Source organism: Paenirhizobium naphthalenivorans (genome assembly GCF_007992095.1).
Lineage (GTDB): Bacteria > Pseudomonadota > Alphaproteobacteria > Rhizobiales > Rhizobiaceae > Allorhizobium > Allorhizobium naphthalenivorans.
Window position 1 is genome coordinate 1 of record NZ_BJZP01000029.1, and the last position, 52030, is coordinate 52030.

Annotated in this window: 50 protein-coding genes; 33 read left to right on the forward strand and 17 right to left on the reverse strand. The window is 59.4% G+C overall.

Going from position 1 to position 52030, the window contains the following annotated elements; translation table 11 throughout:
- Positions 1-136: 136 nt before the first annotated feature.
- From RNA01_RS24175 to RNA01_RS19890, 4 genes are all read left to right on the forward strand, one after another.
- A complete protein-coding gene (locus RNA01_RS24175; protein WP_235916794.1) occupies positions 137-409 on the forward strand; it encodes a sodium/glutamate symporter in 273 nt (90 codons plus the stop codon).
- Positions 378-602, forward strand: a complete 225-nt coding sequence (locus RNA01_RS24180) for a sodium/glutamate symporter (protein ID WP_235916797.1) — start codon at positions 378-380, stop codon at positions 600-602. Before RNA01_RS24175 ends, RNA01_RS24180 begins: the two co-directional genes overlap by 32 nt.
- Positions 603-683: 81 nt before the next feature.
- Complete coding sequence (locus tag RNA01_RS19885; RefSeq protein WP_147181947.1) at positions 684-1856, forward strand: HlyD family secretion protein; 1173 nt, start codon at positions 684-686, stop codon at positions 1854-1856.
- Positions 1857-1867: 11 nt separating this feature from the next.
- The gene (locus RNA01_RS19890; RefSeq protein ID WP_147181907.1) at positions 1868-2905 is read left to right on the forward strand and encodes an FUSC family protein; all 1038 of its coding nucleotides are present in this window, start codon (positions 1868-1870) and stop codon (positions 2903-2905) included.
- 478 nt (positions 2906-3383) lie between these two features.
- Here the strand turns inward: RNA01_RS19890 and RNA01_RS23775 are convergent, their stop codons facing one another.
- Complete coding sequence (locus tag RNA01_RS23775; RefSeq protein WP_170253567.1) at positions 3384-3584, reverse strand: TetR/AcrR family transcriptional regulator; 201 nt, start codon at positions 3582-3584, stop codon at positions 3384-3386.
- Positions 3585-3657: 73 nt separating this feature from the next.
- Here RNA01_RS23775 and RNA01_RS19900 point away from each other — a divergent pair, with 73 nt between their 5' ends.
- Positions 3658-4011: a GNAT family N-acetyltransferase gene (locus RNA01_RS19900; protein ID WP_170253568.1), complete on the forward strand. Its 354-nt coding sequence runs from the start codon at positions 3658-3660 to the stop codon at positions 4009-4011.
- 692 nt (positions 4012-4703) lie between these two features.
- Here RNA01_RS19900 and RNA01_RS19905 read toward each other — a convergent pair.
- Positions 4704-5819 carry an alpha/beta hydrolase gene (locus tag RNA01_RS19905; RefSeq protein WP_147181909.1) on the reverse strand — a complete coding sequence of 372 codons (1116 nt, stop codon included), beginning with the start codon at positions 5817-5819 and terminating at the stop codon, positions 4704-4706.
- 579 nt (positions 5820-6398) lie between these two features.
- Positions 6399-7457, reverse strand: coding sequence for a CaiB/BaiF CoA transferase family protein (locus RNA01_RS19910; protein ID WP_147181910.1), 1059 nt, complete (start codon positions 7455-7457; stop codon positions 6399-6401).
- A gap of 104 nt (positions 7458-7561) precedes the next feature.
- Between RNA01_RS19910 and RNA01_RS19915 the strand changes: the two genes are divergently transcribed.
- The 15 genes from RNA01_RS19915 to RNA01_RS24345 all read left to right on the forward strand — a co-directional run bounded on the left by RNA01_RS19915 (position 7562) and on the right by RNA01_RS24345 (position 23702).
- Positions 7562-7972: a Zn-ribbon domain-containing OB-fold protein gene (locus RNA01_RS19915; protein WP_170253570.1), complete on the forward strand. Its 411-nt coding sequence runs from the start codon at positions 7562-7564 to the stop codon at positions 7970-7972.
- Positions 7969-9102, forward strand: a complete 1134-nt coding sequence (locus tag RNA01_RS19920; RefSeq protein WP_147181912.1) for a thiolase C-terminal domain-containing protein — start codon at positions 7969-7971, stop codon at positions 9100-9102. The genes RNA01_RS19915 and RNA01_RS19920 overlap by 4 nt, the downstream gene beginning before the upstream one ends.
- A gap of 12 nt (positions 9103-9114) precedes the next feature.
- Entirely contained in the window at positions 9115-9441 is a 327-nt protein-coding gene (locus RNA01_RS19925; RefSeq protein WP_147181913.1) for a hypothetical protein, read from the forward strand.
- A 61-nt stretch (positions 9442-9502) separates the two neighbouring features.
- A complete protein-coding gene (locus tag RNA01_RS19930; RefSeq protein WP_147181914.1) occupies positions 9503-10834 on the forward strand; it encodes a Rieske 2Fe-2S domain-containing protein in 1332 nt (443 codons plus the stop codon).
- Positions 10831-12066, forward strand: a complete 1236-nt coding sequence (locus RNA01_RS19935; RefSeq protein ID WP_147181915.1) for a CoA transferase — start codon at positions 10831-10833, stop codon at positions 12064-12066. The genes RNA01_RS19930 and RNA01_RS19935 overlap by 4 nt, the downstream gene beginning before the upstream one ends.
- On the forward strand, positions 12063-13256 hold the full coding sequence (locus RNA01_RS19940) for a CaiB/BaiF CoA transferase family protein (protein WP_170253572.1): 1194 nt from the start codon (positions 12063-12065) through the stop codon (positions 13254-13256). The genes RNA01_RS19935 and RNA01_RS19940 overlap by 4 nt, the downstream gene beginning before the upstream one ends.
- A gap of 58 nt (positions 13257-13314) precedes the next feature.
- Positions 13315-14268, forward strand: coding sequence for a PDR/VanB family oxidoreductase (locus RNA01_RS19945; RefSeq protein ID WP_147181917.1), 954 nt, complete (start codon positions 13315-13317; stop codon positions 14266-14268).
- Positions 14269-14467: 199 nt separating this feature from the next.
- Positions 14468-15190, forward strand: a complete 723-nt coding sequence (locus RNA01_RS19950; protein ID WP_147181918.1) for a FadR/GntR family transcriptional regulator — start codon at positions 14468-14470, stop codon at positions 15188-15190.
- A gap of 343 nt (positions 15191-15533) precedes the next feature.
- Positions 15534-16577, forward strand: coding sequence for a nitroreductase family protein (locus RNA01_RS19955; protein WP_147181919.1), 1044 nt, complete (start codon positions 15534-15536; stop codon positions 16575-16577).
- Between the two features lie 99 nt (positions 16578-16676).
- The gene (locus tag RNA01_RS19960) at positions 16677-18314 is read left to right on the forward strand and encodes a GMC family oxidoreductase (protein WP_147181920.1); all 1638 of its coding nucleotides are present in this window, start codon (positions 16677-16679) and stop codon (positions 18312-18314) included.
- A gap of 54 nt (positions 18315-18368) precedes the next feature.
- On the forward strand, positions 18369-19859 hold the full coding sequence (locus RNA01_RS19965) for an aldehyde dehydrogenase family protein (RefSeq protein ID WP_147181921.1): 1491 nt from the start codon (positions 18369-18371) through the stop codon (positions 19857-19859).
- A gap of 75 nt (positions 19860-19934) precedes the next feature.
- Positions 19935-20975, forward strand: a complete 1041-nt coding sequence (gene dctP / locus RNA01_RS19970) for a TRAP transporter substrate-binding protein DctP (protein WP_170253574.1) — start codon at positions 19935-19937, stop codon at positions 20973-20975.
- Positions 20976-21036: 61 nt separating this feature from the next.
- Positions 21037-21519, forward strand: coding sequence for a TRAP transporter small permease (locus tag RNA01_RS19975; RefSeq protein WP_147181923.1), 483 nt, complete (start codon positions 21037-21039; stop codon positions 21517-21519).
- 4 nt (positions 21520-21523) lie between these two features.
- Complete coding sequence (locus RNA01_RS19980; RefSeq protein ID WP_147181924.1) at positions 21524-22831, forward strand: TRAP transporter large permease; 1308 nt, start codon at positions 21524-21526, stop codon at positions 22829-22831.
- A 124-nt stretch (positions 22832-22955) separates the two neighbouring features.
- Positions 22956-23702, forward strand: coding sequence for a FadR/GntR family transcriptional regulator (locus RNA01_RS24345; RefSeq protein ID WP_170253576.1), 747 nt, complete (start codon positions 22956-22958; stop codon positions 23700-23702).
- Between the two features lie 26 nt (positions 23703-23728).
- Here the strand turns inward: RNA01_RS24345 and RNA01_RS19990 are convergent, their stop codons facing one another.
- On the reverse strand, positions 23729-25099 hold the full coding sequence (locus RNA01_RS19990; protein WP_147181926.1) for a hypothetical protein: 1371 nt from the start codon (positions 25097-25099) through the stop codon (positions 23729-23731).
- A gap of 133 nt (positions 25100-25232) precedes the next feature.
- On the opposite strand from RNA01_RS19990, the gene RNA01_RS19995 reads away from it, so the two are divergent.
- The 4 genes from RNA01_RS19995 (at position 25233) to RNA01_RS20010 (ending at position 29181) form a co-directional block, all read left to right on the forward strand.
- The gene (locus tag RNA01_RS19995) at positions 25233-25955 is read left to right on the forward strand and encodes a FadR/GntR family transcriptional regulator (protein WP_147181927.1); all 723 of its coding nucleotides are present in this window, start codon (positions 25233-25235) and stop codon (positions 25953-25955) included.
- Positions 25956-26066: 111 nt separating this feature from the next.
- Positions 26067-27221 carry an acyl-CoA dehydrogenase family protein gene (locus RNA01_RS20000; protein WP_235916800.1) on the forward strand — a complete coding sequence of 385 codons (1155 nt, stop codon included), beginning with the start codon at positions 26067-26069 and terminating at the stop codon, positions 27219-27221.
- A 13-nt stretch (positions 27222-27234) separates the two neighbouring features.
- Complete coding sequence (locus RNA01_RS20005) at positions 27235-28347, forward strand: CaiB/BaiF CoA transferase family protein (RefSeq protein ID WP_147181928.1); 1113 nt, start codon at positions 27235-27237, stop codon at positions 28345-28347.
- Positions 28348-28476: 129 nt separating this feature from the next.
- Positions 28477-29181 carry a MerR family transcriptional regulator gene (locus tag RNA01_RS20010; protein WP_147181929.1) on the forward strand — a complete coding sequence of 235 codons (705 nt, stop codon included), beginning with the start codon at positions 28477-28479 and terminating at the stop codon, positions 29179-29181.
- A gap of 55 nt (positions 29182-29236) precedes the next feature.
- Here the strand turns inward: RNA01_RS20010 and RNA01_RS20015 are convergent, their stop codons facing one another.
- On the reverse strand, positions 29237-30481 hold the full coding sequence (locus RNA01_RS20015; RefSeq protein WP_147181930.1) for an NAD(P)/FAD-dependent oxidoreductase: 1245 nt from the start codon (positions 30479-30481) through the stop codon (positions 29237-29239).
- A 74-nt stretch (positions 30482-30555) separates the two neighbouring features.
- The gene (locus RNA01_RS20020; RefSeq protein ID WP_170253578.1) at positions 30556-31851 is read right to left on the reverse strand and encodes a cytochrome P450; all 1296 of its coding nucleotides are present in this window, start codon (positions 31849-31851) and stop codon (positions 30556-30558) included.
- Between the two features lie 995 nt (positions 31852-32846).
- Between RNA01_RS20020 and RNA01_RS20025 the strand changes: the two genes are divergently transcribed.
- The 6 genes from RNA01_RS20025 (at position 32847) to RNA01_RS20050 (ending at position 40297) form a co-directional block, all read left to right on the forward strand.
- Complete coding sequence (locus RNA01_RS20025) at positions 32847-34334, forward strand: aldehyde dehydrogenase family protein (protein WP_210245788.1); 1488 nt, start codon at positions 32847-32849, stop codon at positions 34332-34334.
- Positions 34335-34366: 32 nt separating this feature from the next.
- Complete coding sequence (locus tag RNA01_RS20030; protein ID WP_147181932.1) at positions 34367-35125, forward strand: SDR family NAD(P)-dependent oxidoreductase; 759 nt, start codon at positions 34367-34369, stop codon at positions 35123-35125.
- A gap of 111 nt (positions 35126-35236) precedes the next feature.
- On the forward strand, positions 35237-36373 hold the full coding sequence (locus RNA01_RS20035; protein WP_170253580.1) for an OmpP1/FadL family transporter: 1137 nt from the start codon (positions 35237-35239) through the stop codon (positions 36371-36373).
- A gap of 69 nt (positions 36374-36442) precedes the next feature.
- Positions 36443-36763, forward strand: coding sequence for a 2Fe-2S iron-sulfur cluster-binding protein (locus RNA01_RS20040; protein WP_147181934.1), 321 nt, complete (start codon positions 36443-36445; stop codon positions 36761-36763).
- 23 nt (positions 36764-36786) lie between these two features.
- Positions 36787-38016 (forward strand): cytochrome P450, encoded by a 1230-nt coding sequence (locus tag RNA01_RS20045; protein WP_147181935.1) that lies wholly within the window; start codon positions 36787-36789, stop codon positions 38014-38016.
- Positions 38017-38365: 349 nt separating this feature from the next.
- On the forward strand, positions 38366-40297 hold the full coding sequence (locus RNA01_RS20050; RefSeq protein ID WP_147181936.1) for a methyl-accepting chemotaxis protein: 1932 nt from the start codon (positions 38366-38368) through the stop codon (positions 40295-40297).
- 93 nt (positions 40298-40390) lie between these two features.
- On the opposite strand, the gene RNA01_RS24380 is transcribed toward RNA01_RS20050, so the two are convergent.
- The 10 genes from RNA01_RS24380 to RNA01_RS20100 form a co-directional block, all read right to left on the reverse strand.
- On the reverse strand, positions 40391-40678 hold the full coding sequence (locus RNA01_RS24380) for a hypothetical protein (RefSeq protein ID WP_174824571.1): 288 nt from the start codon (positions 40676-40678) through the stop codon (positions 40391-40393).
- Positions 40679-41081: 403 nt separating this feature from the next.
- Entirely contained in the window at positions 41082-41756 is a 675-nt protein-coding gene (locus RNA01_RS20060) for a DUF3313 domain-containing protein (protein ID WP_147181937.1), read from the reverse strand.
- A gap of 78 nt (positions 41757-41834) precedes the next feature.
- Positions 41835-42203, reverse strand: coding sequence for a hypothetical protein (locus RNA01_RS23780; protein WP_170253582.1), 369 nt, complete (start codon positions 42201-42203; stop codon positions 41835-41837).
- A 13-nt stretch (positions 42204-42216) separates the two neighbouring features.
- Positions 42217-42852, reverse strand: a complete 636-nt coding sequence (locus RNA01_RS20070; protein ID WP_147181938.1) for an SH3 domain-containing protein — start codon at positions 42850-42852, stop codon at positions 42217-42219.
- Between the two features lie 123 nt (positions 42853-42975).
- Entirely contained in the window at positions 42976-43695 is a 720-nt protein-coding gene (locus RNA01_RS20075; RefSeq protein WP_147181939.1) for an ABC transporter ATP-binding protein, read from the reverse strand.
- Positions 43692-44855, reverse strand: coding sequence for an ABC transporter permease (locus RNA01_RS20080; RefSeq protein WP_147181940.1), 1164 nt, complete (start codon positions 44853-44855; stop codon positions 43692-43694). Before RNA01_RS20080 ends, RNA01_RS20075 begins: the two co-directional genes overlap by 4 nt.
- On the reverse strand, positions 44852-46150 hold the full coding sequence (locus RNA01_RS20085) for an efflux RND transporter periplasmic adaptor subunit (RefSeq protein WP_147181941.1): 1299 nt from the start codon (positions 46148-46150) through the stop codon (positions 44852-44854). Before RNA01_RS20085 ends, RNA01_RS20080 begins: the two co-directional genes overlap by 4 nt.
- Before the next feature lie 4 nt (positions 46151-46154).
- Entirely contained in the window at positions 46155-46430 is a 276-nt protein-coding gene (locus RNA01_RS20090) for a cysteine rich repeat-containing protein (protein WP_235916802.1), read from the reverse strand.
- 36 nt (positions 46431-46466) lie between these two features.
- Positions 46467-47306, reverse strand: a complete 840-nt coding sequence (locus RNA01_RS20095; protein ID WP_235916804.1) for a sterol desaturase family protein — start codon at positions 47304-47306, stop codon at positions 46467-46469.
- A 169-nt stretch (positions 47307-47475) separates the two neighbouring features.
- Complete coding sequence (locus tag RNA01_RS20100) at positions 47476-47781, reverse strand: hypothetical protein (RefSeq protein WP_147181944.1); 306 nt, start codon at positions 47779-47781, stop codon at positions 47476-47478.
- 204 nt (positions 47782-47985) lie between these two features.
- Here RNA01_RS20100 and RNA01_RS20105 point away from each other — a divergent pair, with 204 nt between their 5' ends.
- From RNA01_RS20105 to RNA01_RS20120, 3 genes are all read left to right on the forward strand, one after another.
- Positions 47986-48702: a response regulator gene (locus RNA01_RS20105; protein ID WP_147181945.1), complete on the forward strand. Its 717-nt coding sequence runs from the start codon at positions 47986-47988 to the stop codon at positions 48700-48702.
- Positions 48702-50066: a sensor histidine kinase gene (locus RNA01_RS20110; protein ID WP_147181951.1), complete on the forward strand. Its 1365-nt coding sequence runs from the start codon at positions 48702-48704 to the stop codon at positions 50064-50066. The genes RNA01_RS20105 and RNA01_RS20110 overlap by 1 nt, the downstream gene beginning before the upstream one ends.
- A gap of 574 nt (positions 50067-50640) precedes the next feature.
- A protein-coding gene (locus RNA01_RS20120) for an IS630 family transposase (RefSeq protein WP_170253584.1) occupies positions 50641-51583 on the forward strand; the annotation gives its coding sequence in 2 pieces (ribosomal slippage) (positions 50641-50978 and positions 50977-51583; 945 coding nt in all).
- Between the two features lie 12 nt (positions 51584-51595).
- Here the strand turns inward: RNA01_RS20120 and RNA01_RS20125 are convergent.
- The coding region (locus RNA01_RS20125) for a zinc-binding dehydrogenase (RefSeq protein WP_147181946.1) at positions 51596-52030 on the reverse strand (435 nt) is incomplete at its 5' end.

Sequence of the window (52030 nt, forward strand, 5' to 3'; positions counted from 1 at the left end):
CCGGACCCGAATTCATCCGTGATCCCCTCCCTTTAGCATTCGTGCCGAAAGAGTTGCCGACCGGTGATTGAAATCAATGCCTTCTTCACGTTTACCATGGCCGTGGGGGCTGATGATCTCAGGCAAGATTCTGACAATGAATATCGAGATCTTGCGAAGATACTCGATACCGGAGCCCATCGTCGGCGGCTTTCTATGCGCGGCTTTCGTCGCCGTCCTTCATCTCTTGTCCGGGCGGAAGTTACAGTTCGAGCTTGAGATACGCGACTTTCTTCTGCAACTGTTTCTCGCGGGTGTCGGCCTCAAGTCCCACCTCCGCACTTTGATCGAGGGCGGAAAACCGCTCTTGACCCTTCCTTGTGCTTGCCAGCGTGTTCATGCTTCTCCAGAACGCACTGATGGGCCGTAAACATGAGGCAGCGGTTATTTCCGCAGCGTTCCTAGGCATCAGGTTGGACTCGACGGCAACGGCAATCGCCAATAGGATAATTGTTACCCAGCAATATGGCGCCGCGCACAGGGCTGTTATAGTCGTGCCGCTAGTGTGCGGCTTCTTCATCGACATCGTCGACGCCCTGATCATTTCCCTCTTCGCCAGTTGAAGAAGGATAAATTAACATCTGTTTGAGCTGGAAAATAACATTGAACGAGATAATACAGCGCTCTATGGAGGCGAGGCCTTGATGGAAAAAGAAAACAACCGGAACGACGATAGCGCGGCAATAAGAAATCCTGGAGAGCCGAAGATTGCTGTAGAACAGGCACCAACGGAGGAAAACACACAAGCGCCGAATAAGCCGGGTCTCAGAATCGGGCTTTCCGTCATGGTGCTGATTGTTGCATTCGTTGCTTGGTATTCGATTTCGGATCAGTTCGCTCCCTATACGGATCGCGGCACGGTCGGCGGTTACATCGCCCGGATCGCGCCGCGGGTATCCGGGCAGGTCGTTGCCGTATTTGTTGAAGACAACACCATCGTCGATGAAGGCGATCCATTGCTCGAACTTGATGCCCGGCCTTTCGAACTGGCGGTGCGTCAAGCCGAGGTCGATTTTGAACAGGCTACGCAAACGATCAACGCTTCTTCTGCAGCAATCGTCGCAGCGCAAGCGAAAGTTACACAAGCGCGGGCCAGCCTGGAGAATGCCAGAACATCCGATGCACGTACCCAAAGCCTCGCCGTCAGAGGGATCGTACCCAAAGCCCAGGCCGAGGCATCGCGAGCCGAACTGAATGTTGCCGTGGCACAGGTGGAGGCTGCCGAAGCCGATCTTGCAAGCGCAGAGGCGGAACTCGGATCCTCTGGACGGGACAACCCCCAAATCAAGGCTGCGCAGCTGAAGCTGGAGCAGGCGCAACTTGATCTGCTCTACACAAAAGTGCTTGCTCCCACGCGCGGCGTAGTGACCAATCTCGAACTTGCGATCGGGCAGTACATCAATGCCGGTTCTGCAGCTATGACATTCATCGACGGCCGCGGCGGTTGGATTGTGGCCGATATGCGTGAGAACCAGCTCTCGAAAATTGCGCCCGGTAACAAGACCGGCCTGCTTTTCGATGCTGTACCTGGCCGCATATTTACAGGGACTGTCCACAGCGTTGCCTGGGGAATTGATACGGGCCGTACGACTTCGGGCGGACTGGTGCAGAACCAACCGGAGACACGCTGGTTCGAACCCGCCCGCCGGATCCCGGTTCGGATCGAGCTCGATGGCGGCATGGACCACTGGCCGCGAAACGTGAAGCTCGGCGGAAAGGTGACGGTGGTCGTCTACACGGCAGGCGAGAGAAACCCATCCGCGTGGATAGGCATGGGGTTGCATCGTCTTCAGTCGCTGCTGTCCTATCTCTACTAAGGAGCCTCGCCATGTATGTCGCCCCTCGGCCCTCCCGGCGCGATGATCCGAATTTTCCGGTCAGAATGGCGTTGCTTGCGGCGATATCCGTGGGTCTCATACCGTTCGTCATGCCTTCGATGCCGCCCCTGATGGCGGCCCTCCCTGTCGGATTGATGGCGGGGATGCGGAAAGCCTTCGACCCGAAAAAGGCGATCGGCGGCCCAGTAGCCCTGATTGGCATCATATGGATCATGAGCTTCGTCTTGCCGATGTTCATACCTTGGCCCGCAGCTTTCGTGCTGGTGATCGCGAGCCTCTATTTCCTTGCTTTCTGCATCATCCAGAGAACCGGAAATCCGATCGGAATGCTTATCCTGATATCGGTCAGTCTCGTGTCCATCATGGGGATGAACTCGACAGCATCGCTGGAGGCGTTGCGCGATACTTTTACGGAAGCCGGCATCGTCGCGTTGATCGCTATTCCCGTCCTCTATCTCGTGCTGCCGCCTGCGACCGGAGAAGAGATGATCGAGGAGTACACGCCGGCGGACGGCCATCATTTGCGATCGGCGGGAATCCGTGCCACCGTCCTCCTGGGTTTGAGTTTCTGGCTGTACAGCTTTCTCGACATGTCCAACATGATGATGGCCATCGCCGCCATCTTCGTTCTATGCTTTCCGACACGCGAGAAACTGTTTGCCGAAGCGAAAGAGCGGGTCATGGCCACCCTGTTTGGCGCAGTCGCCGCCGGCACTGCCTTGTTCATCCTCACCATCACCGCCCAATTCGTTGTCGTGGTCGGTCTCGTTTTCCTGGTGGCGATTTATTTTGCGAGCAAAATGATGTCCGGGAGACATCCGCCGATGGTGTATCAGTTCAGCCTGTCGGTCTCGCTTTCTCTGATCGTCGGCGCCTTGACGACGCAGGAGCCATCCTACGCGGCATTGACGCGCGTCGTCCTGACGTTCGGGGGAACGATTGTTGCGGCCTTGCTGACCGCTACGCTGGAAAGTCTGCTCAACGCCCAGTCGCCCGATAGACCAGGCGGTTCAGCTATAGCCGGGTAAGTCAGGACCAGTGGCTCGATCCGGAGTTTCAGCATGCCGCGCAGCTTGATCCGATGGGTGACAAGCGGCTTCAGGTCAACACGGCCGACGCACAGACTTCCATCAGCCGGCCCATGCGTTCCGTGCCTCCTGGGTAAAGCATGGTCACGATCCTGTTGTCTCCGCGCTTTGCCGAGAAGAGGTTCGACATCGACGCCCCAGCCGTCCGTCAGCGTCATGATCTGTTCCTTGGATCGCCACATTCAATTCGAACACATGATCGGCGCCAAGTTTTTCGCAACCTCTATGCGCGAGACCAGCTTATGGCAGGGGCGATCGTCGTCGAAGCTAAAACGAGTATAAATAGTGCCGCTTTCCAGAGGCTGTTCGGGGCATTTGTCCTGTCTGCCGGCTTTGCTCTTTGCGCAGATTTTGTAACGGTTGACGGGGAGAGCAGTTTTGGACCTGTCGTCCCCTCTGCCAGGTCGCACTCCACCACTCACGCGCTTGCCATGATGGTTTTTAACAATGCGGTCAGATAGCTTTCGAGCTCGCCGCCTTCGTCGTCAAGCAAGGGATCCATCTGCAGAACATTTCTCATTATGCCTAGGCCGGTAATAAGTGCAGTGACGAAGGCGGCCTTCTGCACCGTAGGCTGATCCAGTTTCGCACTGAGAGGCTTGATTAAATCGTTTGTCAATCGGCGCGGAATGTTGACCCCTTATCGGCGTCCAATATTCCACGCCGAAACACAGAGGCCGAAGAACGATACCATGCCATGCTGGGCGCGCCAGCTATGGCCGCATAACTTAAACCAAACGGTCTCCGGCAAAGCCGGCGCGGTTCAACCGGTCGGCATGGTCGCGTTATGCTTGGACGATTTAGAAGGCAGGCCCGAGTTGAATCCTTGGCTGGCTGGTCTCTATGTCGATCCTGCGCACCGCGACCGGGGGTATGGCTTGTGCCTTATAAGCGAGCTTGAAGCGCTGGCTCACAACGCCGGAATCGAACGCCTATCTCTTTACACCGCCGAAGCAGTCGGTCTCTACGCTAAGGCCGGATGGACGACCATCGAAACCTTTCAGAAGAAAGGTAAGCCGTTTTCAATCATGCAAAAGAAACTCTGATCAATCCACCATCTCGGAGAGACCAATCAGCGCAGCCGATTAATTCCTAGAGGCTTTCTGCACAACCGCGCCCGCTGCGATAAGCTGCTTAGAGTGTCATTTTCGCCCCCAGCCTGAACCGACCCCATTGAGATGTCCTTCGGGATCGGAAGGGACGTCCTCACCCACGCTCCGAGATCGTGTCCCAGGGCGTGGTGTAGCAGGGTAGCGGTGGTCACCAGTGTTTTCCGGTAGGGTCGGGTTGTTCAAGACCAACCTGAAGGACACCACCGATGACCGACGACATGTCATCTCCTAAAGGTTGACATTTCGATTGACAACACTGCCTCAATATGCAAGTTAGAAACCGTCTAGGAACTAACTTGCGTTGGCGCAGATTGCCAATATAATGACGTCTATCTAACTTGCAGACGGCAGTTTTTCATGCTAAACCATTTTTAATATAAAGTCAATAGCCATAGGAAAATATTTCTACGGCGAATGATGTGTATTGCTGTTCGTTAGATCAATATCCGTTCGATCTTATCTAGACTCACATCATCGCTACGGCTGACAAGCACCAGACCAAAATATGCCGCTTGAACCACCGGCACGCAGTGCCGGTCCGCCCCGATGCATTTGTTGTTCCCTCAATCCGATAGCCGTAGCGTTCCGGTCCAATCCGCACGGTTTCATCCGTCGGCTTCAACCGACTACTGCGGACTGATGACTTTGCTCGCGAGGCGGAAGGGACTGGATACGGTTGCGCCAAGGGTATCGAAAACAAAGGCTCCGGCGCGGCCCAGATCCGCACCGCCATCCTGCCGACGGTTGGCTTCTAGCTGCGGGATAAGCGAAGCAAACGCCGCATAACGGTCATGATTAAGAGGGTCGGATGCACCGAGTTTGGAGATGTCGATGAACTGGATGCCGGCCTTTGTCGCAGCTTCTTGGATTCCGGGTTCTTCGACATCAAGAGCACCGACGCGTTGAACGTCTCCACCAATCACCGATGATGCCTTTAAGGCGCGGTCATCCTTGGAAACGAGAACAGTCAAGGGAGGAGAAAGGCGACCAACAATCTCCAATTGCTTTCGGAAAACGTCGTTATCAATATCCGGTGCTGCCAGAATGATCTGCAAGTGGGATATGACATCATTACGGCCTTGCAGTCGCAATTGACGGACCGCCTCCATCACTAGCCAGCCGCCCATGCTATGACCAAAGACCACCACAGGTTTTCCGGTGTTGTGGCGGGCCAGGTCGATCAGCGTCTGCACCAATGCATCGCGAGAATAAATGGCGGATTCCTTGTCTGCGACGTAACCCGCGAGATTGGCCTGCGACGGCCAGGCGAAGACCAGCGGCGTTGCGTTGAGATTGGCGTCTGCCGCCATCTGCGCGGCACGAAAGAGCGCCTCCTGATAGCTGTAATTGTATCCATGAACGAAAACGCCGATCTGTTCACCTGATCTCATAACCGCGGCCTGATCAGCATTGAACACATCCTTTTGCATCATGACCTGGCGTGTCACGACGAAATCCTTCTCTGGATCAGGCTTGTCGCCGGGCCATTCGATCTTGCTGTCCTCGTGGGTCGGCGGGATGGATATATCGAACCGTGCATAATTGGGGGAGTGGGCTCGATTGTTGCTGAATTCCGTCTTGTCCGAACCGTTTTGCTGGCGCGTGCTGACCACGTAGACCGAAACGACCTTGCCACCTTCAACCTTGGCATTGACTGTCTTCAGAACGTCCGCATCGGGACGGTTGGCGCAGGCCGACAAGCAAGCCAATGCCAACACGAGAGCAAAAGAAAGATGTCTCATATAGGAAGTAGAATCCTCGGTACTAGATGCTGCATGATCTCTTAGCTAAGAACCAGGAAAGGTCAGCGATGTCCACCTTCCGTCTCTATTACTGGGTCTCCATCGGCTCGTCGGGACGGGGCAGCATAATTGCCGTTGGCACGGACGGTGAAGCGGCGATTGACGAGCCAATTTGTAGGACCCAGCACTTCAATATAGCCGACCCGAACGACTGTCTTTAAGCTGGTGCCCTGTTCTTCAGTCTCCGACGAACATCGAGTTCAAGGAGATTGGGCACTACAAGAACGGTCAGAATCGTTGAGACGACTGTAACGAAGGTCAGCGGGATTGCAAGTCTGCCGAGGACCGGACCGCCGATCACAGGGCAATGGCGAGTACTGTCGGCTGGATTGGCCGTAGCCACACAGTAGCGGTCTGGCGCTCCGCCATATGGAGCGGCATGCCCGCGTCCGGTTCACTTGAACAAAGTAGATAAACAGAGAAACCCGGATGATACCGTATGGCGCATATTAAAACCTACAGAACCGCAATTTGATTCGGCGCAGGGACAGCGTCCTTCAGATTCCGAAGATTACGCGCTCAGGTGACATCATCACCGATGCCTCGCCAGGGCAGAATACGCGGTGCAGGGATCGGCTGGATATAGCCATCGATTTCCTGGAAACAACCGACCATTTGCGGATGCTTCTGCGCTTCCTCAACAGTCAGCACCGGTGTCACGCAGGCATCGATTTTTTTGAATAGCTCCGTCCAGTATTCCAGATCCTGTTCCAGAAACTTGGCGCCGAGGAGATTTGCTAGCTCCGGCCATTGGGCGAGATCGTTCTGACCAGAAACATATCTGTCATTCAACTGCAGAGTGCGGATGAGATTGCGGAAAAAGATGGGTTCGATGGCGCCGACCACGACGTAGCGACCGTCACGAGTCTCGTACGCTCTGTAGAAGGGGGCTCCGCCATCGACCATGTTGCATTCCCGTTCGTCGATCCAATGTCCTTGAGCGCGCCGGCTGTGGATGAATGTTGCGAGATGCGTGGTGCCGTGGATCATCGCGGCATCGACCACCTGACCCTGTCCTGTCGTTCGGGCCTGCCAGATGGCGCAAAGCAGGCCGAAGGCAAGGTACATGCCCCCGCCGCCGAAATCGCTGATCAGGTTGAGCGGCGGCATCGGGCAGCGCCCTTTCTCGCCCATCATGCTCAACAAACCTGTCAGGCCGAGAAAATTGAGATCGTGACCGGCAAGATGTGCCATCGGTCCTTCCTGTCCCCAGCCCGTCATGCGGCCATATACGAGCCTGGGATTAAGCGGCATCACCGTAGCCGGTCCGAGGCCAAGCTGCTCCATCTTTCCGGGACGGAATCCCTCGATCAGCGCATCGGCATCGCGGATCAGATGGTGGGCCGCCTCAAGACCTTCCTCCGTCTTCAGATCGAGGACGACATCGTCGCGGCCGCGATTGAGGAAAGCACCTTTCGCCGCGCCTCTTCCGGCATCTCCGGGCGAGAGGATACGCGTAACCCGTGCCCCCATATCGGCCAGAAGCATCGCCGCGAAGGGTGCCGGGCCGAGACCAGAGAATTCCAGAATACGTAGTACGGACAGGGGTTTGGCGGCTGCGTCCTTAAGCTGTTCCATCAGTTTTTCTCTTCCACGCAACAAAAATCGAATTGGCTATTGATATAATGGTCTGACCATTATATGTGTCGAGTAATAAGTCAACGGCATGGGAGGGTGGTGACTTGCAAAGACCGGTTCCAGCGGCCAATGCCGAAAGCCGTCCGTTCTGGGATGCCGCTGCGCGCGGCGTTCTGCAACTCGCAAAATGCGAGACGTGCGGACGGATTGCCTATCCTCCGAAGCCAAGGTGTTCCTACTGTCTCTCCCCCGCGCTGCTGTGGACTGAGTTGTCCGGCCGTGGCCGCTTGCGCGGCTGGACGGATAATCACCTGGCTGTACTCGCCGGTTATGAGCGCCCGCTCTGCATCGTCGAATGCGCGATCGAGGAAGACCCCGGCGCCGTGATCATCGCGCTGGACGAAGCCGGCTCGGTGCGGAACTGTTCTCCCGACGCGCCGTTGCGGATCGGCTTCAGCGCCGACCAGAACGGCTGGAGCTATCCGTGCGTCACTCTGGTGGATGACGGGGAATGACTGCCGATATCGTCATCGCCGGTTTCGGTTCTTCGGCACTCGAACGCAGGTCGGACCGCAGCATCACCGCCTTCGCCCAGGATGCGATCATCGCCGCGCTGGCGGATGCCAATCTCGGGCGCGACGAGGTAGATGGCTACATCGGCGCGCCGTTCGCCACCAATGTAGGCTCTCCCCATGTCGAAGGTGGGGACGAAGTTTCGGCAAGGACCATGGCTGCTGCGATGGGCTTCAGGGGGCTCCGGTACGCAACCGATCTGTTTCGCCGTTACCCTGCCGATATGGTGGCGAGCGCGGCGCATGCCCTGATCGCCGGTGACTGTCGCTATGTCGTGGGCCTTCGTGCCCTCTATAGTCTTCAGGGCCGAGACTATGCCACGGCGGAGACGGACGTCGCCTACGGCAACGACCAGTTTACCAAGCCCTTTGCGTACAATATCGCGGGGTCGCGCTTCGCTGTCCGGGCCCAGCGCTACCTCGCATTGCACGGCTATGGCCGCGAAGTTCTCTACGAGGTGGTGGCGCTTGCGCGACGACATGCTGCGCAAAATCCCTACTCCGTCTGGAAGGGCCGGATGCTTGGCCGCGAGGACTATCTATCGGCGCAGATGATCGCCACGCCGCATTGCCTGTTCGATTGCGACATGCCTGTCTGCGGTGCCGCCGCCTTCGTCATGTGCCGGGCGGACGATCTGCCGGTCGGCGCGACCCCGGCTTATGTCGTCGGCTGGGCCGGCTTTCAGCTCCCGAACGCAGTTTTCGAGACGAGCGGCCTTTCCGCAAGCGACGTCGTCTCCGCTCAGCTTTATGATGGGTTTTCGTCGATGATCTATGAGTGGCTCGATGGATTCGGATTCTGCGCCGAAGGGCAGGCGCCTCGTTTCATCCGCGACGGGCATGGCAATCTCGACGGCCGGCTTCCGCTCAATACCTTTGGCGGAAGTCTCGGGGAGGGGCGTCTGCACGGAATGGGCCATCTGCGAGAGGCCTACTTGCAGGTCGCCGGCAAGGCCGGTCCGCGCCAGATCGCGAAATCCGGCCCGTGCCTCGTCCAGATCGGTCCCTACGACGATTCCGCCTTTGTTTTGTTGCAGCCCGAGCCGCGCCGTCGAGTGGCGCCGACGCATTGAGGAGCAAGTTCCATGAAATTACGAGAATATCTTTCCATTCCCTACATTCTGGAAGCGCAACCCTACGAAGGGCAGCAGGGGCAATGGGTTCGTCGGCTCTCCTATCCGGAACTGGGCGATTTCAGCGCCGAGGGCCAGGATGTCGAGCAAGTGTTCCTGGAGGTGGAGCGGTTGCGCTACGCCGAAATAGTCCGGCGTCTAAAGGCCGGCGATCCGCCGCCTGTTCCCCGCGCGCCGCTTGAAACCGCCGATCCTGCCTGGTGGGCCAATTTTCTCGGCCTTTCCGGGTTGGTCAACGGCCTGCTCGACAAAAACGCTAACGAATTGATCAGCGCCTGAGAACCTCGCCGCGCTCCCCGCGTCGGGACCGGCATGAGCATTCATCTAAGAGGAGAAGACAATGCTTTCTCATGAAGACAATGAAAAACTGGTTCGTGTCGGCCCCGGCTCGGTGATGGGGGAACTGTTCCGGCATTACTGGCTACCCATCTTCGGCTCGGCCGATCTGGAGAAGAACGGCCAGCCACAGACGGTGAAAATTCTCGGAGAGACCATGGTCATCTTCCGCGACAGCGAAGGCAATGTCGGTCTGGTCGACAATGTCTGCCCCCATCGCGGCGCGCCCATGCTTTTCGGTCGCAACGAGGATTGCGGTCTGCGCTGCGTCTATCACGGCTGGAAGTTCGATGTGGACGGCAACGTTGTCGACATGCCCGCCGAGCCGGTGCGCTCGCGTCTCAAGGAGCGTGTCAAGATCAAGTCCTATCCTTGCGTCGAGCGCAACGGCGTCGTGTGGACCTACATGGGCAAAGAAGGTGAGTCCGACCGCCCGCCGCTGCCGAATTTCGAATGGAACATGGTTCCCGACGAGAATGTGGTCATCACCTTCCGCGTTCAGGAGTGCAACTGGCTTCAGGCGCTGGAAGGCGAGATCGACTCGGCCCATGCTCCGATCCTGCATGGCCGTATCGATGAAGGCGGCTCGATCAACCAGTGGGTTGCCAAGCGCGACCTGCGCCCTGTCTTCGAATGCGTCCGCCAGGATTTCGGCATGAGCATCGCCTCGCGCCGTGTGATCGACGACGAGCACTACTACTGGCGCGTCAACCAGTTCGTCATGCCGTTCTACAGCCTGGTTCCGCCGCAGTCGAACGAGTTCTACGAACTCTCCGGCCACGCCTGGGTTCCGATCGATGACGAGAACACGCTGTGCCTGATGTTCTCCTACCGCCCGAACGAAGCACTTCATCCGAAATCCCGTCCGGTGTTTCTGGAAGGCTTCCGTGGCCGCGAGACCGGCCACCACAGCGTCCACGGCTATGAGGATCAGGGCCCCGCGGTTCCCTACGGCCGCTACACCTCCAAGTATCGCCGCGAGACCGGCTACCATTTCGATTACGAATTGCAGAAGACGACGTGGTTCTCGGGCCTTCCGGGCCTGTGGGTTCAGGATGCCGCCTGCCAGTCGGGCGTGGCGCGTGTCTACGACCGCAGCAAGGAAAACCTCTGCACCTCGGACACCGGCATCGCCATGACCCGGCGGATGCTGCTCGAGACGGCAGGCGCCTTTGCCGAAAAGGGTGAGAAGCCGGAACGTTACAACGACCCGGACCTCTACATGGTCCGCGCCATTTCCCTGACCCTTCCCAAGAACCAGCCCTGGGCGGATGCGGGCGCCGAACACATGCGCGCCGAACTCGGCAAGGGCTTCGGTTACGAGTTGGTCGCATGACGCAGGCAAAGCCTCTGGGTGCCCTGAACGGGGTACGGGTGCTGGAGATTTCCTCTCTGGCCGGGGCCGCTTGCGGGCGTGTGCTCGCCGATCTCGGCGCTTCGGTAATCAAGATCGAGCCGCAAGGCGGAGAGAAGGCGCGTTTCGACGCGCCTCTCGTTCCCACCAAGCTGGGGCAGGAAAGCGCGTCCTGGCTGGCGTTCAACTTCGGCAAGAAGAGCGTGGTCATCGATCTGGATACGCCGGCGGGACTTGCGGATTTCCGTGCGCTCGCCGCCGACGCGGACATCGTCGTTTCGGACTTCCGGCGTTTGTCGCTGGCGGACATGGACAGGCTGGAAGCGAGCGCCCGGGCGGCAAACCCGGCGGTTATCTGGACCGAGATCCTGCCCTTCGGTCGCGGCCATGCTTATGAGGCCATGCCTGCCACCGACACAACCTTGCAGGCACTTGGCGGCCATCTCTTCCAGAACGGCGATATCGACCGTCCGCCGGTGCGGATCGGTCTTCCGGTCGGTCTCTTGCAGGCAGGGGCGGAAGCCGCCAGCGCCGCTCTGATGGCCTATTATCATGCCCTCAAGACCGGAGAGGGCCAGCGCGTCGATATATCGGTTCAGGAAGTGGTTATCTGGACCCTGCTCAACACCACCATGGCCTGGCAGATCCTGTCGTTGAACGAGATGCGCGGCGGTGCTATCCGCAAGGAGCGGGCCAACCGCTTCTTCACCCGTCTCGTCTGGCCTTGCAAGGACGGCTCCTTCGTTTTCGGTCCGGTCGGCGGCGGTGGCGGTTCGGCGCGCATCAAGTCCTACGAAGCGCTGCTGAAATGGATGGAGGAAGACGGCGTCACGGATGAAATCCTGCGCCGCCACGACTGGAACGGCGATGGACAGTTCGCCATCCCGCAGGACGATTACGACGCTGTGACCGATGTCATCAAGCGCTTCATCGAAACGAAGACATCGGAGGAACTGATCGAGCGTTCGGTGCGCGACCGTATCCTCATGGCGCCTATCAATTCCATCCGGGATATTTTCGAAAACGTCCAGTTCCGCTCGCGGGGCCTGTTTAAGTCGCTCAGCGACGAAGCGCGCGATCTTGACGTCGAACTGCCCGCGAACTGGGTCCGCATGTCCGCGACCGCTGTCGCCGATATGGCCCCGCCGCCTGTCGTCGGGGCAGACACCGACGACGTGCTCGGCACTGCACGCAGATTAAGGGAGGCATCGTGAGCAAGGGTATTTTTGACGGTCTCAAGGTTGCCGATTTCACATGGGCGGCAGCCGGTCCCATCGTGACGAAACAGCTTTCGGACAACGGCGCGACCGTTGTCAAGGTCGAGAGCTTCAAGCATCCGGACTCCATTCGTCTGGGCGGGCCGTTCATCGATGACAAGCCGGGCATCAATCGAAGCGGCTTCTTTGCCGACTTTCATAGCTCGAAGCTCGGCATCGGCGTTGACATGAACCATGCGGACGCGATGACCATCATCCGCCCGATGATCGAATGGGCGGATATCGTCGCTGAAAGCTTCCGCCCCGGCATCATGAAGAAATGGGGCCTCGATTATGAGAGCCTGCGCAAGATCAATCCGCGCATCATCATGCTGAGTTCCTCGCTCTACGGCGCCGATGGTCCCTGGTCACGCCATCCGGGCTACGGGGCGCAAGGAGCGGCGCTGGCGGGGATACAGCATATGACCGGCTGGCCAGACAGGTTGCCCGCCGTTCCGAAGGGTGCCTATTCGGATTCGGTCTCGCCCCGTTATGCGCTCGCAGCCCTGATGGCCGCGCTGATCCACCGCGAAAAGACGGGGGAGGGGCAGCATGTGGAACTCTCACAGATCGAGGCGACTACCCAACTGGTTTCGCCGCAACTGCTCGATCTGCAGATCACCGGCGCCAATGCCCAGCGTTCCGGCAACCGAAAGGAAGGCTCGATCCTTCATGGCGTCTATCCCTGCGCCGGGACGGAACATTGGATCGCGCTCGAAGTCGAGGACGAGAAACAGTGGGTTTCCTTGAAGCGTATTCTCGGCGATGGGAGCGACCTGGACCGCGCACGGGCAGAGGGCGCGGATATACTGGACGCGCATGTCGGAGAACTGACGGTTGCCTTCGATGCGGCGGAACTGATGCAGGCATGCGCAGAGGCTGGCGTGCCGGCGGGTGTCGCCTATTGCGGCTCGGACCTGCTCAGCGATCCGATCCTCGAAGCGCGCAACCACTTTTGGCCGCTCAGCCACGCAGAAATGGGAACGCTCAAATACAACGGCCCGGCCTACCGGTTCGATAAGACGCCATCGGCCTTACGCTCGGCCGCGCCCCGCCTCGGTGAACATACCGATCAGGTCTTGACGGATTACCTGGGCTTCACCTCCAACGACCTGACTCGATTTCGGGAGAGCGGGTTGCTGCTTTGATTCAAGAACATGATGCCCTCCGGCGTTTGCCGCCGGATGGGCCATAAGGGAGGAAGCCATGTCCGAAAAGGAAATCCCCGTCAGGGTGCGCCAGATCCGTTACGAGGCGAATACCATTGTTTCAGTGGAGGTTTCGCCGCTCGACGGCACTGTGCTGCCGTCTTTCGGACCCGGCGCGCACATAGATCTCATTCTCAGTGGCTCGCTGCGACGCAGCTATTCGCTCTACAAACCCTATACGGACGGCAAGACCTATTCGGTCGCGGTGCACAGGGACCCGGAAAGCCGAGGCGGATCGCTTTATGTTCACGATACGCTAAGGGTGGGCGACAAGCTGAAGATCTCCGCGCCCAAGAACAACTTCCCGCTGCGCGAAGATGCCGAGCAGTCCGTATTCATCGCCGGCGGCATCGGTATCACGCCGATGCTCTGCATGTTGACGCGTCTCAGCGAACTTGGCCGGCGCTGGACGCTGCACTATGCAGCGCGCAGCCGCAGCGCCGCCGCCTTCCTCGACGAGATTGCAGTCATCGCTGACAAAGGCGAGGTCGTCTGCCATTTCGACGACGAGAAGGGCGGCGCCCGCATGAACCTGGACGCGATCTTCACCGCGACTCCGACGGCGCATTTCTACTGCTGCGGTCCTGAGCCTATGCTGGCCGCCTACGAGAAGGCCGGTCAGGCGATACCGCGCGAGCAGTTGCATGTGGAATATTTCTCGGCACGGGAGGAAGCCGCCCGCGAAGGCGGATACGAGGTCGAACTGCACCGCTCCGGCATGGTGCTCGAAGTGCCGGCGGGCAAGTCGATCCTCGACATTCTGATCGCCAACAACGTCTCTGTCCCCTTCGCTTGCAATGACGGGGTATGTGGCACCTGCGAAACACGGGTTCTGAGCGGACGTCCAGACCATCGCGATTCGATCCTGACCGATGAGGAGCGAGCCGCCTGTAACACGATGATGGTGTGCTGCTCGGGCTCGAAATCCGCGCGTCTAGTCCTCGATATCTGAGGTTTCTTCCCGTGGCGCATTTCGCCCTGCGGCTTGAGGCGAGGCGGTAGGTGTCCGCGGGACCGTTCGGTGATATATGGTCGCGGCTTCAGTGATTGTCCTTTAATCCTGGTACGCGGGTCGAACCGGCCGAAATGACTGTTCGCTTTTGCCGGAATTGCGACGCTGGAAGGTAGGCAAGATCGTGTCAGGCGGTAACATGGGTTCAGGCAAGGCGTCTTTTAAACCGGTCGGTACGCAGAAACCGTTCGAACTCGTTTGCGAGCGCGTCAGGGAGAAATTGCTGAAAGGCGAATTGAAGCCGGGCGATCGTCTTCCCCATGAGCGTGAGCTGGCCGAACAATTATGCGTCAGCCGTCAAGTCGTGCGCGAAGCCTTGCGAAGTCTCGAAATCGCCGGTGTCGTGACGCTTGGCAGGGGCGTGGACGGAGCCTCCATATTGCCGGGGGAGGCGAGCCGGCTGGCTCAAGCTCTGGGTGATCTGATCACGCTCAATTCCATCTCGGTGAAAGACCTGTACGAGGCGCGCATCCTGATCCTCGAACTGGTGCTCGACCAGATCGGGCGGATCGCCCGCCGTCCGGATGTCTCGAATCTGGAGGCTCTCGTGTCGGAGACCCGTGCGGCTTGCCGCACCGGAGACATGAAGCGCCGTAGGGAATGCGGATACCGTTTTTACCATGAATTGGCCGCCATGACCGGCAATACGGCGCTTGTTTTTACCGTCGATGCGCAAACGGAACTGATCCAGGGCTTCATGCGCTATCGGGTGGCCGACATGCCGGAACAGGTTCTCCTGACCTCGCGCGAGATTTTCGTCCGCCTGCTCAAGGAGGGCGAGATCGAAGCGGCGAAGATCGAGATTCGCGCGCATCTGAGCCGTGTGCATGCCTGCCTTCGGACCCTGCCCTCGCGGGATTGAGGCGGAACGATACCGTTCACGACGGTTTCCATTGGTGACGAAAAGACATCGGTCCGCAACCGATCGTGGGCTTCTCGTTTGCGCTTTCCACGCCTTCGTCTTGCAGATGACGGCTTTGAAGCTGTCGAGTCCCACGACGCGGTTCGAGTATCTGCGGATAGGATCGCCGATGGTTTTTACGAACCAATTGCGGTTTAGAGCGTCCGGGGGGGTGCGAGAGAGGAGTGGTAGATTTGGCGTGGAGGTGCTTTGCGGAAGGTCTCCAACAAAAAACGCCACGACGTCTTGTTAATGGTTCTACCATTTGCCATTTTACGGACGGAGTGAGCGAGAGGATATTTCAATGACGATTGGCATGGTGAAGCCTGCAGCCGCGGTCGAGGCTGGTCGCAAGGTGAAAGCGGAAACGCGCGGTTCTCAGGGTGTCAGGCGATTTGGTGCGGCGCTGCGGCTGGCTTCGAACCTGGCCTATGATGGATTCCGCTATTGGCGAAATGCCTATCTTCTGGAGGCAAGTCGATCTCGGCAGCGCGCCGCGCGGATGATGGCCGACGCGCACTTTCTCGAATATGGCATGTCACTTTCCAACGCAAAGACCGGGTTAGGACGCGCCCGCGCCGAACGCCTCGCATCGGATATGGAACTGCATCTGCGTGAAAGCGGGCCGGATTCTGCAAGCGCGATCGCGCGGAAGACGCTGGAAAGCTATCTGATGTTCAATGCTGTCGATAACAGTGGCCTGAAGGATCTGCAGGCCGTTCTTACCCGGCACCCCGCCGCGGCCCGGCATGATGTTGCCGCGGGTGTGGAGACGGTGAGCGCCGCCGAAATCCATGCGAAATCCGCCATCGACTTCCTTGGTTTCGTGCGCTCGCGTCACTCCATCCGCAGCTTCAAGCCGGGACCGCAGCCGGTCGAAGAGCTGAAGCGCGCCGTTATCGCGGCACAGGAAACGCCGTCGAGCTGCAATCGCCAGTCCTGTCATGTTTTCGCCTATACTGATCCGGCTCTGCTCGAACGTGTCCGCAAGATGCAGGCGGGCAACCGGACTTTCGGACACCAACTGGCCGGCATTCTCATCGTCACCAGCAATCTGAATGCCTGGGAAACGGTGGGTGAACGCTACCAGGGCTGGGTGGATGGCGGTTTGTTCGCGATGACGCTAGCCTATGCCCTGCACGCCGAAGGGCTCGGCACCTGCATGTTGAACTGGTCCGTCGAGAAGGAGCAAGATAGGGCACTCAGGCGCCTGACGGGTCTCGACGACAGTCAGCTTGTCATCACGATGATGGGGTTCGGCTGGCTGCCGGAAACGCTCGATGTCTGCGTTTCCCAACGGCTTCCGCTTTCGGAAACACTGACATTGAACCCTCCGCTCACTGGTTGATGCTAGGTGGACATAAGATTGATATTGACAGGGGTCAAGAGCACTGCATTTAATGGTCCGGCCATTTAAAGAATGGCCACTGGGAGGAGTGGGAGGAAAATGTCTGAATTGACGTTCGATTATATTGTGATCGGCGCGGGCTCCGCCGGCTGCGTCATCGCAAACCGGCTGTCGGCAGATCCGTCAGTTCGTGTGGCTCTGGTCGAGGCTGGCGAGTCCTACACGCGCTTTCCGCTCAATCTGAAGGTCAAGCTGCCGTTCGGGAATATCTTTCTGCTCCCGGATGCACGCTATAATTGGAACGACGAGTTCATTGCGTCAGACGCCAATCCCGACCGGCGCATTCCCTGCCCGCGCGGCAGGATCGTTGGTGGCTGCTCTGCCGTGAACGGGACCGTCTACATGCGCGGCCATGCCTCCGACTACGATGAATGGCAAGCGCAGGGCAATGAAGGCTGGAGCTATGAAGATGTCCTGCCGGCCTTCAAGGCCCACGAGAACTGGAAGCTCGACGTCAACGGGGAGTTCCATGGGCGCGGGGGTGAACTGAACGTTGCCACGGTGCCGTCGCCGAATGCGATTTCCGCCGCTCTGATCGATGGCGGCCGGGAAACCGGCCATGAGGCGACCCGCGATTTCAACGGTCCTTCGCAGGACGGTTTCGGACTCTTTTCCGTCAACCAGCGCAATGGCATGCGCATGAGCAGCGCGGAGGCTTTTTTGCGTCCGGCAAAGGGGCGGCGAAATCTCACTCTTCTCGATGGAGCGCTGGTCGAACGCATCAATGTCGAAAACGGTCGCGCGACCGGCATCACAGTGGTTCGTCAAGGCAAACGCCAGACGATCCGCGCGGCGCAGGAAATCGTGCTTTCCGCCGGGACAATCAATTCGCCCCACCTTTTAATGCTGTCGGGAATCGGGCCTGCGTCGGAATTGAACCGGCATGGCATCGAGGTGGTTGCCGACCTTCCCGGCGTTGGGCGGAACCTTCAGGACCATCCGGCCGTTGGCGTGGCGGTCGAGGACACTTCCGGCCACACGCTGGCGCTTTCCTGGAAGACGTTGCCCAAGCTGACGGCCCAAGCCCTGCGATACATCCTGACTCGCAAGGGCGTGTTCGCCTCCAATGTCGCGGAAGTCGGCGGTTTTCTGCGCAGCCGCCCCGGTCTAAACCGCCCGGATGTGCAGGTCACCTTTCTCATGGGCCTGAAGACCGCCGCAGCGCTCATTCCGAGGCAGCACGGTTTCGTCGCGCTCGTCAACATCTGTCGGCCGGAGAGCCGCGGCCGGCTGGAACTGCGCTCGGCGTCGCCGCTCGACCGCCCGAAACTGACAGCCAATTTCCTCGACAACCAGAACGATGTCGACACTCTGGTGCGCGGCATTCGCGAGGTACGCCGGGTCATCCGCAGCACCGCGATGAAACCTTATGCCGGCAAGGAACTGCTGCCGGGCGATCAGGTCACAGGCGACGCCGATCTTGAGGCCTATGTGCGGTCCACCGTGGCCACCGTCTATCATCCCGTCGGCACCTGCAAAATGGGTCCTGCCAGCGACCCGATGGCGGTCGTTGATCCGCAATTGCGCGTCAGGGGCATTGCCGGGCTCAGGGTGGCCGACGCTTCGATCATGCCGAGCATCGTCGCGGGCAATACCTCCGCGCCGGCAATGATGATCGGCGAACGCGCCGCCGCCTTTATTCTGGGCGAACGCAAGATTGATCGTCGCGCAGCCTGAACGACATCGGTCCTTACGACATTTCGGAGCGAAGCGCTCACAAGGGAGAGTAACATGGGAATTCACGATCAGCGTCTCATCGAGACGATTGCGTCCTTGCAGGACAAGCCCGCCAAGCTGCTGATCGACGGCCAATGGGTCGACGCGCTGTCCGGCGAGACCTTCGCAACCTACACGCCAGCAACCGGCCAGCCTATCCGTCAGGTCGCCAAGGGGGGCGCCGCCGATATCGATCTGGCAGTCACTGCCGCGCGCCGCGCTCTGGAGGACGGACCCTGGGCCCGATTCTCGCCGTTCGACCGGCAGGCGGTGCTGTTGAAGCTAGCCGATTTGGTCGAAAGCAACTGGGATCAGATCTCACTCATCGACACGGTCAATATGGGCAACCCGATCACGCGCACCGCGGCTGCCAAGCGCCGCGCCGTCGGGCTGCTGCGCTACTATGCTGGTCTGGCCACCGCCATTCATGGCCACACGATCTCGACCTCCCAACCGGGCGATCCTCTGGCCTATACGCTACGCGAGCCGGTCGGCGTCGTCGGCGCCATCAATCCATGGAATGGCCCGATCGGCATGGCGATCTGGAAGATCGCGCCGGCGCTGGCGGCGGGTTGTACGGTGATTCTGAAACCCGCCGAGCAGGCACCGCTTTCGCCGATCTTTCTCGGCCAGCTCTGCCTCGATGCCGGCGTTCCGCCGGGCGTCGTGAACGTCGTCGCGGGGCTGGGCGATGCCGGCGCGGCACTTGCTGCCCATCCCGGCGTCGACAAGGTGGCCTTCACCGGTTCGACCGGCGTCGGCCAGCGCATCATCCAGGCGTCCGCCGGCAATGTGAAGCGCGTTAGCCTGGAACTCGGTGGCAAATCGCCCAATATCGTCTTCGCCGATGCCGACCTTGACAAGGCGGTGCCGGCGGCGGCCATGGCGGTGTTCACCAATTCAGGCCAGATCTGCTCGGCTGGCACGCGGCTTTTCGTGGAGGACAATATCTATGACGAATTCATCGAAAGGGTCGCAGACTTTACGCGCTCTTTGAAGGTTGGCGATCCGCTCGATCCGGAAACGCAGCTTGGCCCCGTCGTCTCGCTCGAACAGATGGAGCGCATCGTCGGTTACATCGACGCGGGCCGCGCTCAGGGTGCCACGGTCACGGTCGGAGGCGGGCGCATTTCCGACGCCGGTCTGGAGAACGGCTATTTCTTGCAGCCCACCGTTTTCAGCGGTGTGGAGGATGACATGAAGATCGCCCGCGAGGAGATTTTCGGTCCGGTCATCTCGGCGCTGCGGTTCAGCGACATCGATGACGTGCTGCGCCGTGCGAATGACACGACTTTCGGCCTCGGTAGCGGTGTCTGGACCCGCGACATCACCAAGGCGAACTACATGTCGCGCCGTCTGAAGGCGGGAAGCGTCTGGGTCAACTGCTATCAGATCATGGACCCGGCGGTTCCCTTCGGCGGCTACAAGATGAGCGGCTACGGTCGCGAGTCCGGTCTGGAGCACATCGAGGAGTTCCTGAACACCAAGGCGGTCTGGATCGCCTGACAAGGAAAATGCAACGGCATGGAGGAATGCCGGCGCATTTCCAATTCTGAATTCATTCTCATTCTGGAGGAGAAAATGGGAAGGCATGTATTCAAGGTGGCGCTGTGCGCCGCCATCGTGGGCCTGTGTGCAATTGCGGGCGGACCTTCCATGGCTGCGGAGGAAAAGGTGAAACTTTCCGTTTCGCTTTTCACCCCGCCGTCGAGCGATCTCAACAAGCAGATGCGCAAGATCAACGAGGCGCTGGATAAGGAAACCGGGGGGCGTCTGAATCTCGAATTGTACGAGGCCTCCCAGATGGGACCGGCACCCCGCCAGTTCGACCTCGCGCGCACCGGCGTCTCCGACATCGCAGTTGCTCTGCTGGGCCTCACGCCGGGCCGTTTTCCCTTGATGGAGATGCTGGATATTGCCGGTGTCGCCGACAGCGGTACGGGTCTTGACATCGTGGCGCCGGTGTCGGCCGCCGCACTCGAGTTGAGCGACCGCTATCTGCAACGCGAACTCAATGGCGTGAAGCTGCTGAACGTCACCATTCTGCCGAACCCTGTCCTTCTCACCACCAGGGAGATCATGGGACTGGATGAGATCAAAAACAAGCGCATCCGTTATCCCGGACCTGCCTACGCCAAAATGCTGGAGTCCGTGCATTCCGTGCCGACCTTCATCGCGTCGACGGAAATGGGCGAGGCCCTCTCGCGCGGGACGATCGACGGCGCATTGACCGGTTATGCGGGCATCGTGTCGTTCAAGTTGCTGGACAGTGCCCGCTATCTGCTGGAACTCGCCTCCGGCGGAATGACCTTCGTGGTCGTCATGAACCCGGCCGCATACGAAAAGCTGCCCGACGATCTCAAGTCCGCCTTCGACAAGCACTTCGGTGCGCAGGGACAGCGGGAGTGGGGGCGCGTGCTCGCTCGCGGTGAACTCGAATCCCGTGACGAACTCGTGCAAAAGGGACTGGTGATCAAGAGCCTCAGTCCGCAGGACGCGGAGGCCTTCGCGCAGATCTCGAAAAAGCTGCAGAGCGACGCCGCCGATGCGCTGGACGCAAAGGGCATGAACGGAACCGAGTTCCTGAAATCCCTGGCCGAAGTCTCGAAACGATACCACTGACGAAGATCGCGTCTGGATTTCGGACGGCGTCGTCCCGCAGCTTCCACACAAGGGCACCTCTATGCGGTTTCTCGAAAGGATCAACCACATCATGATGATCGGTGCCGCCTTGGCATTGATCATCATCATCTGCGCTACACTTCTCGACATCGTCTTCGACATCGCCACGCAAAGGCCGATCAACGGCGTCTACGATGTTGTTGAAGCCTGTCTCGCTTTCGTCATTTTCCTTGCCCTCCCGTCGATTTTCCAGAGAGAGGAAAATATCCGGATAGATCTGATCGACTATTTCCTTCCCCCTCCGCTCCTGAAGGCGCTGATTCTTTTCACGCGTCTCGTAACATTGGGTTTCGTCGTTCTCACGTTCATTTCCATGCTCAATCCATTCCTCGATGCGTGGAATTTCGGTGACACGAAATACGAAACGGGCATTCCGATCTGGGTCATATGGATACCGATCCTGATGGGGGCGGCGGGCGCGACGTTGAGCGTGCTCGCCACCATTTTCCGACCTTCCGCAAACTCAGTCATCTTCAAGGAATAACCTAATGAGCGTACAGGTTATCGGTCAGGTCGGCATGCTGGCTCTGATATTCTTCGTCTTCATTCGCATACCGGTCGCCGTGGCCATGGGGCTGGTCGGCTTCGGCGGCTATTCGCTCATCAACGGTGTCGATCGCGCCTTGCAGGTTGCCGGTCAGGTTCCTTACGATATCGCGACGAACTACACCCTGTCCCAGCTTCCCCTTTTTGTGTTGATGGGGGACCTGGCCGTCCGGTCCGGCATGTCGGGACGGCTCTATAGCACCGCGCAAGACATTTTTGCGGGTTTGCGCGGCGCCCACGCCTACGCGACTCTCGGTGCAAGCGCAGGCTTCGGTGCGGTTTCCGGCTCCTCGGTTGCCACGGCGGCGACTATGACGCGCGTTGCCGTTCCGTCGATGCAAGAAGCAAAATACGACGACAGGCTTTCGGCAGGCTGCATCGCAGCAGGCGGTACGCTCGGAATTCTCATTCCGCCATCCATCGCACTGGTCATCTTCGCAATGATCGCCGAAGAATCCGTTCCCCGCCTTTATGCGGCGAGCCTGGTCCCCGGCATTCTCCTGTGTTTCCTCTATATTTTTATCGTCGCGATTATCGTCTGGATCGCGCCTCACTGGGCGCCCCAGACGAGCGACCGACCGAGATTCAGGGACCGCATACGTTCGCTGGGGCAGGTGTGGGAGATTGTCGTCCTCTTCGCAATGGTGATGGGCGGTCTTTACACTGGCCTGTTCACAGCCACCGAAGCGGCGGCAGTCGGTGCTTTCGGCGCCTGGCTGCTTGGGACGGTGACAGGCCGGCTGACGGTCGCGGACACGAAGGAAGCGATCTTTGCGACTATACGGACATCCGCCGTATTGTTCGCGATCCTCTATGCTTCCAATATTTTCGCATATTTCGTAGTTCTGGCGCAGTTGCCGCAGGGTCTCGTGAGTTGGGTCAACAGTATGGATCTGAGCCCGATCGCTCTCATGCTGCTGATCAGCGGCTTCTACATCATTCTGGGTTGCTTCCTCGAAGCGTTCGGCATGATCCTGATCACGGTTCCGATTCTTCTGCCTCTCATCCAGCAGGCCGGCTTCGATCCGGTCTGGTACGGTGTTTTTATCGCGATCATGATCGAGGTCAGCATGATTACCCCGCCTGTGGGGATGAACATCTTCGTCATGCAAGGACAAATGCCGGGGATTTCCCTGCCGCGGCTCTACCAGAGTGTCATGCCTTTCGTTATCGCGCCCATTCTTCTGACCGTCATGATCATCCTTGTGCCCGAGATCGCCACCTGGCTCCCGGCTGTATTGTTCGACTGACATCGGCGAGCTTCCGGTGCCGCAAATCGTCCGTCGTGCGCTGAAATTCCGTTTCAGTCGTTGCACGACGGATCGAAAGGAAGATACATAATGGTCTGATCAATTGAAGCCGAGAGAGAATCGCGTGTCAGACAAACAAGCCTTCAAGCCCGTTCGGACCAAGCGTGCTTTCGAAGAGATTTGCACTCAGATTCGCCACGAAATACAGTCGGGTTCATTGTCCGCCGGCGATAAGCTGCCGTCCGAGCGAGAACTCGCCGAGCAGTTCGAGGTGAGTCGATCCACCGTTCGCGAAGCGTTTCGCACTCTGGAGATGAGCGGCGTTCTGTCTTTGCAAAAGGGCATGTATGGCGGTGCGGTCGTCATGCAAGGCGATCCACAACCGATCACCCAGACCATGCAGGACCTGCTTTCTCTTGGTGGCCTGTCGCTCGAGGATTATACTGAAGCGAGGGTATGCCTCCAGCGCGAAATCATTCGCCTCGCCTGTGAACGGGGGACCGAAGAGGATTTCGACGCCATCAAGGCGAATATCGCGAGCCTTCGAGCCGCAGGCCCGAGGGTCAGCGGGGACGAACGAACCCGCATGACACAGGAATTCTACGATCTTCTCGCCAAGGCAACGAAAAATAGGGCTATGTCGGTGATCATGAGCGCGTTCACTGTGCCGCTGGGTTACTATCTTAAACAGATAGGGCCTGACCGAAGCTGGGATGTGGCAGCCTCGCGTGAGAAATTCCTCAAGCATCTGCGCAAGCGGGACGTGCCGGCGGCCGTGGCCGAAATGACCGACCACATGCAGCGGCTGCACGCCTATTTGCTGTCCAGAATGTCCGAAGCGGCCCACGCTTCTGATAAAACCGGCGCATAAGCCCCATTGGCTGTGCACATAGCCGTTCAGGGCCAGATTTCCAGAAAGATCACCATCGCGACGATCAGGACGGCAAGGCAGAAGGCTCCGTTCCAGCGCAAACCGACCGTTGATTGCGGTTTGCGTGTGACGGAGCTTGCAATGGCGAGCGTCGATGTGGCGGGTGAAACCACCAACGCTAGAGCCCAGCCGACAAGCACTGACAGCACAAGAAGCGGTTCTGAAATCGCCAGTCCGGCCGAGACCACGGCCTTGACGCTGATGGTGGAGGCAATCATCGGATTGAGTCCGGCGAGCGACGACGCCAGAACGAGCAGGCAGATGGCGACCGCCAGCAGACCGCCATCAAGCCCTAGGCCGAGCGCAAGTTGACTGACCGCGTCATGCGGAATCATCGCGGCAATCAGCAGGCCGAGGTAGCCTGCGGAGGCTATGATCGTGATCTCGTTCGAAGCGCCGGGCAGCGCGCGCACCGTCTTGTCGAGCAGTTCCCCCAGGGCCTGGTACGGCGCCCGTTCGGCCGATCTGACCGCAAGCTGCCAGCCTACCGCGAAGAGGGGAACGATGACGAGGATGGCGCCGCGCAGGGGCAGGCCGAAAATGGTCTCGATCAGCGCCGCGCCACCGCTGATGACCGCGAGGATCGCCAGCAATCCGACGAGGCTCCAGCCCTCGCCGGATGCCTCCGCCTTCCGGGCAACCGGTGGCGGCGGGCTCTGGAGGCGATCCACCAGCCAGCCGATGGCGATGAACACCACACTCGCCGCCAGACCATAGGGCGCGAATTCGGTCCAGGTCAGGGTCGGCATCAGGGTCAAGAGTAGATTGAGGCCCAGCCCCAATGGAGACCAGAAGATATTCGCCCCGAACCCCCGCATCACGGCGATGGTGATGCGCCTGGTCTGGAGTGCAGCCACCTTGTCGTCCGGCCCTCGCGCCATCGGGCCGCGTAACGCGACATGCAGCAGGATGAGCAGGCCTCCGACATTCAGCAGCACGCCAAAAATTTGTCCGCCGATCGCCAGCAGGGCAAAACGGCGCGATGGCGGCTGATCGACGACGAAATGCCCCGCGCGTTTCACCATCTCCGCCTCCATGGCGACAACGCGCAGAGGCACCAGTACGCCGATCAGGACAGGAAGATAGATCGTTTGCCGCACGACCTGGATGAAGCCGGATGCGGTCCCTCCCAGCATGACGTAAAGGGCGGAGGTCAGGATCGCTGCGCCCAGCATCATCCGCGCAGCAAAGCCCGTCCGCCGCAGGCAGATCGCGATATAGGCCGCGACCAGCGCAATCGCGACAATGGTCCAGTGCGGAGCGGTGGTCTCCATCGCGAACAGGACCGGGGCGATGGCGAGCATCAGGCACAGGGCGGCAAGACGGTCCAGCTTCATGGGAGGCACATGCTTTGAGAATGGTTAATGGTCCTACCATAAGGAATCCATCACGAATTACAATCCATTCACATTCTGGCAAGCCGGCGCCAGGGCTGCTATTCATGGTGCGATTGAAACGGAGAGTTTTCAGGTGCCCGAGACGAAGTCGAAGCGCGCTGCCGGATCGTTCAAGCCGGTGCATTCGCCAAGAGCGTTCGAATTGGTCTGTGCGAGCGTGCGCGAAAAGCTTCTTTACGGCGAGCTCAAGCCAGGTGACAAGCTGCCACCTGAACGCGACTTGGCGCTTCAGCTGAACGTAAGCCGAAACGTCGTGCGGGAAGCTTTGCGAAGCCTTGAGATTGCCGGCATCGTGGCGCTTCGAAAAGGCATCAAGGGCGGGGCCTTCGTTCAGGAGGGTGAAGCGAGCCGAATCACGCAAGCCCTGAGCGACCTGATCATTCTAAATGCGCTTTCGCCGAAGGATCTGTTCGAAGCCCGCATTATGATCCTGGAGATGATTATTGACCATCTTTTCAAGGGGGGAAGTACGCTCGATCTCTCGCCGCTCCAACTCGTCGTGGAGGACACGAGGGCGGCGACTTTGTCCGGTGACATTGCCCGCCGCATCGAATGTGCCCGCCGATTCTATCACGAACTCGCAGCGCTTGTCGGTAACAGGGCGCTGATCCTGACTGTTGATTCCCAGACCGAGGTCATACAGACTTTCCTGCGCTACCGCGTTGCGGACATGTCGGCGGATACGCTGATGAAATCGCGCGACGCGTTCATGGAGTTCATGCGCAAAGGCGATGCAGAAGCTGCCAAGACCGAATTGCGTGCTCATTTAACTCGCGTCCATACCAGCCTCTGGTAGGTTCTTTAATCAGGGCGGTTTCGGCTTCACGTCACTTTCGTGCATGCCGCCGGTTGACCAAAATTAAAAAGGTACTACCATTTATCCATTCAATAGAATGGGAGTGAGACCGTGACCGATAACCGTGACAATACCGACGAGCTTGAGATGTTTCGCGAAGAGGTCCGCAAGCTTGCGGAAAAGGAATTCGCGCCGATTGCCCAAAAGATCGATCAAGACGACGAGATGCCTGATCACGTCATTCCGCTGCTCAGCGATTTCGGCCTGATGCAAATTCAGGTTCCGGAGGCCTATGGTGGTCCGGGCGGCAACTTGACGATGACCTGCATTGCGAAAGAGGAGGTCGCCCGCAAGTCATTTTCGGTTTCGCATCTGGTCGGCGCTTCCGATTTCGCGATGGTCTTGCCCCTACGCCATTTCGGCACTGAGGACCAGCGACAGAAGTACCTGCCGCGTATTGCCCAGGGCGGCATATGCTCCGCCGTCGCTATGACGGAGCCGCATACGGGCTCTGACGTCTCGGGTATCAAGACCACTGCCCGTCGCGATGGGGATGAATGGGTGATCAAGGGTCAGAAGACCTATATCACCAAGGGCGACAAGGCAGAGTTCATCATGGTCTATGCTCGCACCTCCGAGGGTAAGGGCGGCAACGGTATCTCCACATTCGTTGTAGAACGTGGCGCGCCTGGCCTGACCATCGGCAAGAGCCCCAAGAAGATGGGTCTGCGGGGCATCAAGAGCGTCGACCTGTTCTTCGACGAATTGCGTGTGCCAGCGGATGCGTTGGTCGGCGAGGAAGGCAAAGGCTTCAAGAACGCCATGACCTGCCTGAACTACAATCGTCCGACGGTTGCCGCCTCCGCGCTCGGTGTGGCACAAGGCGCGCTCGATATGGCGTTGGCCTACGCCAAGGAGCGCAACCAGTTCGGCCGGCCGATCGGGGAGTTTCAGGCAGTGGCCTTCATGCTGGCGGATATGCAGATCCAGATCGAAGCGGCCCGTGCGCTGCTTTACAAGGTGACAGACATGGCCGATCGGGGTGACACCGCGCGGTTGGCCGAAATGGCGTCGATCGTCAAGACGTTTGCCGCCGATACCGCGATGAAGGTGACGACGGACGCGGTGCAGGTTTTTGGCGGCGCGGGCTATCTCGTTGAAACGGGCGTCGAGCGCCTGATGCGCGATGCGAAGGTCACTCAGATCTACGAGGGAACCGGCCAGATTCAGCGGCTCGTCATCTCGCGCGCCATGATGGCGCGCTGAAAGGTTGCCGGCCATGCGTATCATCGATTTCACACTGGTCATGGCGGGGCCTTTCTGTACCCGCCTGTTCGCCGACATGGGCGCGGAGGTCATCAAGGTGGAGCCGCCAACCGGCGACGCAATGCGTGCCCGGCCGCCTCAGCAGGATGGACACAGCCGATACTTCGGGCATCTGAATTGCGGCAAGCGCAGCATTGCGCTCGATCTGAAAGCGCGGCGCGACCGAGAGATCGCCCTGAAGCTGATCGAAACGGCGGACGTGGTGGTGGAAAACTTTCGGCCCGGTGTCATGGAGCGGCTGGGCCTAGGCTATGAAACGCTCAAGTCTCTCAATCCGCGCCTGATCTTCTGCTCGATCTCCGGATACGGGCAGCGCGGTTCGGCGGCCGACAAGCCGGCTTATGCGCCGGTCATCCATGCTTCGAGCGGCTACGATCTGACGCTGAAGGGCTTCTCGCCGGAGGCCGGGCCTCCGACGCCAACCGGCATGTTCGTGGCTGACGCTATCGCCGGCGTCTATGCTTTCGGCGCGATCCAGGCCGCGCTCTATCAACGCGAGAAGACCGGGCAGGGGCAACAGATCGATGTGGCGCTGATGGATAGCATCATGTCCATGATGGTCTACGAGTGCCAGGAGGCCCAACTGCCGCAGGCACGCAAGCGGCATGTCTATGGCCCGCTGAAGGCAAAGGACGGATATGTCATCGCCGCGCCGCTCAGCCAGAAGAACTTTGACAGCTTGGTTGCCCTGCTCGACCACCCCGACTGGGCACGCGATGAGCGCTACACCTCTGCTGCGGGCCGCGAACGCAACTGGGGCGAGATTATGACCCACATCGAGGCATGGACTGTCGAACGCAGCGCCGCGGAGTGCGAGCGACTGATGGCCGAAGCGGATGTACCGGCAGCTCGATATCGTACCGTCGGAGAGGCGATGGCCGACCCGGCGCTCGTCGAGCGCGGGTTTCTGCAGACCGTCGAGGATGGCGGCGGCGCCTATCATGTCTTCGCCGCTCCCTTCAAGATGTCGGGATGGGATGTGCGGGCGAGCGCGCACGTACCGGAATTGAATGCTGATCTGCAAACCTATCTGGACGAACTGGCCATGACAGCGCGGAGCGCGTGATCCGCGCTGTCATGGCGTTCGGGGTGCGACGCCAGGCAGGTCTGAATGGACGGTCACCGAACGCCCGTTTCCCCGGAACAGCTTTGAAAGCACTGGAAAGCGAACCGGTTAGCAACTATAGAGAATCGCATGAAGATGCGCGATCTTGAGGTAGAAACTGGCGTCAGCCGGGAAACGATTCGTGTTTATTTCAGGCACGGGCTTCTTCCCGAACCTACACGTCCGAAACGCAATGTCGCCGATTATGACGAGAGCCATGTCGAGGCGATTAAGGCCGTGCGCGACCTCCAAAAACGCAATGGCATGACGCTTCAGCAGATCCGCGATTTCCTCAGTGGCAAGAGTTCGGAGCGACGGCTGGACGCCCGGGCGTTTCAAAATCTTGAGACACTCGTGGCAACACGAGTGAACTACGATAGCGCCGGCTATGTCGACATCGGCAATCTTGCCGCGGACAATCCGCACATCCAGACCGATGCCTGGGCCATGGCCCATCTGGACCTGATTACGCTTATCGAAGCCGAAGACGGGATGCTGGTCAGTTTCTCCGACGCGCGCATGTTGCAAATCTGGCAGCAGATGCGGGAGGCAGGTTTCGATGAAAAGAACGGTTTTTCCGCCGATATTCTGGCCTACTATCGCCACGCTGCGGAGTATGTCGCTGCGCATGAAGCGCATCTTTTCCGGCAGCGCGTCGAAGGACGAATCGATGAGAGGAAGGCCGCCGACATGCTGGAACAGGCACTGCCGTTGATGCTTGAGTTCTTTGGCCTCATTCGCCTCAAGCGGTTCCTCTCCAAGATACGCCCGAGCGAGGACGCAACCGCCGAATAGAGTGTGGCGCCGGAAACCCGGCGCCACGTCTGACGAACCGGGGAGGGCGCGGGCGTCAGACAGGTGTGCTGATAAGCAGTGTCTTCAGATCGAAGGAAGGATCCTTCAGTGCGGTCGGATCGAGCCGGATACCGGTGCCGACCAACCGCTTGGCCAGCATGAAGTCGCCGGGCATGTTGACGGCGTCGAGTGCCAGGAATACGCCGTTCTTCAGATACCAGACGGAGAACCTGCGGGCGGCATAATCGCCGCGCACGACTGCTTCATCGAAACCGTTAAGCAGGCCGGCAGTCTGCAGCTTGATGTCGTACTGATCGGACCAGAACCACGGCGCATCGACGGTCGGCGTCGGCTTGCCGCAAATGGCAGCCGCCGCGATCTTCGCCGTTTCGATGGCGTTGTGGACGCTTTCCAGCCGCCCCCGAAAGGCATATTGGGCGATGACGCGATTGGCGCAGTCGCCGATAGCGAAGATTGCCGGATCGGACGTGCGGGAGCAAGCATCGGTATTGATGCCGTTCTCGCAGAGAAGACCCGCCTGCTGCGCGAGTTCCTGGTTGGGAACGACGCCGATGCCGACCAGGGCGATATCCGCCGGAACGAGAGTGCCGTCCTCCAGTTCGACACCGGTCAGCCGGTCATCCACGCCGGTGAAGCGCTTGAAACGCGCACCGAGGCGGATATCGACCCCGGCGGCCGCGTGGACCTCCTGATAAAAGTCGGAAATGGCAGGGCTCGTGACGCGCTGCAAAACGCGATCCGCCGCTTCGAGAACGCAGACGTCAAGGCCGATTTGCCGGGCGACCGCCGCAGCTTCCAGCCCGATATAACCCGCGCCGATGACCACCAGCCGCTTGCCCTTGACGGCTTGCGGACGCAGGCTTTCGACATCGGCAAGGGTGCGCAGGATGGCGACGCCTTTGAGGTCGGCGCCTTCCGCAGCCAGCATGCGCGGACGCGCGCCGGTAGCGATGACCAGATAGCCGTAACGGAGGCGTTCGCCGTTATCCAGCGTCACAGTCTCCTTGTCACGATCGATGGCGACGGCCCGGTGGCCGAGCCTGAGATCGATGTCTTGGTCCGAATAGAAGGCCTCTGGTTTCACATAGAGCTTTTCTGCAGGGAGTTCGCCCTTGAAATAGGCCTTGGACAAAGGTGGACGCTGGTAAGGTGGCGCAGGCTCCTCGCCGATCATGGTGATCCGTCCCTGGTGTCCGAACTGGCGGAGCGCCGCAACGGCCGTACCGGCGGCTTGCCCGGCTCCGATCACGACGATGTCTCGAATGGCTGTGTTGGACATGTTGCCTCAATTTCTTGCAATAGATTCCTGTGCTTCGATGTGTGTCGGCGTGATGCCGCCACACATCGACTTGCTCAGGCGGCCAGCAGCTTGTAGCGGATCGGGACTTCCTTCGGTCCGCACACGAACTCCGAATGCGCCATACGGGCGGGAGCGGTCAGTTCGACGCTTTCAAGCCGGGGAATCAGCATCTCCCAGAAGATCCGCAGTTCGGTCCTCGCCAGGTTCGCGCCGACGCAGATATGTTCGCCAGCGCCAAACGTAATGTGGCGGTTCGGGCGGCGATCGACCTTGAACGTGAACGGATCGGGGAAAACGTCCTCGTCGAAGTTGGCGGACAAATAGGATACGTAAAGCTGATCGCCCTTCCGAATGGTCTGGCCGTTCATCTCATAATCCCTTCCAGCCGTTCGAATGAACTGCTGAACCGGCGATGTCCAGCGGATCGCTTCCTCGACAAATGAGGGGATGAGTTTTGGATCGGCCCGCAACTGCTGGAGAAGCTCGGGGTTTTCGGCGAGATGCCACATGGATGTTGCGGTGGTCGCGGCGGCAGAATCGTGCCCTGCCGACGAGAAAATCAGAAAGTAAGAAATCATGGTCCGGGGGTCCATCGGACAACCATGCTTCTCGCTGTTGGCGAGGATTGAGGCGATATCGTCACGCGGACAGGCGCGGCGATCGGCGATGATGCTCGAATAGAGTTTGCCGAACTCGGCGTTGACGAGATCCCAGGTCTTGACCACTTCCGTGGGGTCGGTCGGGTCGGCGCCAGGCCGCTGGAGATCCGGGTCGGCGAAATTGAAGAACCATTGCACGAGTTCGAGGATGCGAGGATGATCCTCGCGCGGTGCGCCGACGATATCCATCATCACCTCCAGCGGATAGCGGAAAGCGACTTCACTGGCGAACTCCATTTCGGGAGCCTTTTCGTCCATGACGCGGATCCAGCGTGCGGCGCTGTCCCTGATTTGGGCTTCCAGCCGCTTCAGTCCGTCAGGCGAGAACGAGGGGGCCGTGAGCGCGCGGTGACGCGCATGTTCCTCGCCGTCCATGTGAACGAGAGTCTTGAGGATGTTCTTCTGGCCACCCGTATACTGCTCGACCAACTGTTTGCCGCTCTGCGGCACGAGCGTCTTGGACTCGACGGCTGACAGAAAGACCTCATCGTTGCGCAGAACCTCCCGTACGTCGTTGAAACGGGAAACGATCCACATCGGATCGAAGCCGGGCACCGCGGATTTCGCCAAGGGATAGTCGCGGCGGATCGTGGCGAGGATCTCATGAACCTTGTCCCGCTTGCCGATACCGAACGTGGCCGGATTGAACAAGGGTGCGACAAGATCTGTCGGGATGGTTGCTGTAGTCACGTTGCCTCCAAGATATTCGTTAGCGGCCCGCAGTTGGCGGACACAGCGCTGGACGGATTAAGTGTTTGAGAAATGAGCCGCTTCACGCAGCCGGGGACGACTTCGAACTTCCAGCATCCAAAACGCCTGAAATCTTGGACATCATCTCTCCTCCCATGGATGCGCTGAGCCTCCAACCCATTTTACGCATCAAACATACGCAAAATAGGCAGGCTTATAACGCAATGTCAACGGCGCTGTTGCCTGGATGTCGAGCGTCTCGCTACTTTCATGTATGCCAGTCCCTCTTGAATGGCGAAGAGCAGTTTATTCAACTAACTGTTATTATGGCCTAATTTTAATAGCCATCAAACTGTGAGCGGTTTCCCGGTCGCGATCGTAGATCTGCGCCTATTTTTCTGGACGTAATGCTGAACATTCGCCAAGCAAAAAAATCGGACCATTAATAGGACGGCGGTTTAAAGTCGCAGACCTTTCGTTCAGTAGCGCGCGGTCGCGAGAATGGGTCCGTATCGGAAAAATCATCTATTCTACAACGATTTTTCCCATGATAACTGTGGTTTCTTGGAAAATTCAGGCATTTATCCATCCGGCCGCTATTTTTCCGTTTGGGCATGAGAAATCGGGAAAACGATTTTTGCGTTAAATGCGAACGCAAAACTATTTGACAGGTGTGAATTCTGCGATTAGCGTAACTCCATCGCCCAACATGGGGCGTCCGCGGTCCGGGGTATCAGGCGTTTAGGAGAGCGCCTCCGGATTGGCATTTTTGTGGAATCTGGGAGGGTTTCAATGATCTGTCTATTGAACGCAGTTCGCTCATCCTGGCGGTTGGGTGCTCCGGATGTGATCATGCGTCGTCCCTGACGAGCGCTGCGCCAAGACATCACATACTACTAATCGTCCGTCAGTGATCGGGGCTGCATCGAGTGGGATGCCGGCGTTTTCGCTCGCCCTGATGACGGTCCCTGCAATTCAAGATCCGTGGAACGTCCATGAACGCAATCACCGAAGTACTGCGCCTTCCGCGCGCCGAAATGCTGATCAATGGCCGGTGGCAAAAGGCGGAATCTGGTGAAGCCATCGCTGTCGAAGATCCCGCGAACGGCCAGCAAATTTCAGAAATCGCAGCTGGCGGAAAGGCGGATGTCGACCGCGCCGTCGCCGCCGCGCGGGGTGCTTTCGAAGGGCCGAGCTGGAGCCGGATGCGGCCAATCGACCGCTCCCGCCTTCTCGAAAACATCGCCCGCACCATCGAGGATCACGCGCAGGAGTTGGCGCTCATCGAAAGTCATGACAATGGCAAGGCTGTTGCTCACGCTATGATGATCGATGTGCCGGCCGCCGTCGATGTATTCCGTTACATGAGCGGCTGGTGCACCAAGCTTACAGGAAAGACCCTGCCGGTATCCGGTGACGGTCGTGCCTATCATGCCTATACCCGGCTTGAACCCATCGGTGTCGTCGGGGCCATTGTTCCGTGGAACTATCCGCTCTCGATGGCGGCGTGGAAGCTCGCCATGGCGCTCGCCGCCGGTTGCACCGTGGTTATCAAGCCATCCGAACTGACCTCTCTCTCCACCTTGCGGCTTGTGGAACTGATGCACGACGCCGGCTTGCCGGACGGCGTGGTCAACATCGTCACCGGCTATGGTCATGTTGCCGGGCAGGCGATGGCGGAGCACGAGGGGATCGACAAGATCGCCTTTACCGGTTCGACCGCGACCGGCAAAAAGATCGCCATCGCCGCGCTCGGCAACATGAAGCGCGTCAGCCTCGAGCTCGGCGGCAAGTCGCCCTCGATTATCTGCGCCGATGCGGATCTCGCTCAGGCCATTCCCGGCGCCGCACTCGCATGCTTCTTCAATTCGGGGCAGATCTGTTTCGCCGCCACCCGTCTTTATGTCCATCGGTCGGTCTATGAGCCGGTCGTAGCCGGTCTGGCGCAGGTCGCCGAATCCTTCAAGGTCGGCAACGGCCGCGATCCCCAGACGATGATCGGGCCGCTCGTTTCCAAAGCTCAGCAGGAGCGCGTGCTCGGCTTTATCGAAGCGGGCAAGGCGGAAGGCGCCAAGCTCATCACCGGCGGGCAGGCCGCGGGCGACGAGGGCTATTTCGTCAAGCCGACCATCTTCGGCGACACGCGTCCGGACATGACGATCGTGCGCGATGAAATCTTCGGGCCGGTTCTCTCCGTCTCGGCCTTCGATGACATGGATGATGTGGTCCGGCAAGCCAATTCCTCGGTCTACGGCCTTGCTGCGAACATTTGGACCCGAGATCTACGCATCGCCCACACAACCGCCGCGAAGCTGCATGCGGGTTCCGTCTGGATCAATTGCCACGGTGTCGTCGACCCGGCGATGCCTTTCGGCGGCTTCAAGCAATCCGGCTGGGGGCGTGAGGTCTCGGAGGAGGGCGTCAGCCTCTACACCGAAACGAAATCCGTCTGTGCCGCGCTCGAAGACGCGCACTTCGGCTGAGAAACAGCTTTAATTCCACGGGAGAAGACATCATGAAACTTCAGGGCAGGACCGCTCTTATCACGGGTGCCGCCACAGGTATCGGCCGTTCAATCGCTGAACTCTTTCAGAAAGAGGGCGCGAACGTCGTCATTGCAGACATACAGGGTGCCGCCGCGGCTGCAGCTGAGATGGGTGGCGCCACGCTCGGCGTGGAAGCCAATGTCACCAGCAAGGAGTCCATGGCCGCGGCAGCGGCGGCAGCGGAAGAGAAGTTCGGCGGTATCGATATCCTCGTCAACAATGCCGGCATTTTCACCGGCCTGAACTACACCCCGATGGAAGCCATTTCCGTTGATGACTGGCGCAAGCTGATGGACGTCAATGTCATGGGGCCGTGGATCTGCGCGACCGCCTGCCTGCCGGCACTACGCAAGTCCGCGAATGCGCGCATCGTCAATATTGCCTCCGTGATCGCCCATCTCGGCATTCCGATGATGCTGCATTACGTCAGCTCCAAGGGGGCGGTGGCTGCCATGACCCGCGCTATGGCCCGTGAACTGGCCATGACCACCGAAAACGGCGTTCTCGTGAACTCTGTGTCGCCCGGATACACCCACTCGGACAACGCGAAGGCAAATACCGATCAACACGCCGCTTTCGAAGGCGTTGCAAGCTCCATGCGCCTGATCAAGCGTTCCGCCGAACCTCTAGATATCGCAAAGACTGTGGCTTTCCTCGCCAGTGACGAAGGTGGCTATATCACCGGCCAGAACATCGTCGTCGACGGCGGCATCTTCTTCAGCCAGTGAGGCCACGCGGATCGGACGGAACGACACCTGGCCCTGGGAGAGGCCAGTTTTGAATTGGGGGAGGACTTCGCATTGGTATCTAGAAAAAACTACATTTCAATGGCTGTCACCATGGCCGTTATGATGCCGGCATGCGCCGGCGCGACCGATGGGCTGATGTTTTCGGGCTATAGCGCAACGACGCTCGGCATGGCCGGTGCGGGATCAGCCGGTGCGGTCGATGCCCAGACGGGCGCAACGAACCCAGCCGGGTTCGCCTTCACGGGCAATCGTCTCGACATCACCGGTGCCTTGTTGGCGGTCGATATCGATACGACCATCGGCGGAACGCAATATGGGGACAATCCGCTGTTGCCGGTGGTTCTGCCCAGTTTCTCCTATCAATACGATGACCGCTGGTCCTTCGGCCTCTCGTCCTATGGGGTGGGCGTCACGGTGGACTACGGGGAGCCGATTCCCGCTGTGCCCGGCGTGACGGATGCCAGTGCGACCTTGCTGCAGTTCGTGCTTGCGCCGTCGGTGGCCTACAAGCTCAACGAAGATCACGCCGTCGGTGCGTCGCTTCTCCTTGCTGGCCAGTATTTCGACATGACAGGCCTGCAGGCTTTCGGCGTGGCGGATCCCGGTTACGCCACCTCCTACGGTGCGGGCGTGAGCGTCGGCTACATGGGGCGCCTGAGCGACACGGTGAGGGTGTCTGCGGCCTACTTCTCCAGGATCGAAATGGGGCAACTGGACGGTTACGAAGGCCACCTCGCAAGCGAGACCGACCTGGATATGCCGGCTCGCATTGTTCTCGGCGTGGCGGTGGACGTCACATCCGACCTGACCATGTTCCTCGACTACAACTGGATCGACTGGTCCAGTGTTCGCCCACTGGCAAATCCCTTTCCGGGCAATTTCGTTCTCGGCTCGGCGGATGGCCCCGGCGGCGGCTGGGGCTCCCAGCATGTCGTCAAGATAGGCGCGGAATACAAGCTGTCAGACCAGTGGACGATCCGCGGCGGGGCAAGTGCCTCGAACGAGGTTTGGGACTCGAAGGACAACGCGCTCAACTACTACACCCCGGCCACGCCGCGCTACCACCTGGCCGCCGGTGCGACTTACCGGTCCGGCAACAACACGGAATGGACCGTCGCGTGGAACAGGGCCATCGCGCAAGAACAGGACGGCGAAGGCATGTCCACTGGCACGGATCTGAAAACGCAGATCGATACCTTCGCGCTCACCTTCGGATGGACCTTCTGAGCAAAGGGCGCTCGGTCGCAAGCGGCGAAAAAATGTAAATAACATCAATATGATATCGGAGGAGTTATGATGGTGAAGGTAATATTTGTTGACCACACAGGCCTGCGTCGAGAGACGGAAGGCGCCGAGGGCAGCAACGTGATGCGGGTTGCTGTCGACAACAACGTACCGGGGATCGACGGGGACTGCGGCGGCATGTGCGCGTGCGCCACCTGTCACATCACGGTCGATGCCGCATGGGCCGACAAGACCGGTGAGCGTTCGGAGCTGGAAGAATCGATGCTCACCTTCCTGCCGGATGTATCGCCCGCCGCACGGCTCGGCTGTCAGATCAAGCTGACTCCGGAACTCGACGGCCTTACCGTTCATCTCCCCATCGAGCAGTTCTGAATTGTCTTCGAAAGGAAACAGCCATGACGGCCATCATCGATACCCCACTTTCCGAACTTGACCCCTCCGTCCAGAGGCGTTTCCAGACCGGTGAGCATTTCGCGGTCTTTGACCGACTGCGTGCAGAAGCTCCAGTCTACCTGCATGAAAAGACCCAGTACGGCCCGTACTGGTCCATCACGAGGTACAAGGACATCATCGAGGCAGAAGCCAATCCGAAGGTCTTCTCTTCCGACGCGGCCTACGGAGGCATCTGGATCAAGGATCAGCCGAAAGACACGATTCGCAAAAGCTTCATGACCGCCGATCCGCCGGAACACGACGTCCAGCGTAAGGTCGTCAACCCGATCGTCTCGCCCATGAACCTGCACCGTATGGAAGAGGAAATCCGCGACATCGTCAATCTCGTGCTCGACAGCCTGCCGCTGGAGGAGGAGTTCGACTGGGTGTCGCACGTGTCGGTCGAGGTCACGGGGCGGGTCTTGTGCAAGCTGATGGACTTCCCCGTCGAGGAGCGCCTAGATCTTTCAAACTGGTCTGACATCGTCAACACGGATGTCGACGCCGGGACCGAGATCACCGACGAGTATGTCAAGCTTGAGAAGCTTCGACCGATGATCCTGCGTTTCCGGCAGCTATTTAGCGAGCGGGCGGCGATGCCGCCGCAGAACGACCTGATCTCGATGCTCGCCCATGCGCAGGAAACGCTGAACATGGAGCCGCAGCAGTTCGTCGGCATGATCGTGCTCCTGATGGTGGGCGGCAACGACACGACGCGAAACTCGATCACGGGCGGCCTCGATGCGCTGAACAAGTTTCCGGAGGAATATGCCAAGCTCCGCGCTAATCCGAAGCTGATTGAAACGATGGTGCCGGAGATCATCCGCTGGGTGACGCCGGTGGCCCACATGCGTCGCACAGCGCTGGAGGACATCGAATTCAAGGGGCAGCAGATAAAAAAGGGCGACAAGGTTGTGCTGTGGTACTGTTCGGGCAACCGCGACGAGGAGGTCATCGACGACCCCTATCGCTTCCGGATCGACCGGCCCAATCCGCGCCAGCACGTGTCCTTCGGCTTTGGCATTCACCGCTGTCTCGGCAACCGCATGGCTGAACTTCAGCTGCGCGTCCTGTGGGAAGAAATCCTCAATCGTGGATGGGTTATCGAGACCGTCGGAGACCCGATTCGCCGCTTCTCCAACTTCGTCGTCGGAATTGATAGTCTCAAGGCCGTCATCCATCCGGGACGATGAGAGCGGAAAAATGCGCAAGGACGGCCACGGTTGCATATGTCCGTGGCCCCGGCCGCCGGCGTGGCTCTTTTGGCGAAGAGCCGTGCGGGCATTTATCACGATTGCCTATCGAGAGGACACCTCTTCAGGTGAGGAGGCCGATGTCGGATCGGCTTGGTGAGGATCTAACAAGGGAGGTGTCTGGAATGATTGCCAATTTCTTCAGATCTCTTTGCGACGAGATAGCGCTGTCCTCACTCATTTTCGCAGACGCGTCTTTCGCAATCGATATCGCGGAACTTCGTGACGCTTGGCCTCATGGGTCGCAGTCCGTCCGCTGCGATATGCGGACCGCCCCTTGGGAGTGACCATGTTCAAGAACGTATCTGTCAGCGTGAAGGGTTTTGCCGCATTTGGCATATTCGTCATCCTTGCCGTCTCCGCGTCCGGCTTCATTCTGTATGCGGTGGGCTCTGGTTCCCGACATCTCGACGACAGGGACACGATTTATGAACTGGTCAACAACATCGCTGTGTTGTCAGACGACCTGGTTCGGGCAGATTTGGTTTTCAGGAATTATCTCCCAACGAGCGACCGCGCTCACAAAGTGAGCTTCGAGGCATTGGTCGGTGAAGCTGACGACCGTTTTGCTTCTCTCGCTAGGATGATGGCAGAAACAGCTCCGTTGCAGGTCCCCGTTCTGCAAGAAGCCCATGTCCTGTTCGGACAGTGGCAGGCAAGCGTTGTCGACAACCAACTTGTACCCCTCGCGTCCAGAACCGGCTCTGATGCAACAGATGATGCCCAGGGCTGGTCCGCCACCACGGAACTAATGATAACCCTTGGTGAAAGGCTTGGCGTAGTAAAGCGAGACCTTCAGAGAAAGGCCGACGCTGCGGCTGAAGAGGGACGCACGGTTTTGCAGTCAGTGAAATACATGCTTGCCGCTGTTTCGGTGCTGGTCGCTTTGGTCTCCACCTTACTCGCCTATCTCAATTATCTTATGGTTTCTCGTCCTCTCGGCCGACTGGCAGAGACAACAGCTCGCCTTGCGGATGGCGATTTGGATGTTGTCATCGAACAGGGCGGCAGGGACGAAATTGGCCGCATGGCGGAAACCATGGAGATTTTCCGAGAGGCGGCAATTGCAAACAGACGCCTTGAAGAGGAGGCTGAGCAACACCGCCTCGACGCCGAGGCCGGTCGCATCCGTACACAGCAAGAAGCCGAAGCTGAGGCGGCAGAACGGTTGCGTACCGCTACATCCGGCCTCGCCGTCGGCCTTCGCCAGCTTGCGGAGGGCGACCTTTCGTTCCAAATTGATGAAGAATTCGCACCAGAATTCGAGGCCCTGCGCCACGACTTCAACCAGTCGGTTCAGCAGTTGAACAGGATGCTTATCGCGATTGCCGCCAGTGTGAACACCATGGAAACCGGCACTCGCGAGATTGCAAAAGGAACGGATGACCTTTCCAAACGGACTGAGCAACAAGCAGCCGCGCTCGAACAAACCGCAGCTGCGGTGGAAGAGATTACAGCGAACGTCACCAGCTCGACGAAAAGGACAGACCAAGCCCGCGCAGTTGCCTACGAGGCAAACTCGTCGGCCACTCTGTCATCAAAGGTGGTGTCGCGGGCAGAAGAGGCGATGCGCAAGATCGAGGAAAGCTCAGGTCAAATCTCCAACATCATCGGCGTCATCGATCAGATTGCTTTCCAGACCAATCTGCTGGCATTGAATGCCGGCGTAGAGGCAGCTCGTGCCGGTGAGGCGGGCAAGGGGTTTGCTGTGGTGGCCCAGGAAGTCCGCGAACTGGCCCAGCGTTCGGCCAATGCCGCCAAGGAAATTAACGTACTGATCCTCAACTCTACCGGCGAGGTTGCCAATGGTGTCGATATGGTCCGCGACACCGGCAAAGCGTTACTCGATATCGGGGACCTGATCACGGAAATCAGCACGCTGATAGATGCTATTGCCATCTCTGCGCGCGAACAGTCCGCAGGACTGCTGGAGATCAATCAAGCCGTAAGCTCCATGGACAAGACCACACAACAAAATGCGGCTATGGTTGAACAATCGAACGCCGCATCGGCTGCCCTGGCGGATGAAGCTGGAAGGCTTCGCCATTCGATCTCACAGTTTAAGGTTCAGGAACTGGCCCCTGCTTTTCCCACTGATCGATCAATGGAAACAATGAAGGCCGCTGAAAAAATGCGTCTCTCTGCTGTCAGCACCAGCACGGCGCATCGCCGGAGCACCGGCAGTACCGCGATCGTCCAAGACACTTGGGAAGAGTTTTGAACTTCATCGCAGGGCGAATGCTCTGATCGCCAAGACTGAACCGTTCATAACTAGAAATTCTGCGGTAATTTCCCCGCGAGCCAAGGTTTGGGCTCAGAGCACGAGCGTCGCGAACTCCACGGCGTCGAAGTTACGCCACGGTCCTCGCCGATGGATGAGCGTCACGCACTCTTTCGCAATGACTTCCGCCTTTCCCATCACCGTCAGTGACAGCGCAGCAACGCCCGCGAAAATGGCTCCAACAACAAAGGTGGCGCTTGATCCATACGCGTGCCACAAAAATCCCGCGAGACTGCTGGCCGCCAAAAGGGTAAAGCCGGTGACAAGATTGAAGATCCCAAAAGCTGTGCCGCGACTGTCGTCAGGGGTAGTGTCGGCCACCAGCGCCGAGAGGAGGTTCGACGAAAATATCGTGACGGATGGCCAACTGGTGACGGGCCAGAACCGGCTTCCTCCAGGCGAACCGCTGAGGCGGTCCTGACCCGTCTCACACGGCGATGAAATCTCCGGGGCGAGATGTTGCAGTCGGTCTTGAGCGAAAACGGCCAAAACCGCGCAACATGTCAAACGCCGGACGATTACGTCGGTGGGTCGACCGCGTGCGGCATTGGAGTGCCATAGGGTAGGCTTTGATGCTCGTCTTCATCGGGCGTGGCCTGCCAGCGCCGTAGATTCCGCGCTACAGGCGATATTCTGCGCGATGGCTGCGTAAGCGCTGCCGATCGCGGCACCCGGCGGCCGGGTAGAGCTGCTGTTCTATTAATTGTGCGTTGCCAACCTAAGATCACCGTGCAGAGGAAAGACGCTGTGCTATGTCCTTCGCCAGGGTGTCGGCGCCCTGTCGAATGCCTATCTTGGCAGCATCGAGCGGCCTGACGCTTGCTCCAACATCGACGGCACTGGGAAACTGCTTGGAAATATAGGCCTGGAGCAATTCCCCACTCGTACCGTCGCGAAACTCGGCGACGTAAATCACATCGCCGATGAAGCGTCCTTCTTTACCAGCCATCGCCTTCACGCCGCTCAGCGCAAAGCCGACGGGGGTGACTTTGGACACGGTTCCAAGGACGGGCACGCTCAGGCGGGCGCCGGTCAAGACAATGCGGAGTCGCAGCGCGGTTGGACTAGACTGGTCTGCGAGTATCCCGTGTTTTGAAAGCGCTTCGCTAAAAGTCCGCTCCGCATAGACCGACAACTCCTGAATCTGCGCGCCCGATAGCCGGTCGAATTGATTGTCAGGACCTCTGTAGATCGCGATCGGTTCGAGAACAACGGATGAGTGGCTTGCCAGTTTGCGCAGATCCCCCGCAAATGCAAAAGGCGTCTTCTGCGACCTGTCGTTGCTGTTGACAGACATTTGCGCTGACGACGCGATGCCCTGATAAAGATGAGGTTGCGAAGAAGCGCAGCCGCCCAGCGCAGCGATGAAGATAGCCAGTACCAGATATCTCTTAGACATTCACTTTTTGCGCCCCACGGTGACTTGATCCTCCAGGATGGGTTACCTCGGGCGGCGAGCGTGAGTGACAAGCACGCATCAGTCTTTCGCCTGCCGGCGAACGTAGAGAACACCGTACCAAGGAGGGGAGCAATCGATCAGGCGGACGGCTGAGGTCCCTAGAGTATCATACTCCTCGCCCCGATCCTCCGGCTGACGATAGTTGCTCATGCATCGCTCCGTTTTCGCGGCCTTATCCAAAAGACAGACTTCGTATCCATCCTCGTCAAGATAGAGGCTGACGCATGCCTCTCCCCGACCACCATCCGGCGTCATGCAGAAAAACTCCGCCGGTTCCTCCTCGAACTCGCTATCGGGCATGCCGGCAAGCGCCAGCCCAAACGGACCGGCACCAGCAATAATTGACGTCAACAGAAACAGCGTCCATCGCAACGAGTGAGACGACATGGGCCACCTCCCTTTACCAGCGAAAATGCCGTACGCCGCTTCGCGTGCCGCCATTCGGACCGACGGCTCGATAGCCGCCGATGCAACCGTAGGGCCCGCATCTACGGGCGCCCTGGACGCTGCCCCCATTGGGGCCGGTGATTGTGCCGGCGCCCGCACAGCCGCGCGGACCACATCCGCGGGCTCCGGAGGCGGTGCCACCATAGGGGCCTGTCACCGTACCAGAGCAGCCGTTCGGCCCACAGCTACGGGCTGCCTGGCCGTAATAGGCGGGGCCACGATAGTACCAGGGATAGCTGGCGTAATAGTTGTCCCAATAGGCATTGTTGAAGGCAATGACGGCAACCCCGACACCGGCGGCAACAGCCGGCGACAGGATCACAGGAGCACCATTATAAATGACCTGGACATAGCGGGCCGACACCCAGCCTCGATAGCTGCCGAAACCGATATCGCACCAGGTGTAACCCGGCAGGCAACCGTGGGTGACGATACGTGCGCCGGCCGGAACCACGACGACGACCGGGTATCTCGTCGAAGGGCCGGCCCTCAGATTGACGTTGCCCGTAGCGACCGCGACAGTCGCCGCTGCGGCCATCGACGTCATGGCAAATACCATGGTAATCGCGATGCATAATCTTTTGATCATATCCCTATCCTTTTGCGACAGGCCGCATCTGGGCAGCCTTCCGAGCATGACGCTAGGCAGTGGATATTTCTTCCCCATATCGCGGGCGTAGAAATTTGTAGCTTTTTGTTGCATTGGTCGGGATCAATGGGCCTGAAGGCGGTCCTGCCGCGAAAGCTCGCCACTGATTCGTCCATCGGTCAGCTCGATCGTCCGGTCAAAGAGATCCAGTGAACGAGGATCATGTGTCACAACCACAATTGCAGCCCCCCTCGTGTCGGCAATCTGACGGAAGAGTTCGATGACCTGACGCCCCCGAGCACTGTCAAGCGCGGCAGTCGGCTCATCGGCAAGGATCAAGGTCGGATCGTTGGCAAGGGCACGGGCGATCGCCACGCGTTGCTGCTCACCGCCGGAAAGCTTTGACGGACGATTGCCAACGCGATGTCCGAGACCGAGCCCTGCCAGCAGGCGCTCGGCGTGGCGACGGGCATCGCCGGCAGGCACGTCGTCTATTTCCATTGCCAGCGCCACATTTTCCGAAGCCGTCAGGAAAGGGATGAGATTTGCTTTTTGAAACACGAACCCGATATTCCGCCGCCGGAAGTCGCGCAAACGGTCGAGATTCTCTCCTGCCTTCGAGACGAGGGTGCCGCGAATTCTCACCTCCCCGCTGGTTGGCGGTTCCAGGAGCCCCGCGATCAGAAGCAGCGTGCTTTTCCCTGATCCGCTCGGCCCGACGATTGCAACCAGTTCTCCGGCATGGATATCCAGCGAGACCCCGTCAAGCGCCTTGACGATGCTGTCGCCGCTGGGGTAGTAGCGCGCCGTGTCACGCACCGACAGGATCGGTTCTGCCGTCACGCCAGTACCTCCTGTGCCCGAACTTTCAGCGCTCTCCATATTCCGAGCATGCTCGCAAAGCCGCAGACGGCCCCCACTGCGAGCGCAAGCGCGGAAAAATCCCATGGATCAATGACGATCCTTCGCGGGAAAAGCGGGAACACGAGCTTCGACATTGCCAATCCGAGAACCAGCGCCCCTGCGCCGATGAGAAAGGACTGCTGAACGATCATCGCGACGATGACACTGTTTCGCGCGCCGATGAGCTTCAGCATGGCGATCTGGTGGAGCTTTTCGATCGTCAGCGTGTAAATGATGAGCGAGATGACGATCGCCATCACCACCAGCAGGACGCCGGTGAAGGCGAGAATCTGCAGTCTGAGGCGCCAGAGACGCTGGTTCAGCAAAAGGTCGCGCTGGTCGGCGCGGGAGAGAATGTTTGCATCGCCCCAGGAAAGGACATCGGTTCGAACCTGATCCTCGTCCGCACCCTTGTCGAGACTGACAAGCACAGCGGCGATCTTGCTGTCCTGCGGCACGGAACTTTCGGAGGTGTCCGCAGCGGCTATTCTGCCAGCGGCGGCGCGCGCCAGCAGAACTTCCTCACTGGTGCGCCGCTTTGCGATCGCCATCGCATCGTTGACGGTGACGAACATCAGTCCGTCGCCGCTGGCGTCGACCATGTCGCGCGTCAGGCCGACGATCAGGTAGTCGTCCTGACCGAGGCGCACCCGATCCCCCAGCGCAAGCCCGATGCTTTCGTCGGCGATGGCCTCGAAATGCCCGGCGGTCAGATATCGCCCTCGTTGCAGTTGAACCCACTGGCCGCGATCCTTCGGAAAATCGAGGCCGGTGATGGAGGCGCGCAAATTTCGGCCCTCAAAGCTGAACTGCTGACTGATCTGGACAAAACGCCGGACGGAAGAAACGGCAGTGATACCCTCGACGCGGCGGTCCATGTCCGACGAAACGGCGGAGCTTTCGGAGAAAGGCCCGGCTCGACCGCCTTGTACCACCCAGAGATCTGCACCGATCTTCTCGACAATGAGGAGCGCATCTTCGACGATGCCGCGGTAAAGGCCGACCATTCCGATCGACGCCATGATCAGGAAGCCGACGCCGGCCATGGTCAGCAGGAAGCGCAGGAAATTGTATTTAACGTCCTTGAAGGCGAGATTCATCGTCTCACCTCACCTTTGGCAACCTTCATGCCGTAATACACATCCTGCGGCTCGCTCAGGATGACGTCGCCCGGCTCAAGACCCTGTACGACTTCGACAAAGTGCCCGCCACGGTCCCCGAGCATTATGGCAATCCAATACGCCCGGCCATTGTCGACAATCCAGGCGCCCGGTTTCCCCTGCCGTCTCTCGATTGCGCCAACTGGAATGGCAAGAACTCCTTTTTTGTTGTCAACGTCAATCGTTGTCATTGCGCGCTGACCAAGGGCCCAATTCGGCGGCAGTGTTTCGGGGCGCAGATCGACGGAAAATTCCCGCGTTTCGGTATCGACTTGCTTATCAATGCGAAGAACCGCCGCCTTTATCGACGAATCCTTGCCGCCGCCGTTGAAGCGAATGACAGCCTTCTGACCAAGTCGAAGGCGATAGATCGAACTCTCGTCAAAGCGAGCCGACAGGATGACCGAAGCCGGATCGACAAGGCGCACGATCTCGATGCCAGGCGTGATGGTGTCGCCGACATAGTGATCGCGTGAGATGACAACGCCATCGAAGGGTGCACGAATGGTTCCTTCATCGAGTTTAACCCGCTGGACCTCGGCGGTCGCGGCGGCTGAGGCTTCCTGAGCCTTGGCCTGCTCTATCGCCGCCTGCGATCGATTGAGATCGGCTTCAGCCTGCCGGAGCGTGGCCACCGCCGTATCGTAGGATTCCTGACTTGTGATCGTTTTTTCGAGCAGCGTCTTCTGGCGAGCGAAATTCTGCCGGGCATTGGCGAGTGCCGCTTCGGCGTGCTCGCGGTCGGCGATCGCCAGATCGACCGCCTTGCGGGTAGCATCGAGCGAGGCCAGCGATGCGCTAAGCTCACTCTTCAGGTCGTCAGTGACGATTTCGGCGATGACGTCCCCTTGGTTGACCCGGTCGTTGCGATCGACGCGCATCGTCGCGATCACCCCCTGCAGCCGTGAACTGACCAGGCTCGTGCATGTCGCGTCCAGGGTTCCCGGGCCGGTCAATTCGATGGTCAGGTCGGTTGGTTTCACGGTGAATTGCTCGGCGGTGTGCGGGACCAGATAGCGGTTACTCAGCCAGACGGCGCAAATGGCGGCGAGCGCGATGACGACGAGACCAACGCGTCTGAACCGCCCGCCGGGGCGCGAGGGCGGTCGGGAGCCGATGAGCATGGTTTCATTAGGAGCGACGCCGTCCGGCGGGACGCCGGCTTTTCTGCCGGCGTCCTTGCTCTTGGCGGTGCGCGCTTGCTCAGCGCCTGCATCTGTCACCATCTGGTCCATGCCGTCACTTCGGAAGGGCTTCAGCGAGTGTGGCCTGGCACGTCGGCGTCAGGTTCGCCCGATTTGCCTGGAGGCAGGCGGCAATCCGGCCACCTCCGGGCTGGACGCCTTTGCAGTACTGCCTGAGATCCGCCTTGCAGGCCTGGACGACCTTCTTTGCCTGAGCCCGCATTTCCGGGGTCATCTGGCTTTGAGCCATGGCGGCGGGTGCTGCGAAGGCAGTGGCGACCAGAGCGACGCTTATCCAATGGGCCAGGCTCAGGCGACTGATGACTCTCATAGCGTTTCCTTTCATTTGTCTGTCTGTAGGGAAGCATCAGCCTTTGCTGGGGGCTTCGATGGTTCGCCCGCTTACGGGCGGTTGAGGTGCGGCCGCTGATGTCTTTCGGCGTGTGACGGGGCAGAAGAGAACCGCCAATTTTTGCTGGAAGGTGGAAGCCTTTCGCGCCTCTCGCATCATCGCTCTCCACTCGGAAAACACGATGCGCAGCGGATGGTGCGAGGCCACGCCGCCGCGTAGACCATAGGTCAGCGTCTTGCCACTTGGCACTTCCGCAAAGGTGCCAAACAGCCGGTCGAACAGGATCAGCGTGCCGCCGAAGTTCTTGTCGAGGCACTCAGCATCCGAGGCATGGTGCACCCGATGATGGGCAGGCGTGTTGAGTATCCATTCGAGCGGCCCGAAACGGGGTGAGAGCTCGGTATGCAGGAAAAATTGATAGGCGAGATTTGCTGCGAGCGCCGCGACGATGGCGAAGGGATGAAAACCCAGAAAAGCCAGCGGCAGATAGAACAGGAAATGTCCCGAGATATTGGCGGTCCAGCTGAGGCGCAGTGCCGCTGTCAAGTTCATACGCGTCGGTGAATGGTGAACCGAATGGGTGGCCCAGAGCCAGCGGATATGATGGGAGGCGCGATGGTGCCAATAGTAGATGAAATCGACCGCAAGGAAGAGAAGGATCGCTCCGGCGAGCGTTCCTGCGTTCAGGTTGAACATACGGTGCTCGTAAGCCAGCATGAAAGGCAGAGCGACGATCGCCGCTTCCAGGCCACGGATGACGGCATGACCAGCAGCAACGCCGAATGTCGCAGCCGTTTCCCCGATATCATGGAGGTCGTGATGCGCGAGCCTGCCGACCAGATATTCAAGCAGCATGAAAAACGCCGCAACAGCGAGAACGCCGAATCGCATTGAATGCAAAGGGTCAAAGGGCTGCATGGTCAATCCTCAATACCGCACGAGATGGTTGGAAAATTGTAAGCCGGCGGCTTCCTGGGGGGTGGCGCGCCGCCGGCTCATCAAGGTGCGAACTGGCTGTGGTCGACTACCAGTTGACACTCCCCTGACGGGTGACGGTGTTGCCGTTCGGGCCTGTCGTGGTCGCCGATCCGCTGCAGGAGCCGCCCCCCTGGCAGGTTAGGGTTCGTGACCGGGAATAGCTGTTGCCGTTCGAACCGGTGCGGGTCACATTGCGCGAGCAGGAACCACCCGAGCAGCCGCCGCTCGAATGCATCGAGGCGGTTCCGTTCGCGCCACTCACCGAACGGTCGCGGCTCCACGCGTTTGCTTCCGCGGCGGCCGTCAGTGCAAATGTGCCGGCCAGAACCGCAGCGGTGATGTGCTTCATCATGATCTTGTCCTCTCTGTCATGAGACTTTGCAGGAATGCCGAAAGCTGGGGTGCAGTCGACATGCGGACAAGATTCGACGCCTTCGGTATCATGCCGATAAACGGCTGATGTCGAGATGTTCGGTTTTGTTGCGCGCGTGTAGAGAATTGTAGCAATGGCCTCCGCATCCTTGATCGCACTCGGGTTTCGGTGCAATTTCCGGCCATGGAAGAAATGATACGTACAATCCTCGTCGTGGATGATGACCCGGAGATCAGAAGACTCGTCGCAGCGCTGCTGTCGCGCGAAGGTTTCGACGTCCGAACGGCTGAAAACGGAATCGAGCTGGACGACGTCCTGCGCAGGGTCCGGCCGGATCTGATCATCCTCGACCTGATGCTCCCGGGAGAGGACGGGCTGTCGATTTGTCGCCGCATGCGGTCCGAAGGCGCTTTTCCCATACTGATGCTGACCGCCAAGAACGACGAGATGGATCGGGTTGTGGGGCTGGAGGTCGGCGCCGACGACTATGTTTCGAAACCCTTCGGTCCCCGCGAACTCCTCGCACGTGTGCGCGCCCTTCTTCGTCGCACCCAGTCGCAGCCTCTTCAGGCTGCGAGCCGTCGATACAGCTTCGATCGTTTCATCATCGATCTCGATGCCCGCCAGCTCATCGATGAGGATGGCGAGCCGGCAACACTGACGAGCGCCGAATTCGACCTTCTGACATGTTTTGTGCTGCGCCCTCGCCGGGTTCTTTCGCGCGACCAGATTCTCGACTGGACACATGGCCGCAACGCCGATCCACTCGACAGGACGGTCGACATCCTGGTCTCGCGGCTGCGCAAGAAATTGGAGAGCCTGAGCCCCGGCAACACGCTGATCAGTACGGTCCGTAACGGCGGCTACCTGCTGACGGTGCCCGTCCGGCAGTTATCGTGATGTTGCGCCTCGGGCTATCCGCGCGGATCCTCGGTATCGGCGTGACATTCCTTCTGACCGCATGGATCGCGCTCGTCGCACTTTATTACTGGTCGAATGGCCTCAGCCGCATTTCCACCTATCCCTCCGCCACCCAGATTTTGATGGCGGCCGATGTCTTGTCGGACGCCGCTCCGCAAGCGCGTAAGAAATTGGCGGCAGCAATCAGTTCATCCGTCCTGACCGTTGCGATCGATCCAGTTGGCATGGTGTCACCGGAACCGGCGTTGCGCGAGCATATGGAAGATTTGCCGGAATTTGCCGCCTACAGCAACGCGCTGGGAGAGAGACTGATCTCGATTCGTAGACTTGATGCAGCCGAACCCGGTGCCAGGCGGCCACGTTTGTTGGCTGGAGCGATAGACCCCATCGAGTTTCGGGTGCGGCTGGACGATGGCGCCATCGCGCGACTGGAAACAAAGACGCCGTTCATCGTGACGCTGTTCGGGCTTCCGGCCGGTTTGGGCGCCGGTCTGGTGGGGACGCTCTTTGCGCTCGTGGCCTTCGTCCTCCTCCATCGGGAAGTCCGGCCGCTGACAAAGCTGGCGGCGGCGGTTGACCGGATGGATTCCTCCGGAGAGCCGGTGCAGTTGACCAACATCCCTTCCAGAACCCCAGAGACAGTCGCCCTCGTGAAGGCATTCGAGCGGCTGCAGAACCGGCTTCAATCGATGATCAGCAGCCGATTTGCGCTCATCAGCGGCATTCAGCATGACGTGCGCTCCTTCGCAACGCGTCTACGTCTGCGAATCGATCAAATATCCGACCTGACCGAGCGGGAGAAGGCAATCCGCGATATCGCCGATATGATCGATCTTCTCGACAATGCTCTGCTGACGGCGCGGGCAGGCGTCGGCGCGCTCGATGAAGAACTTCTGGATCTCGTCGCCCTCGTTGCGCAGGAGACCGTCGAACTGGGGGCGTCGGGCTGGAACGTGGTCCTAAATTCCCTGCCGCCAGATCGAGAGATACTCGTGATCGCCGATCGCATTGCTGTCAGGCGAATCCTTGCAAACCTTGTCGACAACGCCGTGAAGTACGGGCAGATCGCAAATGTGACGCTAAAGGAGCGCGACAACATGGCAATCATCTTGGTCGAAGACAGGGGTCCAGGGATTGCCGAAGGCGAAATCGATCTTCTTTTGGAACCGTTTGTCCGCTCCGAACCGTCCCGCGCCCACAAAACCGGTGGTGCCGGGCTTGGCCTTGCGGTGGTGAGAAATCTTGTGGAGGCGCAGGGCGGAACTATAGTTTTAGGCAACCGGCCCGAAGGCGGAGCCCGTGTGGAACTGCGCTTCCCGTTGTTTGAGACTCAAAAGCGATAGGTTTGGGGGGCTCCATCGCGTCTGGCAGGTGAGTGACCTGAAAAACGAGCCGCGAGCGATTTGCAGCAATTCATTCATCGGTGATCGCAGCATTTCGTGCAGGAGATCGATCTTGCATATACCCGCATCACAGCGCCGCAGGGCGGCACGCTCGGCGAGATGGCTGGCCGCGTCGGCCATATGTCTCGGGCGGCACGCAGATAGGCTCGGTTGTGCCCGATCATGTCTGGGTGGTCGCTAATTTCACGGAAACCCAGCTTGCCGGCATGCAGCCGAGGCAGAGGGTGACCTTTGCGGCGACGCGCTGCGCCAGGAGAAATTCACCGGCCGGATCGAGCGTTTCGCGCTTGCCGCCGGGTCAGAATTCTCGGTCATCACCGCCGACAACGCCACCTGCAACTTCACCAAGTTGGCTCAGCGCATTCCGGTCCGGATCGCCATCGAGCCGCAGCAGGCGCTCACCGGCAGGCTCGTCCCTAGAGCACGTCTGTTGAACTCGGAATCGCGTTTAGGATTCCCCTGATGGCCGAATTCTGATTCCATGACCCCGACTGGTGATTTGGTCGGAGGCAATATGACCCGAGCTTTCAGTGACGATCTGCGTAGCCGCGTTCTGGCTGCGTCACGCGATGGCATGTCGGCGCGCTCAGCAGCGGCCCGATTTGGAATTGGCATTTCAACGGCCATCGCCTGGATCGCCAGCGCACGGGCGGGTCGGTTGACACCTTTGAGGCAAGGCCGACGTGGTGGCTCACGCCTCAATGCTCATGAGGACTTCATCATCGGCATGATCGAAGAGGAAAAGGACATCACCCTCAACGAGATGGTGTTGCGACTGGCCGCGGAAAGAGCCGTATCGATCGGTCGCAGCGCGCTCGATGTCTGGCTCCGCAAGCACGGCTGGACTTTCAAAAAAGACCGCACATGCACTGGAGCAAGAGCGTCCCGATCTCTGGAAGCGCCGCCAGGACTGGTTCGACGGCCAGCTCGATCTCGATCCGGCGCGCCTTGTCTTCATCGATGAAACAGGTCTGAGCACGAAAATGTCACGACTTCGCGGACGAGCCATTTGTGGAGAACGATGCCGTTCCCCGATCCCGCACGGGCACTGGAAGACAACGACGTTTACTGGAGCGCTCAGGCTCTCCGGCATGACCGCGCCCATGGTCCTCGACGGCGCAATGAACGGCGTCGCGTTCCAGGCCTATGTGCAACAGGTTCTCATTCCAACCTTGGCGCCGGGCGATATTGTCATCATGGACAACCTGCCGGCACATAAAGCGGAGGGAGTGCGTCACGCAATCGAAGGTGCGGGATGCCGGTTACTCTACCTTCCGCCCTACAGCCCGGACTTCAACCCCATCGAGAAGGCCTTTGCAAAGCTCAAAGCTGTCTTGCGCGCCAAAGCCGAGCGAACGGTCGAGGGCTTATGGAACACGGTCGGCCAGATCGTCACACTGTTCGAACCACAAGAATGCGCCAACTACTTCAAATCGTGCGGATATGACCCCGAGTAAAGCGGACGCGCTCTAGCATGTCGGTGGTCGCAAGCGTTGACCTCGCGCAGGGCGCTGCGGTTCAGGCCCAGTCCCTTGCGTGCCGAGCGCTTCAATGGCGACATCGACGCCGCGTCCGTCCGTCAGCGCCATGATCTGCTCGACCGGATCGCCGGCCTTGAAGTCGATGACGTGATCGGCGCCGAGCTTCTTCGCCACCTCCATGCGCGAGGCCAGCGTGTCGACGCCGATGATCGTCGTAGCACCCATCAGCTTGGCGCCTGCCACCCCACACAGGCCGATCTGTCCGAGCGCGAAGACGACGACGGTGTCACCGATCCTCACACCGCCACTCTCCGCGCCGGAGAAACCGGTCGACATGATGTCGGGGCACATCAGCACCTGTTCGTCCGAAAGGTGGTCCGGAATGGGGCTGAGATTGGCCATGGCATCCTTGACCAGCACGTA

What these genes read in the sequence shown, in the direction of transcription:
- RNA01_RS20040 (WP_147181934.1), top strand. Translation starts at nt 36,443, where the DNA reads ATGGTGAAGGTAATATTTGTTGACCACACAGGCCTGCGTCGAGAGACG.
- RNA01_RS20025 (WP_210245788.1), top strand. Translation starts at nt 32,847, where the DNA reads ATGAACGCAATCACCGAAGTACTGCGCCTTCCGCGCGCCGAAATGCTG.
- RNA01_RS23780 (WP_170253582.1), bottom strand. Translation starts at nt 42,203, where the DNA reads ATGTCGTCTCACTCGTTGCGATGGACGCTGTTTCTGTTGACGTCAATT.
- RNA01_RS20045 (WP_147181935.1), top strand. Translation starts at nt 36,787, where the DNA reads ATGACGGCCATCATCGATACCCCACTTTCCGAACTTGACCCCTCCGTC.
- RNA01_RS20035 (WP_170253580.1), top strand. Translation starts at nt 35,237, where the DNA reads ATGGCCGTTATGATGCCGGCATGCGCCGGCGCGACCGATGGGCTGATG.
- RNA01_RS20080 (WP_147181940.1), bottom strand. Translation starts at nt 44,855, where the DNA reads ATGAATCTCGCCTTCAAGGACGTTAAATACAATTTCCTGCGCTTCCTG.
- RNA01_RS19885 (WP_147181947.1), top strand. Translation starts at nt 684, where the DNA reads ATGGAAAAAGAAAACAACCGGAACGACGATAGCGCGGCAATAAGAAAT.
- RNA01_RS19945 (WP_147181917.1), top strand. Translation starts at nt 13,315, where the DNA reads ATGTCCGAAAAGGAAATCCCCGTCAGGGTGCGCCAGATCCGTTACGAG.
- RNA01_RS19980 (WP_147181924.1), top strand. Translation starts at nt 21,524, where the DNA reads ATGAGCGTACAGGTTATCGGTCAGGTCGGCATGCTGGCTCTGATATTC.
- RNA01_RS20070 (WP_147181938.1), bottom strand. Translation starts at nt 42,852, where the DNA reads ATGATCAAAAGATTATGCATCGCGATTACCATGGTATTTGCCATGACG.
- RNA01_RS19935 (WP_147181915.1), top strand. Translation starts at nt 10,831, where the DNA reads ATGACGCAGGCAAAGCCTCTGGGTGCCCTGAACGGGGTACGGGTGCTG.
- RNA01_RS20015 (WP_147181930.1), bottom strand. Translation starts at nt 30,481, where the DNA reads ATGTCCAACACAGCCATTCGAGACATCGTCGTGATCGGAGCCGGGCAA.
- RNA01_RS20005 (WP_147181928.1), top strand. Translation starts at nt 27,235, where the DNA reads ATGCGTATCATCGATTTCACACTGGTCATGGCGGGGCCTTTCTGTACC.
- RNA01_RS20060 (WP_147181937.1), bottom strand. Translation starts at nt 41,756, where the DNA reads ATGTCTAAGAGATATCTGGTACTGGCTATCTTCATCGCTGCGCTGGGC.
- RNA01_RS19905 (WP_147181909.1), bottom strand. Translation starts at nt 5,819, where the DNA reads ATGAGACATCTTTCTTTTGCTCTCGTGTTGGCATTGGCTTGCTTGTCG.
- RNA01_RS20105 (WP_147181945.1), top strand. Translation starts at nt 47,986, where the DNA reads ATGGAAGAAATGATACGTACAATCCTCGTCGTGGATGATGACCCGGAG.
- RNA01_RS24180 (WP_235916797.1), top strand. Translation starts at nt 378, where the DNA reads ATGCTTCTCCAGAACGCACTGATGGGCCGTAAACATGAGGCAGCGGTT.
- RNA01_RS20010 (WP_147181929.1), top strand. Translation starts at nt 28,477, where the DNA reads ATGAAGATGCGCGATCTTGAGGTAGAAACTGGCGTCAGCCGGGAAACG.
- RNA01_RS24175 (WP_235916794.1), top strand. Translation starts at nt 137, where the DNA reads ATGAATATCGAGATCTTGCGAAGATACTCGATACCGGAGCCCATCGTC.
- RNA01_RS19890 (WP_147181907.1), top strand. Translation starts at nt 1,868, where the DNA reads ATGTATGTCGCCCCTCGGCCCTCCCGGCGCGATGATCCGAATTTTCCG.
- RNA01_RS19950 (WP_147181918.1), top strand. Translation starts at nt 14,468, where the DNA reads ATGGGTTCAGGCAAGGCGTCTTTTAAACCGGTCGGTACGCAGAAACCG.
- RNA01_RS19910 (WP_147181910.1), bottom strand. Translation starts at nt 7,457, where the DNA reads ATGGAACAGCTTAAGGACGCAGCCGCCAAACCCCTGTCCGTACTACGT.
- RNA01_RS20050 (WP_147181936.1), top strand. Translation starts at nt 38,366, where the DNA reads ATGTTCAAGAACGTATCTGTCAGCGTGAAGGGTTTTGCCGCATTTGGC.
- RNA01_RS20100 (WP_147181944.1), bottom strand. Translation starts at nt 47,781, where the DNA reads ATGATGAAGCACATCACCGCTGCGGTTCTGGCCGGCACATTTGCACTG.
- RNA01_RS19960 (WP_147181920.1), top strand. Translation starts at nt 16,677, where the DNA reads ATGTCTGAATTGACGTTCGATTATATTGTGATCGGCGCGGGCTCCGCC.
- RNA01_RS19920 (WP_147181912.1), top strand. Translation starts at nt 7,969, where the DNA reads ATGACTGCCGATATCGTCATCGCCGGTTTCGGTTCTTCGGCACTCGAA.
- RNA01_RS19990 (WP_147181926.1), bottom strand. Translation starts at nt 25,099, where the DNA reads ATGAAGCTGGACCGTCTTGCCGCCCTGTGCCTGATGCTCGCCATCGCC.
- RNA01_RS20090 (WP_235916802.1), bottom strand. Translation starts at nt 46,430, where the DNA reads ATGAGAGTCATCAGTCGCCTGAGCCTGGCCCATTGGATAAGCGTCGCT.
- RNA01_RS20085 (WP_147181941.1), bottom strand. Translation starts at nt 46,150, where the DNA reads ATGGACCAGATGGTGACAGATGCAGGCGCTGAGCAAGCGCGCACCGCC.
- RNA01_RS19955 (WP_147181919.1), top strand. Translation starts at nt 15,534, where the DNA reads ATGACGATTGGCATGGTGAAGCCTGCAGCCGCGGTCGAGGCTGGTCGC.
- RNA01_RS19975 (WP_147181923.1), top strand. Translation starts at nt 21,037, where the DNA reads ATGCGGTTTCTCGAAAGGATCAACCACATCATGATGATCGGTGCCGCC.
- RNA01_RS19965 (WP_147181921.1), top strand. Translation starts at nt 18,369, where the DNA reads ATGGGAATTCACGATCAGCGTCTCATCGAGACGATTGCGTCCTTGCAG.
- RNA01_RS19930 (WP_147181914.1), top strand. Translation starts at nt 9,503, where the DNA reads ATGCTTTCTCATGAAGACAATGAAAAACTGGTTCGTGTCGGCCCCGGC.
- RNA01_RS19900 (WP_170253568.1), top strand. Translation starts at nt 3,658, where the DNA reads ATGCCATGCTGGGCGCGCCAGCTATGGCCGCATAACTTAAACCAAACG.
- RNA01_RS19925 (WP_147181913.1), top strand. Translation starts at nt 9,115, where the DNA reads ATGAAATTACGAGAATATCTTTCCATTCCCTACATTCTGGAAGCGCAA.
- RNA01_RS20030 (WP_147181932.1), top strand. Translation starts at nt 34,367, where the DNA reads ATGAAACTTCAGGGCAGGACCGCTCTTATCACGGGTGCCGCCACAGGT.
- RNA01_RS20110 (WP_147181951.1), top strand. Translation starts at nt 48,702, where the DNA reads ATGTTGCGCCTCGGGCTATCCGCGCGGATCCTCGGTATCGGCGTGACA.
- RNA01_RS20095 (WP_235916804.1), bottom strand. Translation starts at nt 47,306, where the DNA reads ATGCTGCTTGAATATCTGGTCGGCAGGCTCGCGCATCACGACCTCCAT.
- dctP (WP_170253574.1), top strand. Translation starts at nt 19,935, where the DNA reads ATGGGAAGGCATGTATTCAAGGTGGCGCTGTGCGCCGCCATCGTGGGC.